The organism is Corynebacterium sp. NML180780, assembly GCF_007786415.1.
Lineage (GTDB): Bacteria > Actinomycetota > Actinomycetes > Mycobacteriales > Mycobacteriaceae > Corynebacterium > Corynebacterium gottingense.
Genome location: NZ_VNKN01000010.1, coordinates 57,672 through 114,457, shown reverse-complemented (window position 1 = coordinate 114,457; position 56,786 = coordinate 57,672). Strand labels below are relative to the sequence as shown.

Below are 56,786 nucleotides of genomic sequence, written 5' to 3'. Positions count from 1 at the left end.
CGCCCGCCTCGCGCGCGACCGTCGCGGGGTCAACGCCCGTGGCTTTGAGGACGGGGGCGGCGATTCCGTCTTCCTGCGTAAGAATTGCCTGCAGCAGGTGCGCCGGGCGAATATCTGGATTCCCTGCCGCGGAGGCCTTCTGCAGCGCCTGCTGGATGGCCTCCTGCGTCTTTGTTGTGGGGGTAAAGGATGCCATGGTCAACATCGTCCTTTCCGTGTGCGTTTATGTTCGTCGTGTTTTATCTCCCGTTTTACTCGGGTCACTTCCTATAACGCACCGGAAGTTGAGTCTGTTCCACTCAACCCTGTTTTGTTGTTTACTCCCGCTTTGCCGGGACCCACTTCGAAGCAAAGGACAGAATCACCACGCCCACGGCCACCGCGAAGGCGATCCAGCCTAAGCCCGTGACAAAGCCGGCGATCACCGCGATGGGCGCGAGGATGGTCATGCCGATCTCAAACGGGGCGAAGCCGACGTACGCCACGCCGTACTCGTTGAGCGTGCCGGACTTCAGCTTCGGGTCGACCATCTTGAGCAGTGCGATACCGGTGGCCACTGCCGCGGTCGCCCAACCCCAGCCGAACAGGCCACGCTCGAGCCAGTTGGTGCCAAAGAACAGCGGGCCCGCCCACAGCATCCACACCACGCAGAACACGGTGCCCAGGACGAACAGGAGCAGGAGCGCCTGCCAGTACCCGGCGAGCGCCGCGGGCACGATCGACGCGATACCGAAGGCAATCATGTAGTCGGTGGCTGCGCCGGAGATGGAGCTAATGGTGTCGCGGTCCAGGTAGTTCGGCCGCCCGACAGCCTTCAGCAGGCCGCGGCCAATCAGGCCCACCACGCACGCCATCGCGAACAGGGGGATGGACACGTTTTCCCACTGCGACTTCACCAGCTGGTTCAGCATGTACGCAATGAGCACGGTAAACACCACGAAACCACCGTGCAGCGCCAGCGGCTCGATGGAGGACGGGTTGGTAGTCGCCTTGCCGATGGAGGGGCGCTCAGATTCGTCGTCAATATAGCCAGTGCGCAGCTCGCGGGGCAGGTCGCCGCTCAGCTCAGCCGCCTTGCCCTTGCGGATGCCCCAGTTTGCCACGATCACGCCGCCAACGATGGCCACCAGTGTGCCCACGGTCGCGGACGTAAAGCCGATGGACGAGGCGTTTTCCACCCCGACCCCCTCCAGCGCGGAACCGACCGCCGCCGCGGTGCCGAACCCGCCGACGAAGCCGACCGGCAGCATCATACCGAACCAGGGCTCCGTGCCAAACAGCGGCGCAAACAGGTACAGGCCCAGCAGGATGAACAGACCCCACTGCCCCATGAACATCGAGGTCGTATACGCCCACATGTTGCGCGCACCCGCGGCCACGGAGCCGCCGAGCTCCATCGAGTACGCCATTGACGCGAACACCACGGCGATCAACAGTGTCGTGTATGTGCCCACGCTGTCCGACCAGCTGATCACCCCGAGCACTTCCTGCCCGAGGACAAGACCGATCAGCCCCGCCGTGATCGGCGCAGGAAGCAGCAACGCCTGTAATACTTTCAGCCGGTTGCGGAGTACGTTGCCAATGATCAGAAGCACCGAGATCCAGCCAATATCAGTCAGCATTGTGTACGGCGTAAATTCCATTGCTGCCACCTACCTTTCCCATTGTTTTAGATGTCACATTACCCTGTAACGCATGAGCTCTTTCCGCACCGCCTCCCGCGAAGCAGCCCAAGTTTTGCTTAACGACGAATCGCTGTCCCGGTCCACACTCTGGACCTACTTCGTTGCTGAATTCCCTGAGGCAACCGGTCTTCTCCCGGCCGGCGTGACGGAAGCAACGCACTCCATGGTGTGCGTGCCGGGGAAGGCGCTGCTGCGCGTCGCCGACACCGCGCCGGACGACGAGTCGGTGGACCCCACCGCTCTCGCCCCGGCCGTCGAGGGGGGTCTGCGGGACTGGGCCCTGCACATGCGCAGGACCGGCTTTCCCTCCGCCGAGTACCCGCGCGCGGCAAAGCTGTACCAGGACCTGATCGCTTCCATGCTCGGCCACGGGCTCGACGAGCGAGTCGCCCGGACGCTGGAGGAGTTCGGCGAGGTCATGCGCAGCGCGGCCGAGCAGGCTGACCAGAAAGGTATTCCGGCGGCCTCCGCCGCCCAGGTCACCTCGGTCATCGAGGCCTCGTCCTTCGAGGGCGCCCCCGCCGCAGCGCGCACCCGCATCGTGCGCCTGGAAACCAGCACGCCCATTCCGTACGAGCCCGGGCAAGTGGTGCCGGTGCTGCAGGCAAACCGCCAGGGCGTGTGGCACGACCTGGCGCCGGCGCTGCCGTACAACGAGCTCGGCCAGCTGGAGTTCCACGTCCGCGAGGAGTTGGACGTGGAAGTGGGCGACTACGTCACGCTGGGCGCAGCTTACGGGACTGCTCCGCTACGTGGCGTCGATAAGCGTCCTGACCACGGGCTCCTCATTGTCGCCGACGGCACGGGCCTGGCGGCGGCGAAGGCGATGGTGTTCGACCTGATGGAGCGCGACGAGCGTCCCGAGGTTGAGCTGATGATCGGCGTGGAGCACGAGGACGAGTTCTATGATCTGCACACGTTTGCCTCGCTGACCTCGAGCTCCGAGGTGCACGATTGGCTCACCATCACCTGTGTTGCGGAGCAGGTGATGGACCCGGAGGACCCGGAGTCGCCCGCGATTGTGGAGGGGCTGCGCCGCGTGTGGATCGGCGTCGAACGGCTCGCATCGGCGACGGGCACTTGGTGGGGCCGCGACGTCGTGGTCTGCGGCAGCGTCGCCCGTTGCACGCTGATCACGGATGCCATGAAGGAAGCTGGCGCGCCGGCACCGACCGTGGTTGCCATGGACGAGGAAGCCGATTGGTTTAACGAGCACTAGCCGAGCCTCTCGTATTCCTCAATCCACAGGTCCTCGTACTCCCTCATCGTCATCGCGTTGTCGTCGCGGTACGGCCGCTGGTACGAGGGCGAGATAAACCGCGTGCCGTCCGGGAAGACGAAGTGAATGTCGTCGGCGTCTTTGATAATCCGCGTGTGCCCCTCCGTCACCAGCGAATGACACACAGAGCACAGCGGCAACAGGTTTTCCATCGTCGTTTCGCCGCCCAGCGCCCAGTCCTCCACGTGGTGAACCTCGATGAACCTGGTATGGGTGCACCCCGGCACCGCGCATTCGCTGCCCCACATTGTCATGAGCGCGTTGAGCTGCGCGTCGTTGGCAAGCCGCGCCGACTTCGACGTGTTGATGATCAGCCCCTGGTCATTCACCTCGTTCACCCGCACGATGGCGTTCGACACGGCGTGGGCAATGCTTATCGACGCCTCTCCCACCCCATTCGGCATATAGGCCCGCCCATCCGTCGTCGTCACGATATTCACGTGCGCTCCCGGCGCGCGCAGTGGGTTCTTCGGCTTGCTGCGCACCACATTGACCATGCCCATAAACGCCGCGAGCATGGCTTTCCCCACCGGCAGGCCGAAGCCGGATTGGTTAGTCATCTCCTTCAGGGCCTCGTCGACGCCGTCCTGTTCCACCACCTCCGCGAGGTCGACGTCGTAGTAGGACAGTTCGCCGATCTTGAGGGCCGCGGCGACCTTCGCCCCTTCCAGGGGGCTGAGGTCCGCCCACAACCCGAATCTGCCGTTCTTCCGCTCCGCAATGCGGACATACGAGGAGGGTTTGCTCTCTCCCTCCTCGCCCTCACGCTGGCGCCACGCGAGCTCGGCTTCAAGCTCGTGGTAGCCGAGCTTGATGGCCAACTCGACGAGCTCGGCCTCATCATTGTGCTTGAGATACGGCAGGAGTAGCCGCACTTTGGAGTAGTTCACGTCTCCCTCGTTGAACGCCTCCGCGAGGAGCGAGTAGCACATGAGATCACGCGCGATGGAGACGTATTCGTGCGCGGTGGATTTTGAAATACCTAGCCGCCGAATGAGCCACTGAGCCGTCGTTGTTGCGCCGAGGCGACGCGCGAGTCGCAGCTTGTCAAAGATGCCGATGTCGCGCAGTAGCGCCGCCTTCTGCCGAGTCATTCGCCCGAAGGTCGATGCAATCCGGTCTGCTAATTGCGTGATTGCGCAGGAGCCAGTAGGTGGATCCTGTTCGACAGCACCATCATCAGCGATAGCATTTTCGATATTTTCAGGACTGGGATGCTTTGGTGATCCGGTCATGATGCGTGGCTCCGTTCATGGGTTGTCGGGGTGTTGGCAATGAAGATAGCACCCCCACCGAACATCGACCTGACCTGCACTTTTATCAAGTTAAGTACGTTAACAACGTTGACGTTCGCTAGCGCGTTGAGTCGCGGCAACCAACGACTGAAGGAAGTCCGCATTGCGGACTTTTCTCAGCATTCTACGTTCGAACAACATGGATTTCGCGCACACCCATTCCAACGTGACTGAACGGAGTCCGCATTGCGGACTTTTCTCAGACGGCGGGCTCTACGACATTCGCGTCGATGCCTCAATATCCACCACCGGAAGCGCGCGGCGGGTTGCGCCAACGGCATCGAGATCAATGTCCGCGACGAGAATTTCCGGTCCGTATCCCGCCTCCTCAACCACGACGCCATCCGGCGCGACGACCACCGAGTGCCCGATCCCGGTCGGCCCCGACTCCTGCCCAGCCTCTCGCTCGAAGTCGGGACGGGCCTGTCCCGCTGCTGCAATGAATACGCCCGAATCAAGTGCGCGCGCACGGGTGAGCAAGCGCCACTGCTCAAGCTTGCCGCCCCCATCCGCCCAGCTCGTTGGCACGACGATCACCTCGGCACCGCGGCGGGCCAGCTCGCGGAACTGCTCCGGGAAACGAATATCAAAGCAGATAGCTACCCCTACGCGTACGCCATCGCAATCGAAAGTCACGAGCCGCTCCCCCGCTTTGACGGTGTCAGATTCGCGATAGTCGAACGCGTCGTAGGTATGAATCTTGTCGTAACCCAGGTGCACGCCTGCACCCGTAATGAGCGCCGTGTTGTAAACCCGATTGATCGTCTTCCCGTTCACCTCGCGGGAATCCGCGGGCCGAAACATCCCCGCCACAATGGTTACCCCAGCGTCCGCCGCGAGCTGCCGGAGTGCGGTGGCGAACTCACCATCCAGCCCCTCAGCCTGCACATCCAAGCGCCCCTGCCCGAAGGCCTGGCTCGTCGCCTCCGGCAACACAATCAGGCTCGCCCCCTGCTCGGCCGCCTCTCGAATGAGCGGCGACACCTTAGCCAGGTTTTCGCGCACGTCAGGGCCGGTGGTGGTTTGAATGCAAGCAAGTTTCATGCATCCAATGCTAAACATTTTCAAATTTGTTTGCCCTACCCATTGATTCGGTTGTTACGGTTGTATAGGGTTACACCATGAACTTTTTACACCTTACGCAATCCACAGCTTCCACCGCCCGCGCTCACACACCGCCGGACCTCACCCATTATGACCCACGCCTTTCCCCATCATCCACCGCAAACGCGTTATCCGCAGTCTGTTCACACCACACGTTAGCCATGCAGCACACCACCGGCGGGATCCACACACACCTCGAGCAGGTTGCCCGCTTTGCCGACCGCGTCTGCGACCTCGACAGCACCATCGCCGGGAGGCTCGATGCGCACCGATAGCGCTATCTACCAGCCCACACTCTTCCCCGACGAGTTGCGCCGGGCAGCGGATGAGGTGCGGGAGGAGCTGTGTGGCGTCGAGAAGCAACTGCTCAATGCGCGCCAGGCCAGCGAAGCTTTGGTTCGATCCGGCTTCGAAGGCCCTGCGGCGAACGCATCGAATGCGACCCTTGACGCGTACGCGGCTGAGCTGGAAACGCAACGGGCGAACCTCGAGCGGGTTCGTGCAATTCTGCAGGTTGCCGCTTTGGCACACGCCTGCTTGGACGCGGTGGCGGAGGTGGCGATTCGGGCGGGGCACCACCAACTCATCCAGTGGCTCAACCGCCGATCCCAGGCGCTCGACCGCGAAACCGCGGATGCGCTGCGCACGAACGTGCCGCTCCATACTATTGACGGACTCTTCGCCCACCCCGACGACTCACTCGAGCAGGTCCACGCGCGGCACACCGCGACCGTCCCCGCCGCGACGCTGCAGACCGTCGAAGCCAGCGGCGGCACCATCTTGGAAGCCGGTCCGGCGAGCACCACCGTGATGATTGGTAACACCGTCGCGCCCGAGCGAGTGATCACCATGGTCGCCGGCACGCACACCGGCAAGCCGGAGGACTTGGGCGGCGAGCTCGAGAAGGCACAACGCATCGCCGCGCGCACCGGCGCGTCCGTCGTCGTCTGGCAGGGCTACGGCCCGCCCGCCAACATCCCCGACGCGGGTGCGCAGATCAACGCCGTGCGCGGCGCGGACAACCTCGCGCAGTTCCAAGCCGCCCTCGAGTCCCGCTTCCCCAGCGCCCAAAAGACGATCGTCGCGCATAGCTACGGCACGCTCGTCCCCACACTTGCCGCCGCCGAGCATGGATTGCTTGTCGACGACCTGTGGCTCCTCGGCAGCGCCGGGGTCGCTGGCGACAGCGTGGACGACTTGGCGCTCGCGGGGCCGGACTCCGCCGTGTTCGTTGTGGACTCGCCGGACGACATCATCCTCACCCTGCGTTCGGGTCCGGATGCTGCGCTGGGGGCCTCGCCGTCGTCGCCAAGCTATGGCGCCACCCCTATCGAGGGCGTGACCGGGAGCCATACAGACTATTTCACAGACCCAGCGTTCCTGTCCGCCTTAGCACAAGAAGGCGGACAATACGGGCGTTTTTAGGTATCATGTTTTGCGTTTAGTGATTCATCACCCAATAGGAGGGAATCCATGGCACAAAACTTTGCAGAAAACGTCGTAGCTAAGCTCGAAGAACTCGGCATCAAGCGCATCTACGGGCTGGTCGGCGACTCGCTAAATCCGCTGTCGGATGCAGTGCGCCAGAGCGACATCGAATGGGTCCACGTCCGCAACGAGGAGGCCGCCGCGTTCGCCGCTGGCGCTGACTCGCTCGCCGCCGATGAGCTCGCCGTGTGCGGCGCATCCTGCGGCCCGGGCAACACCCACTTCGTGCAGGGCCTGTACGAGTCGCACCGCAACGGCTCCAAGGTTCTGGCAATCGCTTCCCACATCCCGACCATGGAGATCGGCTCCTCCTTCTTCCAGGAGACCCACCCCGAGCTGCTCTTCCAGGAGTGCTCCTCCTACTGCGAGGTCGTCCACAACCCGGACCAGGGCATGCGCGTGTTCCACAACGCTGTACAGAACACCCTGGCTGGCAACGGCGTGTCCGTGATGGTCGTGCCCGGCGACGTCTTCGCCGCCGACGTCACCGACGGCCCGCACACCGCAGACTCCGTCTACGCCACCGGCGCCAAGAAGCGCGTGTTCCCGGATCCGCACGAGGCCGCTCGCCTCGTCGAGGCCATCAACAACGCCGAGAAGGTCACCATCTTCGCCGGCTGGGGCGCTCGTGACGCCCGCGACGAAGTCTTCGCCCTGGCGGAGAAGATCAAGGCGCCGATCGGCCACTCCTTCCGCGGCAAGATGTACTTCGAGCACGACAATCCGTACGACGTCGGCATGTCCGGCCTGCTCGGCTACGGCGCGTGCCTGGACGCCATGGACGAGTCCGACCTGTTCATCATGGTCGGCACCGACTTCCCGTACTCCGACTGGCTGCCGGACGAGAACGTCGCGCAGATTGACATCGACGGCAGCCACATCGGCCGCCGCACCAAGGTCGACTACCCGGTCGTCGGTGACGTGAAGAGCGTCATTGAAAACATTCTCCCGCACATCGAGGAGAACAAGGACCGCAAATTCCTGGACAAGATGCTCAAGCGCCACTACCAGCTGCTCGAGCACGTGGTGAACAACTACACCAAGAAGGCAGCCGAGTCCACGAAACCGATCCACCCGGAGCTGGCAGCCTCCGTGCTGGACGAGCTGGCTGATGACGACGCCTACTTCACCGTCGACACCGGCATGTGCAACGTCTGGTCCTCGCGCTACCTCACCCCGAACGGCAAACGCGACGAGGCCGCGTCCTTCCTCCACGGCACCATGGCCAACGCACTGCCGATGGCCATCGGTGTGCAGGCAGCTTTCCCGGACCGCCAGGTCATCTCCTGGTCCGGCGACGGCGGCCTGGGCATGCTCATGGGCGAGCTGCTCACCATCAAGCTGCACCAGCTGCCGGTGAAGGTCATGTGCTTCAACAACTCCTCCCTCGGCATGGTCAAGCTCGAGATGATGGTTCAGGGCATGCCGTACTTCGGCACCGACCACGAGGAAGCCAACTACGCCGAGATTGCCAAGGGCGTTGGCATCAAGTCCTTCCGTGTGGAGGACCCGGACGACCTCAAGCCGGTGATCAAGGAGGCCCTGGAGTACGACGGCCCGGCCCTCGTTGACATTGTCACGGACCCGAACGCGCTCTCCCTGCCGCCGGGGATTACCTGGGACATGATGAAGGGCTTCACCAAGTCCGGCGCCCGCACCGCCTTCCTCGAAGGCGGCGTCGGCCGACTGTTTGACCTGGCCAAGTCCAACCTGCGCCACATCGGCGGCGCAGCGGCCATCGAGTTCGGCGGCTAGTCCGGACGCACGAAAAAAGGGGACGCGGTCAGATCGACTGCGTCCCCTTTTTGCTGTCGCGGTTAGGGTTGTGCGCGGCGGCGTCGAGAAGCTGCGGGCTCCCACGTCACCACCGCTGTCGAGCGCGGCACGTGCACGAGCTCGCCGCCGCGGGCGGGGCGGGACTCGAGGCGCTTGCGCAGCTGGGTGTTCTCCTCGTGCTTCGCGGCCAGCTCTTCCTGCAACTCATCGATCTGCTCGGTGAGCTGGATAATCGTCTTGATGCCGGCCAGGTTCACGCCGTCCTCCTGGGACAGCTGCTGGATCCGGCGCAGCAACGAGATGTCGCGGCGCGAGTAGCGGCGCCCGCCGCCGCGCGTGCGCATCGGGGTGACCAGGCCCATCCTGTCGTAGGTGCGCAGCGTCTGGGCGTGCATGCCGGTCAACTCCGCGGCCACGGAAATCACGAAGTACTGCTCGGTTTCCCTCGACACGTGGCTCACCTCCTACTGTGCGCCGGCCCACCCGGCGCGCGGGTCAAAGCCGGAGTCTCGCTCCGCCTGGTGGTAGGTGCGCAGCGCGCTGGTTGCGGCCGCATCCAGGTCGTCGGGCACCTTTACCTCGACGGTGACCAGCAGGTCGCCGGCCTTGCCGGACTTCTTCGGCACGCCGCGGCCCTTCACGCGCAGGGTGCGCCCGTTCGGGGTGCCTGCGGGGATCTTCACGCGGACGCGCTTCTCCAACGTCGGCACCGTCACGGTGCCGCCGAGGGCGAGCTCGCCGAAGGACACGGGAACCGTGACTTCCAGGTCGTCGCCGGAGCGGGTGAAGACGGCGTCGTCACGCACGTGCACGCTGACAAACAGGTCGCCCGCGGGCGTCCCGTTCGGCCCCGCCTCGCCCTGCCCGGCCAGGCGCACCTTCTGCCCGTCGACCACGCCGGCGGGGATCCGCACCGTGATCGTGCGGGCGCGACGCACGGTGCCAGTGCCGCGGCAGGTGGGGCAGGGATCCTCGATGATCTCGCCCGTGCCCTGGCACTCCGGGCACGGCCGGGCCATGCCGAACGCGCCGTTGTTCTCCCGGATGTAGCCCGAGCCGGAGCAGTGGCTGCACCGGTGGGTCTTGCCGTCCTTGGAGCCGGAGCCGTGGCAGGTGGTGCACGGCGCGTCGCCAGTCAGCTCGACGGGGAAGGTGGTGCCCTTCGCCGCCTCGCGGAAGTCGAGCGTTATTTCCGTTTCGACGTCGGCCCCCCGCGACGGCCGAGCGTTCCTGCCAGCACCGCCGCCGCGGTTAAAGAGGCCACCGAAGAGATCACCAATGCCGCCGTCTCCAGCTTGTCCAGCACCGGCGTTTCCGAAGATGTCTGAGAATCCGGAGTAGTCCGAGAAGTCCGTCTGCGTCGTGCGAAACCCGCCGGGAAACCCGGTACCACCTCCCCCGAAGCGCCCAGCACCCATCATGGACTTGAACTGATCGTATTCCTTGCGTCGGTGCTCGTCACCGAGGACGTCGTACGCCTCCGCCACGCGCTTGAACTTCTCCTCCGCAGCTTTGTCGCCGGGGTGAGAATCCGGGTGGTTTTCGCGTGCGAGTTTGCGGTACGCCTTCTTAATGTCTGCAGCCGAGGCGCTTGAGGAGACCCCGAGGTCACCGTAGTAGTCCTTGCCTGCCCATTCCTGTTGCATTGCCATCTCGCACCCTCCTTTCACGCAATGTTAGTGCGTTGCTCTCGAGTCATTCTGTTGTTCTACGAAAAGGGCCGGGGAAGAGTCCGCTTCGTTGTCGCTTCCTCGTTCCCCGGCCTCGAGCCGTTGGGCCGATCGTGGCCCTAGGCGTTGTCTGCTGCGTTGTCTTCTGCGCCGCCCTCAGCGTTGTCCGCAGGGTCCGCGATGATCACCATCGCGTTGCGGATCAGGCGCTCGCCGACGCGGTAGCCCTTGCGCAGCACCGTCCCGACGACCTGCTCGCCGCCGGAGGACAAGTCCTGCACTGCCTCGTGAATCTCCGGGTTGAAGGGCTCACCCTCCGCACCGAAGGCCTCGACTTTTTGGTTGGCCAGCACGCCGCGGAACTTGTCGGCGAAGGACTTCAGCGGCCCTTCGTTCAGGTCGCCGTGCTGGTCGGCCAGGTCAAGGTCATCCAGCAGCGGCAGCAGCTCGCTGGCAAACTTTACCTTCGCGTGGTCCGCGATCTGGCCGCGCTCGCGATCGGTCCGGCGGCGGTAGTTCGCGTACTCGGCGCTCACTCGCTGCAGGTCCTCGGTGCGCTCGGCCAGTTGCTTTTCGACGGAGTCGCCCTCCTCGACAACCTCCTCGGCGGCTTCGCCGTCGAGGCTGGCCTCAATGTCGGCGAGTTCCTCGTCGACGCTCTGGGCGCCCGCGGCTTCTTCCGCGGCCGCTTCAGCCTCGTCGGGGGTGACGAACTGCTCGTCGGTGTTCTCCGGTGCGCCCGGATCTTCCGGCATCTGCGGGTTCGGGTTCGTCATAACCTGACCACTCCTGACTTACTTGTTGTCGGAGTCGTTGGACTCCTCAGCGTCGTCCTCGACAACCTCGGCGTCAACAACGTTGTCGTCGCCTGCGGCGGCGTCGGCCTGGGTTGCGCCCTCGTTGGCCTGTGCCTCGTAGAGGACCTTGCCCAGCTCCTGGGACTCGGTGTTCAGCTTCTCCACGGCGGACTTCACGGCCTCGAGGTCGTCGCCCTTGAGCGCCTCGTCCACGGCATCTGCAGCCTCGGTGACGCGGGTCTTCAGGTCCTCCGGCAGCTTGTCGGAGTTCTCATCCATAAACTTGCGCGTCTGGTAAGCGGCGGTCTCCGCGTTGTTGCGGGTCTCCTGCTCCTCGCGACGCTTCTTGTCCTCCTCCGCGTGCTGCTCGGCGTCCTTGACCATGCGGTCGATCTCCTCCTGGGACAGACCGGAGCCGTCCTGGATCTTGATCGTGTTCTCCTTGCCGGTGGCCTTGTCCTTCGCGGACACGGAGACGATGCCGTTTGCGTCGATGTCGAAGGTAACCTCGATCTGCGGCACACCGCGCGGCGCCGGAGCGATGCCTGCCAGCTCGAAGGAGCCGAGCAGCTTGTTCGCAGACGCCATCTCGCGCTCGCCCTGGAAGACCTGGATCTGCACGCTGGGCTGGTTGTCCTCAGCGGTGGTGAAGGTCTCGGAACGCTTCGTCGGGATGGTGGTGTTGCGCTCGATCAGCTTGGTCATCACGCCGCCCTTGGTCTCGATGCCCAGGGAGAGCGGGGTGACGTCGAGAAGCAGCACGTCCTTGACGTCGCCACGGAGCACGCCAGCCTGCAGGGCTGCGCCGAGGGCCACAACCTCGTCCGGGTTCACGGACTTGTTCGGGTCCTTGCCGGTCAGCTCCTTGACCAGGTCAGTCACGGCCGGCATACGGGTGGAGCCACCGACCAGGACGACGTGGTTGATGTCGCCGACCGAGAGGCCAGCGTCCTTGATCACCTGGTTGAACGGGGACTTGGTGCGGTCCAGCAGGTCAGAGGTGATCTTCTGGAACTCGGTGCGGGTCAGGGTCTCGTCCAGGAAGAGCGGGTTCTTCTCGGAGTCAACGGTGATGTACGGCAGGTTGATGGAGGCCTGCTGGGAGGAGGACAGCTCGATCTTTGCCTTCTCCGCAGCCTCGCGCAGACGCTGCATTGCCATCTTGTCCTTGGACAGGTCCACGCCCTGTGCAGACTTGAACTTGTCTACCAGCCACTCGACGATGCGGTTGTCCCAGTCATCGCCGCCCAGCTCGTTGTCACCAGCGGTAGCGAGGACCTCCACGACGCCGTCGCCGATCTCCAGCAGGGAGACGTCGAAGGTGCCGCCGCCCAAGTCGAAGACCAGGATGGTCTGCTCGGAGTCGTTCTTCTCCAGGCCGTACGCCAGCGCAGCCGCGGTCGGCTCGTTGACAATACGCAGGACGTTCAGGCCCGCAATCTGGCCGGCCTCTTTGGTGGCCTGGCGCTGTGCGTCCTCGAAGTATGCCGGGACAGTAATGACCGCGTCAGTCACCTCGTCGCCCAGGTACGCCTCCGCGTCGCGCTTCAGCTTCATCAGCGTACGAGCGGAGATCTCCTGCGGGGTGTAGTCCTTATCATCAATGTTGATGGTCCAGTCATCGCCCATGTGGCGCTTGACGGAGCGGATCGTACGGTCAACGTTGGTCACCGCCTGGTTCTTTGCGGACTGACCAACCAGCACCTCGCCGTTCTTCGCAAACGCGACAACGGACGGGGTGGTGCGGGAACCCTCGGCGTTCGCGATAACGACCGGCTCGCCGCCCTCCAGGACGGAGACGACCGAGTTCGTGGTGCCAAGGTCAATACCTACTGCGCGTGCCATGTTGCATTCCTCCTGTAAACGTGGGGTTTATCAATAAGTTGATGTGCTGTGACTCAACTTCACGGCAACCACTGTAACAGATGATCTGCCACTCTTGAGTCCGTCGCACTCAATCCTTACAACGGCGCGCGGTATAAAGTTGTTCCCACCCGACTCAACTTTTTATGTTGCGGCAGGTCAGTAGACTTTTTTCACGGCTGGAATTGCGCCAAGGCGTCGTCAACAAACGGTCGCGCCGCGTAGCCCAGGCCGACGAGCGCGAACAGGCCGAGCACGACGCCCGCGATGCCGAGCCCGGTGGTCTGGCTCGACGTCATGGAGCTTGCTGGCAGGACCGAGCTGCCGCGCGTCCTGCCGTCAGCGCAGTCCGAAAAAGCCTGGTTGTAGGACAGGATGGGTGCTGCAAACTCGGGCGCGTGAGTCTTGGCGGCGTCGATGATTCCGTCGCGGATGTCCACGACGCTCGTGCCAAACAGGATGCCGCCGACGGTCCCGCCGACCACGGGCCCGAAGTCCACGCCGTGGAGCGGCCCCTCCTCGTGCGCCTTGGCCGGAGTCATCGTGATCGTTCGGTCTGTAATCACATCTTTCTTGGCGGCGTTAAGGAATCCGACCATGCGCCAGTACTTATCCTTTTGCTTGCCCAGCGCGAGCGCCGCCTGCGCGTCGGAGACCTTCTTGTCCGCGGGGACCGGCAGGTCGCTGGCGCTTGCCACGTCCTTTCGCACGCCGTATTCCCAGACGATTTCGGCTTGCGCCTGGGCGTCGTCACCCTCAAAACTGTCGCGGACCTGCTCGCCCAGCCGAGTAAACAACGCGGAGTAGGCACCGTTGACGCGCTCGGTGTCCGTGTCCGTAAAAGTGATGGTGCACTGGTCTTTGTCGGAGTCGTAAGTGGTTTCGTAGGCGTTCGCGTGCGGGACGACGAGCGCCGAGGCGGAAAGCGCAGCGGCCAGGGCGGCGCCGGCGCAGCGCCTGGTGGTGTAGTTCACGTAGAGTGCTCTTTTCTTGAATGCAGGTTGGCCCCGCGGTCCGCGCATGGGGAGCGGGACGGCGGGGCGTCGATAAGCGAGGGGCTCTTAGAACAGCCCAGTCTCGTTCTCGTCGTAGGAGACGAGCAAGTTCTTGGTCTGCTGGTAGTGGCCCAGCATCATGAGGTGGTTCTCGCGGCCGATGCCGGACTGCTTGTAGCCGCCGAACGCCGCGTGGGCCGGGTAGGAGTGGTACTGGTTCACCCACACGCGACCAGCCTGGATAGCGCGGCCGGCACGGTAGATCGTGTTCTGGCTGCGGGACCACACGCCGGCGCCAAGACCGTAGATCGTGTCGTTGGCAATGCGGATCGCCTCGTCGTAGTCCTTGAAGGTGGTCACGGACATCACCGGGCCGAAGATCTCGTCCTGGAAGATCTTCATGTCGTTGGTGCCCTTGAACACGGTCGGCTCAATGTAGAAGCCGTTCTCCAGCCCCTCGAGCTTGTTCACGTGGCCGCCGGTGAGCGTCTCCGCCCCCTCCTTCGGGCCGAGCTCCAGGTAGCTGGTGATCTTGTCCATCTGCTCCTGCGAGGCCTGGGCACCCATCTGCACGTCCGTATCCAGCGGGTTGCCCACCTTGATCTGCTTCACGCGCTGCACGCCGAGCTCGAGGAACTCGTCCGCGATGGACTCGTGGATCAGGGCGCGCGACGGGCAGGTGCAGACCTCGCCCTGGTTCAGCGCAAACATGGCGAAGCCCTCGATGGCTTTCTGCTTGAAGCTGTCATCGCGCGCGAGCACGTCCTCAAAGAACAGGGACGGGGACTTACCACCCAGCTCCAGGGTGACCGGGATGATCTTGTCCGCGGCCGCCTTGTTGATGATCTTGCCCACCTGGGTCGAGCCGGTGAACGCGATTTTGGCAATGCGGTCGGAGCCGCTGAGCGCCGCACCCGCCTCGTCGCCGAAGCCGTTCACCACGTTGACCACGCCAGCCGGGATGAGGTCACCGATCAGATCCATCAGGTAAAGGATGGAGGCCGGGGTCTGCTCCGCCGGCTTCATCACCACTGCGTTACCCGCGGCCAGCGCCGGGGCGAGCTTCCACACCGCCATGAGCAGCGGGAAGTTCCATGGGATGATCTGGCCGACCACGCCGAGGGGCTCGTTGAAGTGGTAGGCGACCATGTTGTCATCGATCTGGCTGAGGCGGCCCTCCTGGGCGCGGATCGCACCCGCGAAATAGCGGAAGTGGTCAATTGCCAGCGGGATGTCGGCGGCGAGCGTCTCGCGCACAGCCTTGCCGTTCTCCCAGGTCTCGGCCACCGCGATGTCCTCGAGGTGCTCCTCCATACGGTCCGCGATGCGGTGCAGCATGAGCGCACGCTCCGCCACCGAGGTCTTCCCGAACACGGGCGCCGCCTTGTGCGCGGCGTCCAGCGCCAAGTTGATGTCCGCCTCCTTGCCGCGCGCGACGCGGCAGAAAGTCTCGCCGGTGACCGGGGTGATGTTGTCAAAGTACTCGCCGTCCACCGGCGCGACCCAGTCGCCGCCAATGTAGTTGTCGTACTGCTCGCGGTACTTCACGCTGGAGCCGGCGGTGCCGGGGTTGGGGTAGACAGTCACGTTCTGTTTCCTTTCGCGGTTTAAGGATGGAATGTGACCCACCCTACACCACAGGACAGACGAGAGCTAGGGTATAGCGCCTATCGACGCCCCGCCAACCCCTCACACCTGCTCAAAACGGGATGCACGCCCCTGCCCCTTCGGGACTATGTCGCCCCTGTCCGCTATCCCATCCAAGAGGCGCTTCGACGTCCCCCGAGCGACGCCGGTAAGACGCATAAAATCACCAGTAGTGATCGCTTCGTGGACGCTCAGCCAACGCTCGACAGTGCACGTCGCCTCCAACGGGTCAGTGGTTCGGTACGGCAGCAACTCGCGCACCGGATCTTCGTTGCGATGCCGCTCAATTCGGTCCACCGTGGTCTCCCCGAGCACCCACACATCGTTGTACTTGGCAACGATCGGGGTGGCGTCGACAAGCGTCTGCTTCGCCACATCGAGCGCTGCCTGTGCAGACTCCACAGAAGCCTGGAGCTGCTCTGCGAGCTGAGACGGAGTGATAAACGGGTGATAAAGAAGGTGGTAAAGCAAAATGCTCAGGCGATAATCCTCCTTGCGCTCCGCAGGCCGCAAAGCGTTCATAACCTCCAGCACGGGTGTGGAAGGCATGCCGCCACGCAACGTGACTTCAACGGAAACACCACTTACCTCTTCAATCTGCGGCGGGTTGTGCCCGAGCGCGATCATCGCCCGGTACATACGGTCAATGCCGACCCCCTGCTTATCCACAAGCCCGGTCGCGCGGAACAAGTCCGCAAGCGCCGGGTACCTCGCTTCACGCTGCGTGAGAATGTTTGACGCATTTACATGTCCTACGAATCCGCCCGGACTGTGGACTTCCAGCATCGCGTCCGAATCAGTCCACCGCACCTCCATCGGCCCGGACCTGTTCCAATCTCGGTGAATAACACCATTGAGGACCGCTTCACGCACCGCACTGCGCGGTAACTGCCGGATCGGCACGTGGCTAAAACCGTGTTCCACCGTGACCTGAAAGTTGAGCACATCCAGTGCGGTTTCTACTTGATAGATTTGCTCCGCCAACGACTGTTCCGGCACCGGCGCCACTCGGTTGCGCACGCTTCCACTTGGGACATCGAACTGCGTGAGCTCTAGGCCAACGGTTCCCAGGCTAGTTACCAACATCGCTGCAGCAGCAGAAAGTCGACCATCACTGCGGAGCGCCCCAAGAGAGCGGAGGAGCTCCTCATCGGTCTGATCCCATGGTTCTGCCTGTCGCCACTTTCGCAGGATCGAAAGCGCCTCTGGTCGTGCGTCGGCAGCAGTGCGCTCGGAAGCAATTGCCGTTAGGTCGAAAGACTGCATCGACGCACGATGCTGCCACCACTCCGAGCGATCAACCGGCTGACACGAATCACCTACACGCCAGCGCAAACGATCAGACGTATCCTCAACAGGTGCCGGAGCCTGGCTGACAAGGATAACCAACAACCGAAACCCCTCGACTTGACGCGCCGAAATATCCGGAGCCACCCCGACCCGTGAGTTAATCTCCTGCCTCAGCCAATCAATGCTCAGCTCTGTGCCGAGTAAGCGCCCTGTGCCGTCTTCCACACCTACGATCAGGGCACCACCGCCGGGAGAATTCGCCATGCACGCCACTTCATCGGCAAGCTTGGTGGCAGCATCCGGATTCTCAGGCCGCCCCGGCAACAGCTCGCGCCCCTGCCTACGTCCAGCTTCTTCCTTAAAATCGATCGCCTGGGTTTCTTTTGTCCCCCTGAGACAGCCATCTTCTACCGAATCGAGAATCTGGGCAACCTCGCGCAGCAAGAATGCGCGGTGTTCCATTCCGCCGATCACTGCCATGTCCATCCTCCTCGTGTGCGAATCTCACAACAATCGCCAAAATAGCAAAAGATTGATAGATTAGACACCCCCTTAATCTGTCAATAATTCGCCAAATGACAAAACGCTGACAGATTAGGCACCCCCTTAATCTCACAATGAATCGTCATTCCAAGAGACTCCGGATGATTCTGCGTTCAACTCGACGCCGCGCCCAGCCCGGCCGACTCATGCGTTTCCGCGTATATCTGGCAGAATCAACGGGGTGAACAAGAAGAATTCCCACGACTTCGTCGGCGCGCTCGATACAGAGGCCCACGACGTCGACATGAAGCCCACCCCGGCCGACGCCGCCCAGGAGCTCTCCCAAGAGCCCACCGACCGCGGCGAGGTCATCGCCGCAGATGGTCGCACCGCCGCCGCATGGGCGCTGCGCTTCATCATCATCGTCGCCGCCACCGCACTGGTGCTCTACCTGCTCAAGTTCGTGTGGATGGGCCTGCTGCCCATCTTCCTCGCCCTCATCGTGTCCACGGTCCTCTGGCCGCCGGTGCGCTGGCTGCGCTCCAAGAAGTTCCCCGCGGCGCTGGCCACGTTTACTGTGATCATCGGCTTCTTCGGCATCATCGGCGGCATCTTCGCTGCGATGGGCCCGACCGTGAAGAAGCAGGGCACGCAGCTCTACGACCAGGCCGGACAGGGCGTCTACCAGATCATCGCCTGGGTCAACGAGCGCGTCGACCCCTCCATCATTGACCCGAACAAGATCCGTGAGCAGATCTCGCAGGTGACCGACGCGCTGCGCGGGCAGGCGTCGAATATCGCTTCCGGCGTCTTCTCCGGCATCGGCGCGATCGCCTCGGTGGGCACCACGCTCGTGCTCACGCTGATCCTCACCTTCTTCTTCCTCAAAGACGGCGACGGCTTCCTCCCCTGGCTGCGCAAGTACGTCGGCGTGAAGGCCGGCTGGCACCTCACCGAGGTGTGCATGCGCTCCTGGAACACGCTGTCCGGGTTCATCCGCACGCAGGCAATCGTGTCGGGCGTGGACGCCATCTTCATCGGCATCGGCCTCCTCGTCCTGGGCGTGCCGCTGTGGCCGGTCCTGGCTGTGGTGACCTTCTTCGCGGGCTTCATCCCGATCGTCGGTGCGTTTACCGCTGGCGCCTTGGCCGTGATCATCGCGCTTGTGTCCAACGGGTTCATGAACGCGGTCTTCGTACTCATCCTCATCATCGCCGTGCAGCAGATCGAGGGCAACGTCCTCCAGCCGATCCTGCAATCCCAGGCGATGGGCCTGCACGCGGCGATCGTCCTGCTCGTTGTTGCGCTGGGCGGCACCCTGTTCGGCATCGTCGGCGCGTTCCTCGCCGTCCCCGTCGCGGCGGTCGTCGCCGTGTGGTTCCGCTACTGGGCCGAGATGGTCTCGCTGAGGACCGGCGAGATCACGGCGGACGACATCCAAATATCCACCGCGCAGAGCGAGAGCCTGGATTCCAGGGAGGCGTTCCTGGCCGTCCGCAAGCGCATGGCAAGCATGGCCAAGCTGCAAAAGCCAGGTCAGAAGGCAACGCTGGGCTCGACGAAGGTGCCGCTTGACGACGCCGCGTCGAAGGATTCCGACTAAAAGGTGGACAGATCACGCATCGGTGCTTACCGTAGGCGCCGTACTGATACCGACGAACTAAGGAGCATCGTGGCTGACCTGAACGGTAAGAAGATCGCAATCATCTCCACCAACGGTTTCGAGGATTCCGAGCTGACCTCCCCGAAGGAGGCCGTTGAGGCCGCGGGCGCTACCACCGCCGTCATCGCTCCGGAGACCGGCGAGATCACCGGCAAGAACGGAACGGCCGTGAAGGTGGACCTCACCACCGCGGATGCCAACGCCGCTGATTACGACGCACTCATCCTCCCCGGCGGTACCGGCAACGCCGACGCCATCCGCGTCGATGCCCCGGCCGTCGCACTGGTCAAGGAGTTCAAGGCTGCGGACAAGGCCATCGGCGTCATCTGCCACGGCGGCCGGATCCTCACCGACGCCGACCTGCTCAAGGGCGTCAAGCTCACCTCGGTGGCGAACGTGAAGACCGACCTGGTCAACGCCGGCGCCAACTGGGTCGACGAGGAGGTCGTGGTCGACTCCGGCTTCATCTCGTCGCGCACCCCGGCCGACCTCGAGGCCTTCAACGCCGCGCTGGTTGAGGAGTTTGCCAAGTAAACCCTAGGCCGCGTGCACGGTAGCGGGCGCTGCCGGTTTCTCAACGGGAACCGGCGCGCCCGCTTCCGCTTTTTTCGCTTCTCGCGCCTTGCGCACACCGCGCCAGGACAACGCCGCCCCCACCACAAGCACGGCGGCGCGTGCGGCCCACAGCGCCCAGTCGGGCGTGTCGAATGCGGCGAGCACCTTCGGCAGGTTCAACGCCACGATGAGCGTGCCCACGACGCCGCCGAGCAGAATGGGATTCAGCCGCGAGACAAGCCACGCTCCGATCGGGGCGGCGATCACGCCGCCGATCAGCAGCGCAACCACGGCAGCCAGGTTGGCCACCAGGTCGTGCCACATCCCGATGGCAAAGCCGACGGTCGCGGCGGCGGTGACCAGGAACTCCGCGGTGTTCACGGTGCCCACGATGCGGCGCGGTTCGCTCCGGCCCGCGGCCAGCAGCGTGGAGGTGGTCACCGGGCCCCAGCCGCCGCCACCGGTCGCGTCCACGAACCCGCCGAACACGCCCAGCCCGCCGAGGAACGGCACCGAGTGCGGTTTCGCGGAAAGCTTTCGCTGCGTGATCCCGCGGGAGAAGCGGATCATCAGGTTCAGGCCGATGAGCGCCAGGATGAGCGACATCACCGGCTGCGCGGCGTTGGCGGACAGGTTGGAGAGCACGGTCGCGCCGATGAACGCGCCGACCGCGCCCGGCACGCCGATCGACGCCACGACCTTCCAGTCCACGTTGCCAAAGCGCCAATGCGCCACGCCCGCCGCCAGGGTGGTCCCCAGCTCTGCGGTGTGCACCACCGCGGACGCGCCGGCGGGCCCGAGCCCGGCCAGCATGACCAGCATGGTGGTGGAGGTCGCGCCGAAGCCCATGCCCAGGCCGCCGTCTACAAGCTGCGCCGCCAGACCGGCGACTGCGATGAGCAGCAGCGTGCTGATTTTATACATGGGGTTCTCCTTCCAGCGCCGCGCGGTAGCGGTCGGCCACAATGTCCGCGAGCGCCGTGGTTAGGGGCTGCGAGGCCGTGGCCTCGGGGAACGGGTGCAGGGCGGCCCGCGCCTGGTCCAGGAGCAGGCCGTCCGAGACGAAGAGCGGGAGTAGGTGGATAGGGGTCTGCGCCGCGCGCTCGGCCAGGGTGTCCGGCCCGCCGCGCGTCGCGGCGATGAGGGACGTTGGGCGCCCAGTTCGCTTTTCGACGCCACCGCGCACCCCCTCGTACCGCGCCGCCTGCTCCGCGTCGGACGTGCCGACTGGGTAGATGACGAGGTGGGCGTGGGGTGGGGCGTCGGCAAGCGCTTGCTCGGCGAGCACCCCGACGAGGTCCTCCCCCAACCCGATGCTGGAAGCGCGGGTGAGCGGGAGGGACTCGGCGGCGGCCCGCATGTGCGTGGGGACGTCGTTGCGGGCGTGGAAGGCGTCGGTGAATAGGAGCGGGACCACGATGGCGCGATCCTGACCAAGCGACGCGAGGTGCCGCGCGGCGCCCTCCAGGTCGGGCTCGTCGAACTCGAGGTGGGCGTCCGCGCTGGTGACGCCGAGCCGGTTGGCGGCCGCCATGGTCAGCGCGCGCACGCCCTCGCGGGCCCGCGGGTGGCGCGAACCATGTGACAACGTGAGCAGGGCAACCATGGCGACATCCTCCTAGCGCAGGCGGGTGCCAACCAGGCCCGCAGCCAGCGTGTTGCCGGAAGCCTGGTCGATGAGCAGGAAGTTCCCCACCGCGCCGCGGGCGGCGTAGTCCTCCACCGGGAGCTCGGCGGCGGTCTGGATGGTCACGTGGGCGATGTCGTTGAGGCGCACCGCGTCCGGGTCGAGGACATCCTTGTCCGCGGAGTCCAGGTCCAGCACGCGGTCCACACTGACCACGCGGGCGCGCTCGAGCGCCGTGCCGTAGCGCAGCTTCACGGCCTTGCCCGGGGTGACGTCCTTTTCCGAGAGGCCGACCACGGTGGCGGTGAACTCGCGCACGGACTCCGGGCGCGACCCGGCGGCGAGGAGGTCGCCGCGGACCAGGTCGATCTCGTCGGTAAGCCGCAGCGCGACGGACTCGCCCGCGCGGGCGGACTCCACCTCGCCGTCGGCGGTGTCGATGCCCGCGACGGTGGTGGTGCGGCCCTGCGGCGCGGTCACCGTGTCGCCGGCGTGGATGGTGCCGGCGTTGATGCGGCCCGCGTAGGCGCGGTAGTCGCTGGCGTGCTCGCGCAGCACGTACTGGATGTTGAAGCGGAAGTCCAGGTCAAGGGCGCGGCCGGAGTTCACCGGCACGTCCTCGAGCACCTCGAGCACCGTCGGGCCGGTGTACCAGTCCATGTTGGTGGAGCGCTCGGCCACGTTGTCGCCCTTGAGCGCGGAGATCGGCACCACAATGGGCTGCTCGATGCCCAGCTCGTGCGCCTTCGCTTCGAAGGTGTCCTTGATCTGGGTGAACGTGTCCTCGGAGTAGTCGACCAGGTCGATCTTGTTCACCGCGAGGATCACGGTGCGCACACCCAGGAGCTTGGCCACGGTGAGGTGGCGAATCGTTTGCTCGACGACGCCGTTGCGCGCGTCGACAAGCAGCACGACCACCTGGGAGGTGGACATGCCGGTCACCGTGTTGCGGGTGTACTGCACGTGGCCGGGGGTGTCGGCGAGGATGAAGGTGCGCTTGTCGGTGGCGAAGTAGCGGTAGGCCACGTCGATGGTGATGCCCTGCTCGCGCTCGGCGCGGAGGCCGTCCACGAGCAGGCTCAGGTCCAGGCCCTCGAAGCCGCGGTCCGCTGAGCTCTGCTCAACGGAGGCGAGCTGGTCGGCGAGCACGGACTTCGTGTCGTGCAGGAGGCGGCCGACGAAGGTGGACTTGCCGTCGTCGACGGAGCCGGCCGTGCACAGGCGGAGCGTCTGGCGCGAGGCCAGAAGGTCGGTGGCGGTGGTCGGGGTTGCGGCAGTCATCAGAAGTAACCTTCCTTCTTGCGGTCCTCCATGGCGGACTCGGACAGGCGGTCGTCGGCACGCGTTGCGCCGCGCTCGGTGAGGGTGGAATTGGCAATCTCGGCGAGGACCTCGTCGATCGTGGTTGCGTCGGAGTCAACGGCGCCGGTGCAGCTCATGTCGCCGACGGTGCGGTAGCGCACGCGGCGCGTCTCTAGCGTCTCGCCCTCGCGGGGCCCGCCCCACTCGCCGGCGGTGAGCCACATGCCGTCGCGGTTGAACACCTCACGGTCGTGGGCGAAGTAGATCGGCGGCAGCTCGATGCCGCGCGCCCCGATGTACTCCCACACGTCCGCTTCAGTCCAGTTGGAGATGGGGAACACGCGCACGTTTTCGCCGGGCAGGGTTGCGCCGTTGTACAGGTCCCACAGCTCGGGGCGCTGGCGGCGCGGGTCCCAGCCGCCGAAGGAGTCGCGCACGGAGAAGACGCGCTCCTTCGCGCGGGCGCGCTCCTCGTCGCGGCGTGCGCCGCCGAGCACGGCGTTGTAGCCCACCTCGGCGATCGTCTCTACCAGCGGCACGGTCTGCAGCGGGTTGCGCGTCCCATCGGGGCGCTCCTGCAGGTCACCGCGGTCGATCCAGTCCTGCACCTCGGCCACGCGCAGGCGGAGCCCATGCTTTTCGACGACCCTGTCACGGAACTCCAGCACCTCCGGGAAGTTGTGTCCCGTGTCCACGTGCAGCAGCTCGATCGGCGCCGTCGCCGGCGCGAAGGCGCGCAGCGCCAGCTCCAGGACGACGCAGGAGTCCTTGCCGCCGGAGAACAGCAGGCCAACCTTGTCGAATTGGCCAGCGACCTCCCGCAGGATGTGGATCGACTCGTCTTCCAGCTCTTTCAGGTGCGGCGAGAGCGCACCGCTGCCGGCGCGCTCCCCGTTCGTTGCAACAGTCATGTGGTCCTTCTACTCCTTGTCCCAGGTTCCAGCGATCTAGTCGGTGTGCAGGCCGCACTCGGTCTTCTGCGCAAACGCCCAGCGTCCCGAGCGGGGGTCCTCGCCCTCGGCCACCGGGAGCGTACAGGTCTCGCAGCCGATCGAGGGGTAGCCCTGAGTGGTCAGCGGGTGGACAATCAGGTCATTGTCCGCGATGTAGGCGTCGGTGTCCTCCAGCGTCCAGGTCACCAGCGGCGAAATCTTCAGCCGGCCCGTCTTGTCCAGGCTCAGCGCGGGCGCCTCGGCGCGGGTCGGGCCGTCGTCGCGGCGCACGCCGGTGATCCAGCCGACGTAGGGGCTCATGTGCACCGCCAGCGGCTCCACCTTGCGCATCCGGCAGCAGGCGGTGGGGTTCCGGCGGTACAGGTTCGGCCCGTACACCTCGTCCTGCTCGGCGCGGCTCAGCTGCGCGGTCGCACGGACCAGGCGGTTGTCCGGGTAGCGCTGCTCCACCTTGTCCGCCACCTCGAGGGTCTCCGCGAAGTGGTACTCGGTGTCCAGGAAGAGGAAGTCGGCGCCCGGCAGGAACTGCTTGGACAGCTCCGCCAGGACCGTGTTTTCCATGGACAGCGTGACCACGAGCGGGCCCGGCGCGTGTTCGTGGGCCCAGGTAAGGATGTCGGCCGCGGTGGCGTCGTAAAGCGATGCCGCGTACTTGTCCACGAGCTCGGCGTTGCGCGCGGCGGTGGCCTCGTCGAGCGGCGCGGTCGTGGTCGGGCCGTCGGGGCTGACCTCGGGGTCTTTGTACTGCGAGCTGTCGCCCTGCAAAAGGTTCATCATTTCGTGCCTCCAGAGTTGCGCGCCACCGCGGTGTGCCCGTGGCGAGCGAGTGAATCTTGCAGTGCCTGCGGGGTGGACGGCGCGGGCGCGGGGGCGTGGTCCGGGTCGTCCTGCCCGTAGAACTTCACCTCGAAGATACGCAGGCAGGCATCGCACTTCCATGCGAACTCGGTCTCCTCATCCGGCCACAGGCCCTCGCCCGAGCAATATGGGCAGAAGGTCGGGTGGTTGCGGTTCGGGTTCGGCTGGCGGCGAAAGCTCATCGCAGCTGCTCCTCGTCGGCCCGCAGCAGGTACTCGCGGAAGAGTTCGCCCTCTTCGCGGTTGTCCACGTAGTTCTGCACGACGCGGGTGACGTACTCGGTGAGCTCGGTCGACGCGACCTTGTGGCCGCGCAGCTTGCGGCCAAAGTTCGCGCCCTCGCCGACGGTGCCGCCCAGGTGCACCTGGAAGCCCTCGACGCGCTCGCCGTCCGCGTTGGTCACCGTCTGGCCCTTCAGGCCGATGTCGGAGACGTGGTGGCGAGCACAGGCGTTTGGGCAGCCGTTGAGCGAGATGGTGATCGGACTGTCCAGGTCGCCGAAGCGCTCCTCCAGCTCGTCTGCAAGCTCGATGGCGCGGGACTTGGTGGTCACGTGCGCGAGCTTGCAGTACTCGAGCCCGGTGCAGGAGAGCAGGCCGCGGCGGAACTCGCTGGGTTTGGAGTACAGGCCCAGGTTCTCCAGGTCCGCCTGCAGCGCCTCGGCCTTGTCCGGGGCGATGTCAAGGATCAGCAGCTCCTTGAACGGGGTGAAGCGCATGGAGGCGGAGCCGTAGCGCTCGACCAGCTCGGATACCTCGATGAGCTGCTCGCCGGACATGTGACCCAGGGTGGGCTTGACGCCGACGTAGACGTTGCCGTCGCGCTGCTCGTGCACGCCGATGTGGTCGCGGTCGATGAGGTTGGTGGGCGCCTTCGGCCCGTCGGGAAGCGCGTAGCCCAGGTACTCGTTCTCCAGGACCTCGCGGAACTTGGACACGCCCCACTTGGCCACGAGGAACTTCAGGCGGGCGCGGTTGCGGAGGCGTCGGTAGCCGTAATCGCGGAAGATGCGCACCACGCCGGCCCACACCTCGGGGACCTGCTCGAGGGCGACAAAGGCGCCGAGGGACTGCGCGAGCATCGGGTTGGTGGACAGGCCGCCGCCGACGTAGCACTCGAAGCCGGGGCCGAGCTCCGGGTGCTCGACGCCGATGAAGGCGAGGTCGTTGATCTCGTGGACGACGTCCTGGCGCGCGTTGCCGGAGATGGCGGTCTTGAACTTGCGCGGGAGGTTCTGGAACTCCTCGTTGGTGACGATCTCCTGGATCTTGCGGATCGCCGGGGTGGCGTCGATGATCTCATCCTTGGCAATGCCCGCGACCGGGGACCCCAGGACCACGCGCGGCACGTCGCCGCAGGCGTCCCACGTGTTCAGGCCGACGGACTCGAGCTTCTCCCAGATGGTGGGCACGTCCTCGATGCGCACCCAGTGCAGCTGGATGTTCTGCCGGTCGGTGAGGTCCACGGTGGAGCGCGCGTAGTCGCGCGAGATCTCGCCGACCACGCGGGCCTGCTCGGTGGAGCAAATGCCGCCGTCGAAGCGGATGCGCATCATGAAGTACTTGTCCTCCAGCACCGAGTTGTCCTCGCCGGTGTGCTCGCCGCCGAGGTTCTGCTTGCGCTGCGTGTACAGGCCGAGCCACTTGAAGCGCGGGTACAGGTCCTCGCGGTCGATCGAGTCGAAGCCACCCTCGGCGTAGGTGTCGATGACGCGCTGCTTGACCTCCAGGACGGGTTCGCGCTGCTTGAGCTCCTCGTCGTGGTTGAGGGGCTCGGTGCCGTCGATAAGCCACTGCCCCTCTGGCTTCTTCGTGCGCTCCTTCACGGCGCGGGTCGCCGTCGATGCTGGCATACCTTCCTCCTTAATGCACAGACCGAACGGTCTATGATGTGCGGCACTAAATTTCCGTGCGGTCGAGTTTGCCGTACTGAGCGGTCTACGGCAAGTACTATATCCTTTCCCCAGCTCATCCAGCGGTTTTTGCCTGAATGTTTTCCAAATCGCACCGAGCGGTTCGCTTATCGACGCCACGTCGACCCCGCACCCCTTGACACCAACCCATTTTTAGACCAAGCTGTCTGTACGCTATATTGGTCCAATATTAACGGTTCCCTACCTTGAAAGGACACCCTCAATGAGTTTGCGCGTCGCCGTCGTCGGCGCCGGCCCCGCCGGCATTTACGCCTCCGACCTCCTCCTCCGCAACGATGAGCACGACATCCACGTCGACCTCTTCGAGCAGATGCCCGCCCCCTTCGGGCTGATCCGTTACGGCGTCGCGCCCGACCACCCGCGTATCAAGGGCATTGTGAAGTCCCTGCACAAGGTGCTGGACAAGCCGCACCTGCGCCTGCTGGGCAACATCACCATCGGCCGCGACATCACCATTGATGAGCTGCGCGACTACTACGACGCCGTCGTGATCTCCACCGGCGCCGTGCGCGATCGCGAGCTGCGCATCCCGGGCGGCGAGAAGTCCATCGGCGCCGGCGAGTTCGTCGGCTTCTACGACGGCAACCCCCGCTTCGAGCGCGACTGGAACCTGGACGCCCGCGAGGTCGCCGTCATCGGCGTGGGCAACGTCGCACTCGACATCTCCCGCATCCTGGCCAAGACCGGCGACGAGCTCCTGGTCACCGAGATCCCGGACAACGTGTACGAGTCCCTGAAGAACAACAAGGCGGAGACGGTCCACATGTTCGGCCGCCGTGGCCCCGCGCAGGCCAAGTTCACCCCGAAGGAGCTGCGCGAGATGGACCTCTCCGACACCATCCAGGTGCTCGTGGACCCGGAGGACATTGATTACGACGCCACCAGCGAGGAAGTCCGCCGCGCCGACAAGTCCGTCGACCTGAACTGCCAGGTCCTGGAACAGTACGCCATGCGCGAGCCGGACGACGCGCCGCACAAGATCTACATCCACTTCTTCGAGGAGCCGGTCGAGGTGCTTACCGACGACTCCGGCGCCATCACCGGCCTCCGCACCGAGCGCCAGGAGCTGGACGGCAACGGCGGCATCACGGGCACCGGCAAGTTCACCGACTGGCCAGTCCAGCAGGTCTACCACGCGGTGGGCTACCGCTCCGAGCCCGTCGACGGCGTGCCCTTCGACGTGGAGCGCAACGTCATCCCGAACGACGGCGGCCACGTCCTGGAGACCATCGAGGACGGCGCCGGCTTTGAGGACAAGCTCTACGTCACCGGCTGGATCAAGCGCGGCCCGATCGGCCTGATCGGCAACACCAAGTCCGACGCGAAGGAAACCACCGACATGCTCATCGCCGACGCGGACGCCGGCAAGCTGGCCACCCCGTCGCACACCGGCCCGGACGAGATCCTCGAGCTGCTCGACGAGCGCAACATTCCCTACACCACCTGGGACGGCTGGTACCGATTGGACGAGGCCGAGCGCAAGCTGGGCGAGCAGTCTGCCCTGCCGCGCGAGCGCAAGAAGATCGTCGAGTGGGAGGAAATGGTCGAGCACGCCCGCAATATCCCGCAGGTTCCGTAGTTTTTTCGGATGCGCTGAGGGGCGCGTGACAGATTTCCTCGCGCACCCACAGGGCTGGGCCGTTCCCGCAGGTGGGATGGTCCAGCCCTTTTTGTTGGCGCGGAAATTTTACGCATTCTCGTCATCGAGCACTCCGCCACCCACACCACCGTGGTGCTACCATTGCCGGGTTCTTTCACCCGCGCGCAAGGGGAATCCATGCAACTAATCCGCCTGCTCAGCAGATACTCCAAGCAGTATTGGCCCGCAATTCTCGCAGTGGTGGTCCTCCAGCTCATCACCACGCTCGCGACCCTCTACCTCCCGGATCTCAATGCTGCGATCATTGATAAAGGTGTGTCGCAGGGCGATGTCGGCTACATCTGGCGCACCGGCGGCATCATGCTGCTGGTGGCGTTCGTGCAGTTCCTCGCCGCTGTCGCTGCCTTCTGGTTCGCGTCGCGCACCGCGATGCGCACCGGCCGAGACATCCGCGAGGCCGTGTTCTCCCATGTGAGCATCTTCTCCGCGGAGGACATGCAGCACTTCGGCACGCCGTCCCTGATCACGCGCGGCACCAACGACGTGCAGCAGATCCAGATGACGTACCTGCTCTTCCTCAACTTCATGGTGAACGCGCCGATCATGGCGATTGGCGGCATTATTATGGCGGTGCGCCAGGACGCGGGGATGTCGTGGCTGGTGGCCGTCGCCGTGATCACGCTCGCGGTGGTAGTCGGCATCATCGCGGCCCTGCTCATGCCACTGTTCCGCACGATGCAGGAGCGCCTGGACGCGATCAACGGGGTGCTGCGCGAGCAGATCGCCGGCATCCGCGTCATCCGCGCGTTCGGCCGCGAGGAGTTTGAGTCGCAGCGCTTCACCGAGGCGAACGACCGCATCACGCGGGTCTCGCTGAACATCGGCCGCGTCTTCGTCACCATGTTCCCGGTCATCATGCTGATCCTCAACCTCGCCACCGCGGCGGTCCTCTGGTTCGGCGGCCACCGCGTCGACGAGGGCCTGGTGGAGGTGGGCGCGCTCACCGCGTTTATGCAGTACCTCATGCAGATCCTCATGGCTGTCATGATGGCCACCTTCATGCTCATGATGCTCCCCCGCGCCATCGTGTGCTCCCGCCGCGTCGCGGAGGTGCTCAACCACGACCCGCAGATCATCGAGCCCCACCACCCCGAGGCCCCGGCAACGCGCGGCGGCGACCTCGAGTTCCGCGACGTCACCTTCACCTACCCCGGCGCCGACGCACCCGTTCTCAAGCGCGTGAGCTTCACCGCCCGCCCGGGCACGACCACGGCGATCATCGGCGCCACCGGCTCGGGCAAGACGACGCTGCTCAGCCTCATCCCGCGCCTGCACGTGGCCACCGAGGGGCAAGTGCTTCTCGACGCCACCCCCGTCGACAATCTCGCCCGCCCCGACATTGTCGAGCGCGTCTCCATGGTCCCGCAGAAGCCCTGGCTGTTCAGCGGCACCGTCGCCTCGAACCTGCGGATGGGCAACCCGGACGCCACGGACGAGGAGCTGTGGAACGCGCTGCGCGCGGCGCAGGCCGACTTCGTCGCCGACCTGGACATGGAGATCTCGCAGGGCGGCACGAACGTCTCCGGCGGGCAGCGCCAGCGCCTCTCCATCGCGCGCATGCTGGTGGCGCAGCCGGACGTGTTTCTGTTTGATGACTCCTTCTCCGCACTCGACGCGTCCACGGACGCCCGCGTGCGCGCCGCGATGACCGAGTACACCGCGGGCAAGGTTGTGATTGTGGTGGGGCAACGGGTGGCGTCGATTAGCGGTGCCGACCAGATCCTCGTGATGGAAGCCGGCGAGATCGTGGCACGCGGCACCCACGAAGAGCTGCTGGAAAGCAGCCAGACGTATCGGGAAATTGAGCAGAGCCAGAAGGCGGTGCAGGCATGAGTGAGCAAGAGCCTCGGAAGGCGAAACAGTTTTGGCCCTCGGCGAAGCGGCTGATCGGGTTGCTGGCGCCGTTCAAGATCGCGCTGATCGCGGTCTTTGTGATGAACGCCGCATCGGTCGTGCTGTCGGTGTACGCGCCCCGCGTGATGGGCCGGGCGATGGACGTGATCTTCTCCGGCGCGATCTCCGCCCGCATGCCGGGCGGGGTGACCAAGGAGCAGGCGGTGGAGGGCATGCGCGCCGCCGGCCAGGACCGCTTCGCCGACATGGCGGAGGCGATGGACCTGCGGCCCGGCGAGGGCATCGACTTTGACCACCTGCGCGAGCTGATCATTGTCATCCTCGCCCTGTACCTGTGCTCCTCCGTCCTCATGTGGGCGCAGGGCGCGCTGCTGAACCGGCTGACCATGCGCACCGTCTACGACCTACGCGAGCGGGTCGAGACGAAGCTGAACCGGCTGCCGCTCAACTACTTCGACTCCCGCCAGCGCGGCGACGTGATGAGCCGCACCACCAACGACGTGGACAACGTCCAGCAGGCGCTGCAGCAGGCGCTGTCGCAGATGTTCAATGCGGTGATCACCCTGGTGGGCATCATCGTCATGATGTTCTGGCTGTCCTGGCAGCTCGCCCTGCTCGCGCTGCTGGCCATCCCGCTCACCGCGGTGGCGATGGGCGTGGTGGGGACCCGCTCGCAGAAGCAGTTCGCCGCACAGTGGAAGGCCACCGGCGCCGTGAACGGCCAGGTTGAGGAGGCTTTCTCCGGCCACGACGTCGCGCTCATCTTCGGCCGCACCGAGGAGCTGCGCCGCACCTTCGACGCGCGCAACGAGGAGCTCACCGGCGCCGCACAGAAGGCGCAGTTCCTGTCCAACTCGATGCAGCCGATCATGCAGTTCGTGTCCTACCTCTCCTACGTGGCCATCGCCGTCTTCGGCGGCCTGCGCGTGGCCAACGGGCACATGACGCTTGGCGACGCCACCGCGTTCATCCAGTACTCCCGCCAGTTCAACCAGCCGCTCGGCCAGATCGCCGGCATGATGCAGATGGTCCAATCCGGCGTCGCGTCAGCGGAGCGCATCTTCGAGCTGCTCGACGCTGAGGAAGAGGTGGCGGATGTCGAGGGGGCGTCGACAAGCGCGCGGCCCGAAGGTCTGGTGGAGTTCCGCGACGTGTCCTTCTCATACACCGACGAGCCGCTGATCCAGGACCTGTCGCTGCGCGTCGCGCCGGGGCAGACCGCCGCGATCGTGGGGCCGACCGGTGCGGGCAAAACGACCCTGGTCAACCTGATCATGCGGTTCTACGACGTGGACGAGGGGGCAATCCTTATCGACGGCCACGACATCCGCGATTTCACGCGCCCCCACCTGCGCAGCCAGATCGGTATGGTGCTGCAAGACGCGGTCCTGTTCAAGGGCACGATCATGGAAAACATCCGCTACGGCCGCCTCGACGCGACGGACGAGGAGGTCATCGAGGCCGCAAAGGCGACCTACGTGGACCGCTTCGTGCACGCACTGCCCGACGGCTACGACACCATCGTGGACCAGGACGGCGGCTCCATCTCCGCGGGCGAGCGGCAGCTGATCACCATTGCGCGCGCGTTCCTCTCGCAGCCGGGCATCCTCATCCTGGACGAGGCAACCTCGTCGGTGGATACGCGAACCGAGGTGCTGGTGCAGCGGGCGATGAACGCACTGCGGGCCCAGCGCACCTCCTTTGTCATCGCGCACCGCCTGTCCACCGTCCGGGACGCGGACATGATCCTGGTGATGGAGGCCGGGCGGATCGTGGAGCAGGGCACGCACGTGGAGCTGCTCGAACGCAAGGGCGCGTACTACGAGCTGTACCAGAGCCAGTTCTCACATAGCTAGACTACCTTTATACAATTCCCCGGAAGTTAACCAGAAATACACAGCAATTCCGCTTCTTGCTCATAAGGTGCACTCTCGACCAAGTCCATACGACGTTGATTGAGAGCGCACATGAGCAGAGATGCCAAGCACGCCGAGACCGGCGCGCGCGAGGCGGCAACCGGCAGCACCGCCCTTGCCACCAAGACGAAACCCGCCCCGGACACGGACGCGCCAAAAAACGCGGACGACGAGCCGGCCGCCGACCCGCTTAGCTGGCTGCCCCTGAGCGGTGGCGCCAAGAAGGCCGCAGAGTGGATCTCCGTCATCCTGGCGATCTGGCTGCTGCTCAACGCCGTCGGCATGATCGGCGCCGGCTTCAAGATGGCCGCTGGCGACCAGGCGAAGGAACTGTTCTCCTTCGCCGAGAACCCGTTCGTGGGCCTGGCGGTCGGTATTCTCGCCACCGCCATCATGCAGTCCTCCTCCACCACCACCTCCATTACCGTCGGCATGATCGCCGGTGGCCTGCCGCTGGAGGTGGCGGTGCCCATGCTCTTCGGTGCCAACATCGGCACCACCGTCACCTCCACGCTGGTGGCACTCGGCCTGTCCGGCAACAAGCAGCAGTTCCACCGCGCCTTCTCCATGGCCACGGTGCACGACTTTTACAACCTGCTCGCGCTGGCCATCTTCTTCCCGCTGGAAATCTTCACCGGCTTCCTGTCCAAGGTCTCCGGTGTGTTCGCCGGCTCTCTCTCGGGTGAGGGCGACGGCGTGCTCGCCGGCATCTTCGACGCGATCGGCAACGGTGTCGACGCGATCACCGAGCCGCTGGTCAACCTGGCCAAGCTCATCGTCAGCCCGCTGGGCGACGTGTGGGGCGGCATCGTCCTCGCCGTCGGCGGCGTGGCCCTGATCCTGGTGGTCATCGGCTTCATCGGCAAGATGCTCTCCGCACTGCTGGTCGGCCGCGCCCAGGAAATGCTGCACGCTGCGCTGGGCCGCGGCCCGGTCACCGGCATCCTCTCCGGTGCCGTGATCACCACCGCCGTCCAGTCCTCTTCCACCACCACCTCCCTGACCGTCCCGCTCGCTGCCTCCGGCAAGTTCAAGGTCAAGGAGCTGTTCCCGTTCGTGGTCGGCGCCAACATCGGTACCACCATCACCGGCCTCATCGCCGCGTTCTCCGCCTCCGGCGTGGAGGCAGAGTCCGCGATGCAGGGCGCGCTGGTGCACACCATGTTCAACGTCTTCGGCGCACTCGTCATCATGTCCCTGCCGTTCCTACGCGCGTTGCCACCGAAGGGCGCGGACTGGTTGGCCACCCTGGCCGACAAGAACAAGTGGTACGTCTTCATCTGGGTTGGCGGCGTCTTCTTCGCCCTCCCGCTGCTCGCCGTCCTGATCACCAACGTCTTCTTCTAAGGAACCCACCATGACCACCCCCGACAACGCCCAGTCCAAGTCCGGCCAGCGCGCCCAGAAGCTTATCGACGCCGACGCGCCAAACAACGAACTCCAGCAGCTCATCGACGAACTCGAAGAGACCACGAGCGTCCTGCGCGCCGAGCTCGAGATGCGCCGCAAGACGGACCACGAGCGCCTCACGCCGGAACAGCTGGAGGAGCTTAACCGCATCCCGGAGTACCTGGAGATGACCCGCCCGCGCTGGCGCGACGTGCTCACCTTCTTCCGTGAGTTCCGCAACGAAGCCAACAAGAAGCACCAGTAAGGCAGGCACAGCACGTATGAAGCAGCAATTCATCGCACTGACCGCCGCGCTCTCCCTCGCGGCGACCGGCCTGACCGCCTGCGCGGGCAGCGACGCCGAGAGCGGCAACGACACGGTCTCCGGCGGCGCGATCCGCGTCACCGGTTCCGCCACCGTCGAGCCGATCACCTCCTTCATCGCGGACCGCACCGACCACGACGTGCGCATCTCCGCCGACGGCTCCACCGACGGGTTCGAGGCGTTCTGCGACGGCAAGTCCGACCTCAACGACTCCTCCGTGGCCATCCCGCAGGAGTACCAGCAGCAGTGCAGCGACAATGGTGTCGAGTTCATCGAGCTGCCCATCGCGCTCGACGCAGTGACCATTGTGAAGCACGCCGACAACACCTGGGCCCAGGACCTCACCACCGAGCAGCTCCACGACATCTGGGCGGCGGACTCCCCGGTGACCAAGTGGTCCGACATCGACCCGTCCTGGCCGGACGAGGAGATTGGCCTGTACGGCCGCCCGGACGGCTCCGGCACCCTCGAGGTATTCAAGGACAAGGTCCTCGGCGGCGACACCATCCGCGACGACTACGAAGCGACCGACAACATCGACGAGCTGTCCGGCTGGATCGCCGACGACCCCAACGGCATCGGCTTCATGGGCGTTGGCAACTACTTGGCCACCGACGGCGAAACCCGCGACCTGATCGACAACGTCACCATCGACGGCGTCTCCCCCTCCCGCGAAGCCACGCAGGAGGGCGAGTACCCGCTGTCCAGGCCGCTGTTCGTCTACGTCAGCGCCGAGGCCCTCGACGGCAACGACGCGCTCGCGGACTTCATGGGCACCTACCTCGACCGCGTCGAAGGAGTACTGCCGCGCGTGTACTTCTACCAGCTGCCCGAGCAGGAGTACGACGACGCCCGTACGCGCTTTCACGACCGCGTCACCGGCGCCGACGAACGGTGGAGCGCCTAGGTCACCTCCCGCAGTGCTATGGTGGGGCCGTTACTCGTTCTGTGAACTGTAAGGAGCATTTCCCCGATGAGCAGCGCTTTCCAGCCCTCCGAGCCGGAGCACATCCGGCTTTCTGACGCGGACCGCACCGAGGCAATGTCCGCTCTCGGGGAGGCGCTGAGCGAGGGCCGCCTCACCCTCGGGGAGTACGACGAGCGCTGCCAGTGCTGCACCCAGGCGCAGACCCGGGCGGACCTCGTGCCGCTGTTCGCCGACATCCCCCAGGCGCCCGTCATGGGCTCCAGCGCCGGTATGCCGGCGGCCCAGCACGACGTGCCCGTCTTCACCGCCCGCGAGCTTGTCGAGGCGCGCCGCTCCGGCCGCCGCACCCGCGCCGGCATCTTCTGGCTGGGCACCATCGGCAGCATCACCCTCGCCGGGGCGGCCTCGCTCCCCGCCGTGCTCGCGGTCATCCCGGTCCTGTTCATCCTGCTCTACGTGATGAAGGTGGGGCCGGACTCCTGGTACTCGCCGTCGCTGCGGGACATGGAGCGCTCCAAGCGCCGCCTCGTGCGCGCCAAGCAGCTGGAGCTGGAGGCGGACCGCGCCTACGACGCGGCGCGCAGGAAGGCGGAGCGCCGCGAGCAGATCGACCAACTCACCGGCGATACCCTCAACTTTGCTCAAGAATCCCTCAACAGGTTCCGCCGCCGCGACTAATATGGCCCTATGGCCAAGAAACATCCCAAAAACCCAGACCAGCCAGCCAATCCCGAGACGGTGGCGTCGACACGCAGCAAGCGTGCACACCGCCACTTCGACCAGGCCGACAAGCTCAAAAACGTCTTCTACGACATCCGCGGGCCCGTTTCCGCGACCGCGGAGGAGATGGAGCGCGACGGCCACACCATCCTCAAACTGAACACCGGCAACCCCGCCGTGTTCGGTTTCGAGGCACCGGACGTGATCATGCGCGACATGATCGCCAACCTCCCCACCTCCCAGGGCTACACCACCTCCAAGGGCATCACGTCCGCCCGCCGCGCCGTGGTCACGCGCTATGAGCTTATCGACGGCTTCCCGCCCTGCGACATCGACGACGTGTATTTGGGCAACGGCGTCTCCGAACTCATCAGCATGGTCACGCAGGCCGCGCTCAACGACGGCGACGAGATCCTCATCCCCGCCCCGGACTACCCGCTGTGGACGGCGGCCTCCACCCTCGCCGGCGGCAAGGTCGTGCACTACCTGTGCGACGAGGAGGACGACTGGAACCCATCGCTGGAGGACATCCGCTCTAAGGTCACCGACAAAACGAAGGCCATCGTGGTGATCAACCCCAACAACCCGACGGGCGCCGTCTACTCCCGCGAGACCCTCGAGGGCATCGCTGACATTGCCCGCGAGCACGAGCTGATGATCTTCGCCGACGAGATCTACGACCGCATCCTTTACGACGGCGCCCAGCACACCTGCATGGCCGAGGTCGCCCCCGACGTCATCACCATCACCTTCAACGGACTGTCCAAGGCGTACCGCGTCTGCGGCTACCGCGCCGGGTGGATGGTCATCACCGGACCGCGCCGCCGCGCGAAGGGCTTCATCGAGGGCATCGACCTGCTCTCCGGCACGCGCCTGTGCGCCAATGTGCCTGGTCAGCACGCCATCCAGGTGGCGCTCGGCGGCCGCCAGTCCATCTACTCGCTGACCGCCGAGGGCGGCCGCCTGCACAAGCAGCGCGACGTCGCCGTGCGGAAGCTCCGCGAGATCCCTGGCGTTTCCGTCGTCGAGCCGAAAGGCGCGCTGTACTGCTTCCCCAAGATCGACGCGGAGATGTACGGCATCCACGACGACGAGCGCTTCATGCTCGACCTGCTCAAGTCCGAGAAGATCCTCATGGTCCAGGGCCGCGGCTTCAACTACCCCACCCCAGACCACTTCCGCGTGGTCACGCTGCCGTGGGCATCGCAGCTGGAAAACGCCCTAGAGCGGCTGGGGAACTTCCTCGCCGACTACCACCAGCACTAGCGGGGCACTCGCGGGGTGCTGGTGGGTGGGCCGGGCACCATGTACGCTCAGTGGCATGACGACTGCACCAGTGCCTCACGAGGATCTCCGCCGAACTGCGGACATCCTCCGCGAAGCAATTCGCCACGCAAAACGTGCGTCGTCGGCGACTGTCTCGATTCCTCAGGAGGGTGCTGCTGCGATCCTCAGTGTGCTCGAAGGCGCGGACGCTGAATACGAACGCCGCGATCGTGCAGCTGCTGCACTCGCCGAATTCTCTAACAGTATCGGCTTCGTAGAGTAATTTTGCGGACCCCTTTTTCGAGATGAGAGTTTTCGCTGACGCAAACATCTTGTTCTCCAGGGTGCTCCGAGACTATCTGCTGTACAGCGCCCACGAAGAAATTGTCGAGGTGCGGTGGAGCCAGGGTGTCCTCAACGAAATGTCCAGAAATCTGCGCGCTAGACTTCAGCTGAGCAAAGACGCGACCGATCGTTTGGAAGCGCTGATGAACGACTTCCTTCCTGACGCTTTGGTCTCCAGCGACGCTCCACTGCCGCTGCCTCCTCACGGATTGAGTGTTCACCCGAAAGATTGGCATGTCTTATCGTCAGCGTTAGTTACTAAGGCAGATGCGCTAGCCACCGACAACGTGAAAGACTTCCCGTCAGAGTGGATGCGCATCCAGGGCGTTGCCCTCGTTGATGCTGAGGCAATGATTTCAACCCTCATTGCTGAATCTCCTGAGCGGTTCCTCAGAGCTCACGCTCTCGTAGTGAGGCTCAGTGCATCGCGTGACCAAGAAACCGTTCTCAGGCAGCTCGAAAAAGCCACCACCCCCAACACTGTTGCCATGGTACGTGCGATGCTCCAGTAGCTACCCCCCCACGTTATCCCCCCGGGACACGGAAAAGGCCCGCTGCCGTGGTCTCACAAAAGCGGGCCGGCCGGCGTGCGCACGTGAGTTCACGTGGGTTACAGCGAGCGGCCGAGAGCCCGCACCGTCCATCCGGCCTGCTGCCACGCGGGGACGGGGAGGACGTTGCGGCCGTCGATAAGCACTCGCTGCTCCACGAGCTTGGCCGAGGCGACCGGATCCATCTCCTTGAACTGCTTCCACTCGGTGGCGAGGATGACCAGCTCAGCGCCGGTCAGCGCGTCATCGAGGGTGTCGGCGTAATCGAGCGTGGGGAAGACGCGGCGGGCGTTGTCCATCGCCTCGGGGTCGAAGACGCGCACCGCGGCGCCCGCGAGCGAGAGCTGGCCCGCGACGGCGAGCGCGGGCGAATCGCGCACGTCGTCCGAGTTCGGCTTGAACGCCGCGCCGAGAACGGTGATGCGGCGGCCGATCAGGCTGCCCAGCTCCTCACGGGCCATGTCCACCACGCGCTCGCGGCGGCGCATGTTTACCGCGTCCACCTCGCGCAGGAACGTGAGCGCCTGGTCGGCGCCCAGCTCGCCGGCGCGCGCCATGAACGCGCGGATGTCCTTGGGCAGGCAGCCGCCGCCGAAGCCAAGGCCGGCGCCCAGGAACTTGCGGCCAATACGGTCGTCGTAGCCAATAGCGTCGGCGAGCTTGGTCACATCCGCGCCGACGATCTCGCAAACCTCGCTCACCGCGTTGATGAAGGAGATCTTGGTGGCCAGGAACGCGTTGGCGCTCACCTTCACCAGCTCAGCGGTCTGCAGATCGGTGACGATGAACGGCGTGTCCTTGGACAACGGGGTGGCGTAGACCTCGCGCGCGATGGCCTCCGCCTGGGAGTGCTCCGGGCGGGTGCCCAGGACGATGCGGTCCGGCTCGATCGTGTCCTTCACCGCGTAGCCCTCGCGGAGGAACTCCGGGTTCCACGCGATCTCCACCGACGTGCCCGGCGCGGCCAGCGCATCGGCGCGGGCCTGCAGCTCCGCGGCCGTGCCCACCGGCACCGTCGACTTCCCCAGGATGACGTGCTCGCCTTCCAGGTGCGGCACCAACGAATCGATCACGGCCTCGACGTAACGGGTATCCGCCGCGTAGGAACCACGCTGCTGCGGGGTGCCCACGCCGATGAAGTGTACGTTGCCAAACGCCGCTGCCTCCTCGTACGAGGTGGTGAAGTCCAGGCGATCGGCCGCCATGTTGCGCTCAAGTACCTCGGGCAGGCCCGGCTCGTAGAACGGGACCTCCCCAGCCTTGAGTCGATCGATCTTTGCTTCGTCTACGTCCACGCCCAACACTTCATGGCCAAGTTCAGCCATGCATGCCGCGTGGGTTGCACCAAGATATCCGGTGCCGATTACTGTCATCCGCATAACTGCCTATTATGCCCGTTCCTGTGAGACGGGGCAGGGTGAGGGGGACGCGGGACGCGGCTGCCGTTTTTTCAAAGTTGTAAGAAGCAGCGCAGGACGCGATCCTATTTTGCAGAAACCCCTGTTTTTGAAAAATAGACCACGCAGATCTTTGCTACGCTTGCAGAATTGCAAAAAACGAACCGCAAAGGACGGCCCAAATGAGCGATTACAAAGAGGGGCTGCAGTAACTCCTGCACGGTGGGCGTCGAAAAGCGAAATGCCCTACTGGAAGTTTAGGTACGCGCGCGACGGCGTGGGCCCGCGCTGGCCCTGGTACTTCGAACCGAGCGCGCCCGAACCGTACGGGACTTCGGCCGGCGAGGACATGTTGAAGATGGCGAGCTGGCCGACCTTCATGCCAGGCCAGAGCGTGATGGGTAGGTTGGCCACATTCGACAGCTCGAGGGTGATGTGGCCGGAAAAGCCGGGGTCGATGAAGCCCGCGGTGGAGTGCGTGAGCAGGCCGAGGCGTCCGAGCGAGCTCTTGCCTTCCAGGCGGCCGGCCAGGTCCACAGGCAGCGTGAAGCACTCGAGCGTGGACGCGAGCACGAACTCGCCGGGGTGGAGGACGAAGGCCTCGCCCTCGGGGACCTCCACGGCCGTGGTGAGGTCGGGCATCTCCAGCTTCGGGTCGATGTGCGTGTACTTCGAGTTGTTGAAGACGCGGAAGAACTTGTCCATGCGCACGTCGATCGAGCTCGGCTGCACCAGGGCAGCATCGTAGGGGTCGATGCCGAGCTTGCCGGAGTCGATAGCGTCGCGGATGTCATGGTCTGAAAGAAGCACGCCACAAGCATACGGCAGGCTCGTTTTCCGTTTCAGCGGGGGACGGTGCTAAAGTGTTGCCATTGTCGCGCTGATTCGGCGCGGCAGAATGCCGGCGTAGTTTAGTGGTAGAACATCAGCTTCCCAAGCTGAGAGTGCGAGTTCGATTCTCGTCGCCGGCTCCAATTTGATGAGGCCCGCTTCCCCACTTCGTACCGGGAGGCGGGCTTTTTCGTGTGCGGTTTTTGTGTGCGGTGTGTCTGGCTCGGGACGTGGGTTGGGGGCTGGTTTGGCCTGTTTGACGAGAACGGGGTGACGAAGACACGGAATTTGGGACCGCGTCACCCTGCCTTCGTCATGTAGGTACTCAGAAGGAGGCGCCCAACCGCCAGAGCTCCGTCAGCTTACGCCCAGCACGCCCCGATCGGCTGGGCGGCGAGCACGGCGACCTCGCCCGACGCGGCCTCCAGCACCCGCCACTTCGGGTGGTAGCGCCACCCGGTGGCCAGCACGTCGGGGTTGTGGAACCAGCCTTGGACCACGCCGTCGTCGGTAGCAAACGTCACGCGCGTGCCCTCGACCTGCAGGATCTCCACCCGTGTCCACCCGCCGGCCTTGCCGTCGCGGGAGCTCGCGGCGCGGGTGACCGGGATCCAGTGCGGGCGGTGGCCATCGGCAACGAGCCCGCAGCGGGTGTGATCCACCGCTGCGTAATCGCGGGCGGGCGGCAGCGGGACCTCCTCGCCGGGGACGCCTCCCTCCGCAGCGGCCGCGCGCAGACGGTTGCGCTCCGGCGAGTACTCAAAGTTCGTACCCACCCGCTGAACCACGTCGAAGGCCGCGAGCTGGGTGCCAAACACGCGGACGTGCAGCTCACCACCAGCGGAAAAGGTCAGTACGGTCTGGTTGATGTTGTCCAAAGTGGCGGGAAGCCAGGACGTCAAAGCCATGAGGGCTCTCCTTGGAAGGTCGCACTTTCGGCGCGCGGTGTTGCAAACGCCGACAGATCTTCTCCCGGGGGCACCGTGCGCGATCTGCGCGGTTGCCAGCCGACGGGCCGGGAGGCCTTGCTCAAATCACACTGCAACAGCAGTCACTAGAAAGAGCGCGTCGGACTTCTTGATCCGTCGACCAGCGTATCGGAGCGAAAACTCCCGGTCAAGGAAGCGCGCAACCACATATGCTGGATACGCATGAAGCTCGCCACCATGATCGTCGCCGGCTCGGCCGCACTCGGCGCGGCCAACGCCGCGCGCAACCGACCACCGCTGCCCTTCAACGACCCGGACTTCTCGCCCTCGTACACCACCCCAGTCATGTACATCCACGGCGTAACCAGCCGCGCCCGGGCGTTCCGCCCCAACGCGGAGCGCCTGCGCGACGAGGGCTTCTGGGTGTGGGGCGCCGACTACGGCGACATGCTCGCCCCCGGCTTCTACGGCATGGGCAATCTGGACAGCATCATCGAGGACGTGCACGCGAACGTGGACCACGTGCTGGAGCAGACCGGGGCTGCGAAGTTAGACATCGTGGCACACTCGCAGGGTGGGCTCATGACCAAGCTGTTCATCGCCAACGGGGGCGCGCCGAAGGTGCGGCGCGTGGTCGCCATGGGCGCGAACTTCCACGGCACCGACGTGCGCGGCCGCGCTCCCCGCTTCACCCCGTTCATTACGCGGCACCCGCGGGCGGCGTCGGCGTTGGCGTCGCCAGGCGTGATCCAGCAGCTCGCGGACTCGCCGTGGGTGCGTACGCGTCTCAACGTGCCCGATACGGTGCCGGGCATCGTGTACACGTCGCTGTACTCGCCCGCGGACGTGCTGGTCACGCCCAATGCGACGTCCATGCTGGCCGCCGTCGACGGGGCGGACGTGGTGAACATCAACGTCGCCGACGCTTATGACGGCTACGCCCCGCGGCACGCGCTGATGGAACGCGACCCGGTCTTCACCGAGCTCACGCTGTGGGGCCTCACCCGCGAGCGCGGGGAGCACACCCCGCCGCCCATCCCGTGGGCATAAACGGGACCTAGCCGCACTTCACAATCGGCTCGGGGTCGTAGACCGTGGTCTGGGTCTCCTGGTCGATGAGGTTGCCGGAGAGGTCGTAAATGCTCCGGGTGTCCGAGGTGGTGAACCCGGGCGAGCCGCTGGAGGGGCTGCACGTCGCGCCCGAAAGGTTCATCGTGTTCGGCTGGGTCTGCGCCCAGCGCCCGCCGTTGGCGGACTCGACGCGCACCGTCTTCACTCCCATGAGGCTCACGGTGAGCTCGCCGCCGCTCACACCGGTCTGGATGCGCACGGGGTGGTTCGAGTCGTTGCGGAACTGCAGGTCGATCGCGCCCTCGTAGACGGTGGCCTCGCGACCCGCCGGGTAGCGGGAGATGTAGTAGGAGTGCGGCGTGTGCGCGATGTCAGTCATGCCCGCGAAGTACGCGGCGTTGTAGAGCGTTGTCGCGAACTGGGAGATGCCTCCGCCCACGGCCATGTCGGAGTGGCCGTTGAGGATGATGCCGGACTCCACGTAGCCCTGGGCTCTGCCGCGCGGCCCGGTGTAGCCGTTGAGCGAGAAGGTCTCGCCCGGGTTCACAATCGCACCGTTGACGGTCTGCGCCACCAGCGAAATATTGGTGCCGGACGGCCCCGAGAAGCCACCGGTGGTGAAGGAACCGACCTCCTCGTTGAAGGTGGCGTTCTGCGCGTCTTCGGTGGTGAAGTCGGCCTCGACCGGGCGGTACGCGGCGTCCCAGGTGCGCTCGCCGTGGCCGAGGAGGCGGTCCTCGAATCCGTCGAAGGTCGCGTCCCAGTCCACCTCGGTGCCGTCCTGCGAGGGCTCAACCCCGCCGCCCTCGAGCACGCGCGCGTTGCGCATCTCGGTCTGCGTCCCGCCGAGCGCCTCACCAAGGATCGCGCCCGCCACGTCGCGGTGCACGTCGGGCTGGATGCGCCCCTCCACGTTGTTGAACTGCACGACCTCGCCCATCCGCTCCTGCGGAATGGTCGCCGTCACGCCGTCGCGGCCGTTGACGGTCAGCGGCCCGCCCAGCGCAGCCTTGATCGGGCCGTCCATCGCCTGCGTAATCACCGCGTCATTGATCGCGGGCTCCACGGGCTGCGGCTCCACGTCCACGCCCTCCGGGTCGAGCCAGCCGTCCGTCACCGCAGCCTCGAGGTCTGCCGGGTTCACCTCCTGCCCCAGCTTCGGGTCGGTCACATTCGCCTTGCCGCCGTCGACGTGGATCGCGCCGTCTACCGGCGCCACGTACAGCTCGTCCTTCACCCGTGCCAGTTCTGGGTCGAGCTTGTGCTTATCGACGCTCCCCTGCACGTCCACCTCGTGCTGCGTAAACAGGCCCGTCAGCCGCGGGATCGGGTTCGCGGACTGGATCCCCGCCGCGTCGACAGTCGCCTGCCAGTCGATCCCCAGCCCCGCCGCCGCCGGCACGAGCTGGGCGCGCTTGTCTGCCGCCGAGACCTGGATTGGTTGCTCGGCGACGTCGCCAAGCTCTCCCTGCAGGTGCTCGCGCGCCTCGTCCGGCGACATGCCGCCGATGGCCACGCCGCCGACCGTGGTGCCGCGGGGGACGTTGCCGCGGTTGAGCGCCAGGTCCGCCAGGTATACGGCCAGGACGACGGCGAGCAGGCCAAGGACGGCGCCGAGCGCGACCTTGCCCGCCTTACCGGACGACCCGGCGCGGCGGTGCGACGAAGTTTGCCTGTGGGAAGTAGTCACCTGTCACAGGGTAGTAGATGGGGTAGTAGATGTAGCAACGAATTCGCATGCTGGGCTGGCCGCGGACTTACAGGCCGGTGTTGATCAGCTGCTGCTGGGCGCGCGCCGCGGCCTCGTTCACGCGCGCCTCGGGCAGCTCGCCCGACTGCACGGCGGCGACGACCCCGTCGATCACCTGCGGCACGTCCGCGCCCGAGGACCACAGCGCCTGGTCCGCGCCCGCCGCGATCGCGCGCTTGACCGCCTCCGGCGTCGGTGCGTAGTCCAGGATGCCGCGCATACCGGAGAGGTCGTCGGTGACCACGACGCCCTCGAACGGGACGCCGCCCGGGTAGTCGCCGTCGCGCAGGATGCGGTACGCCTCCGGGTTCAGGGAGCTGGGCACGCCCTCCGGCCCCATGCCGGGGACGATCATGTGGCCCATCATCACGCTCGAGCGCGGGAAGCGCTGCAGCAGCGGGCCGAACGGGCGCATGTCCAGCTCGCGCACCTGGTCCAGCGGCGGCGTCACGGCGAGCTGGTGGTGCGTGTCGCCGGAGGCGCGACCGTGGCCGGGGAAGTGTTTGAAGGTGGGGGTGACGTTGGCGTCGATAAGCCCCTGCGCAAACAGCGTGCCCACGCGCACGACCTCGTCCGGGTGGCCACTGAACGCGCGGTCGCCGACGATGTCCAGGCCGGAAACGTCAAGGTCCAGGAGCGGGGCGTAATCCACGTTGACGCCGCGCCCGCGCAGGGAACGGCCGATGTCGTAGCCGGTGCCCTGGATGACCTCGGGCGGGCGGGCGGCCAGCTCGCGCGGGGCCATGAAGCTGCCCATCACGTCGGTGTGACGCTGGACGCGGCCGCCCTCGAAGTCGATGGCTACGGAAAACGGGTGGTGGTACTGCGCGCGCAGCGCCTCGATGTTGTGGCCCTGCGCGGTAAGCAGCGCGGGGTCGGCCCAGCTCGGGATGATCAAGCCACCGACGCCCTGGTCGAGCGCCGCCCGCGCCTGCGCCTCGTTGGTCACGCCGACCACCATCAGCGACGCCACCCGCGCGCGCAAGTCCGCAGGGACGCGCTGCTGCGCCGGGCTTTGCGGCGCGCTCGGGGCCGGCTGCGGGGCGGGCGGGACGACCGCGGCGGGTTCGTCGGCTGAATCCCCTTCCTGTGCAGTCTGCGTGGGTTCTTGCGGGGCCGTGTCGTCGTGCTCGGGGCGCGCGGTGAGGGCGGCGACGAGCAGCGCCACGGCGAGCACGCCGCCGACGCACACGGCGACCGCCCGCTTCCGCTGCGGCATCTTGGACACGCGCGCCCCCTTCGAGTTGGAAGAAACGGTACCAGTGTAGTCGTGCTGGTAGGCTCATGCGCATGTCCCACCAAGTTCTGCGCCTGCCTGCATCGTTGCCGCGCCGTGCCGCCAACCCGGTGATCGCCTCCGCAGTCGTCGGCGCCGTGCTCGGGGTAGTTGGCGTGCTGGGCGTCGCCTCCGTCTCCGGGCAGAGCACCGTGCCCCAGGGCGGCGCCGTGGCTGCGGACGATGCCGTGCTGGGCGGGCCGGAGTACGGCTCCCGGGAGTAGCCATTGCGCGCACACATTGGCGGCTGGGTGCTACTGACGCTCACCGTCCTGCTGCAGCCGCCCGGCCGGGTCGCCGCCGACACCAAGCTGGACCTCTCCGTCGACCCGGCGCGCTTCCTTGCCCGCGCCACGCACGCCTACACCGACGAGTTCCCCCTGGGCCAGGTGCAGAACCAGGCCTACGGCTACCTCTTCCCGCAGGGCCCGTTCTTCCTGCTCACGCACTTCGCCGGGGTGCCGGAGTGGGTGGCGCAGCGTGCTTGGTGGACCCTGCTTGTGTGCCTGGCGTACTCGGGCGCACTGATCCTGGCGCGCCGCACCGGGGTGCGCGGCCGCGTCCCGCAGGTCACGGCGGCGCTGCTCTACGCGCTGTCGCCGCGCATCCTTACCACGCTCACCGCGATCTCCTCGGAGGCGTGGCCGGTGGCGCTCGTGCCGTGGACGCTTATCCCGCTCGCCCGGGCCCGCCCGCGCGTCGCCGGCGCGGTGCTCGCGGTCGCGGCGATGGGCGCGGTCAACGCTACGGCCACCATCGCCGCCTGCGTGCCCGCGCTCATCTGGCTGTTGTGCCGCCGCGAATACGCCCGCGCCGCCTGGTTCGCCCTCGGCGCGGCGGCGGTGTCCGCGTGGTGGATCGGGCCGCTGCTGGTGCTCGGCCGCTACTCGCCGCCGTTTACGGAGTTCATCGAGTCCGCCTCCGTCACCACCGCCTGGCTCAACCCCGTGGAGGTCCTGCGCGGCGCCACCAGCTGGGCGCCGTTCGTGGACGCCGAGCGCACCGCCGGCTTCCTCGTCGTCGGCGAGCCCGTCTTCGTCCTGGCCACCGCACTCGTGGCCGGCTTCGGCCTCGCCGGCCTCGCGCGCCGCAACGTCCCGTGGCGCAGCACGTGGGTGGTCATGCTCTGCCTCGGGTTCGCCCTCTTCTGCTCCGCGCATTTCTGGGTCCCGCTTCTCGACGGCCCCCTCGCCCCCTTCCGCAACCTGCACAAATTCGACCCACTCGTCCGCCTCCCCCTGGCCATCGGCGTGGGCCACCTCCTCGCTCGGATCAACCGCCCCCGCGCCGTCGGCGTGGTCCTCACCGCCGCGGTCGCGGTGGCGCCGGCGTGGTCGCTGCGCCTGCTCCCCGACGGCACGTGGACGGAGATTTCGCCCGAGTGGGTCGCCGCCGGCGAGTGGCTGGAGGAGCACGCCGCGGGCACCCGTACGCTGGTCGTGCCGTCGGCCTCGTTCGCCCGCCAGACCTGGGGCTGGACTCGCGACGAGCCGATCCAGGCGCTGACCAGCACCCGCTTCGCGTTCCGCGACGCCGTCCCCCTCGCCGACCCGGAGGCCATCCGCGGCCTCGACGGCCAGGTGCGTGCGGTGGACCCGGAGGCGCTGCGCGCCATCGGCGTCGGTGCGGTGGTGGTGCGCCACGACCTGGCGACCGGCCCGCCCGCCACCACCGCCCCGCCGGTAGACCCCGCCTACGTGGCGCGCAACCTCGGCGAGCCCACCGTGAGCTTCCGGGGCGGGGGGGACGACACGGGCGTCGACATCTACCTCCTCGAGCCCCAGCGCGACGCCATGATCACAGACGCGGAACCGGTCACCGTCGACGGCGGCGGCGAGGTCCTCCCGCTGCTGTGGGCGCGGTGGGGGTACTTCCCGGCGCGGCTCGTCGATAGGCATGCGAACGTGGTCACGGACACCCCGGCGCTGGCCGAGCGCAACTACGGTACGCTCCGCGGCGCGCAGTCCGCGCCACTGGCGCAGGGCGAGGGCGGCAACGTGGGCAACCGGCTGCCCGACTACCCGTCGGCCGGCACGCGCGTCGGTGTCGCCGAGGACGGCGGGCAGGTGCGCGCCTCCTCCTCCGCCGCGGACGCGAACGCGTTCGGCGGGGCGGTCGCCGGGGCGTCGCTGACCAGCGCCTTCGACGGCGCCCCGGAGACCGCGTGGTGGCCCGCGCCGGGCGACCGCCACCCGTGGATCGAGGTGCCGCCGGTGGCGGAGTCGCTCACGCTCACCGCAACGCGCACCACCACCGTGGAGCTCACGGGCGGAGCGCAGCGCCGCGTCACCCTCGTCGCGGGCGAGCCGCGCACGATCCGCGCGCCTGGCACCACGCGCATCGGGCTCACCGAGCGCGTCGGCATCGCGGAGGTAGACGCGGGCGTGTCCCGCACCGTGGAGGTCCCCGGCACTGCCGACACCTACTTCTTCCAGCGCCACTTCCCCGAGACGCAGGTGATCCAGCGCCGCTTCACCACCGCCGTCGACGCCACGTGGCACCTCGACGCGCCCGCCACCATCGACGGCACCCGCTACCCCGCCGGCCCCGTCCACCTGCCCGCGGGCACCCACGACCTGTTCACCCGCCGCGACGCCGTCGCGCTCACCCGCGGCGAGGCGCCGACACCCAATTGGTCCCCGCTCCCCGACACACTCGCCCCCGCCGACCACGCGCGCACCATCATCACCACCCGCGCGTTCAATGCTGGCCTGCGCGCCACCGTCGGCGGTCACGCGCTCGAGCCCACGCTTGTCGACGCCGCGACCCAGGCCTTCACCGTCCCCGCCGGAGCCTCGGGCGAGTTCCGCATGTACTTCGCCGGCGAGGCGACCTACCGGTACTCCCTCCTGCTCGGCGGCGCGTTCAGCGCCCTCGTCGCGCTGGCGTGCCTGGTGGCAGTGGTGCGCAGGCGGGGCGACGGCGGCATGGCCGATCCGCCGGAGCTGCCCCGCGTCGACCGCGCCGCGCCGCTGCTCGCCACCGTCGCCGTCGTCGCCGCCGGCCCGGTCGCGGGGTTCGTCGCCGCGGTCTCCGCGTGGGCTATCCGGCGCTTCACCGTACTGCCGTCCGCGTGGCTATCCGGTGGCGCGCTGGCGGTCGCCGGGCTGGTGCTGGCGAGGGCCCCGTGGCCGTCGGCAAGCTATGCGGGCGCTACGCTCCTGCCGGTTGTGGGGTGCTTCGCGGTGGCGTGCCTGGCGTGGCCGGACCGCGACGAGTAGCCAGCGCCGCGCGCATCACCCGCGCGCCGGGCACCTCCACGAGCTCGTAGGAAACGTAGCCCACGGCCAGGCTCGCGGCCGCCGTCACGGCCAGGACCAGCCAGAAGTATCCGCCGAAGACGGGCACCCCGAGCACCGGAAACACCAGGTCCAGCACCGCCATGTGCCACAGGAACACGGAGTATGACCAGCGCCCGGCCAACATCGCGGGCAGCGAAGACAGCAGCGTCCCGCCCTCCCTCGGCCCGAGCGCGTAGGGCGCAACGAACAGGGCGGCGAAAACCGCGCCGAGCAGGACGCGCACGTTGAACTCGGCCGGCGTGGGGTGGGTCAGCCCCTCCGGTCCGACGACCCCGGCGAACCACGCCACCGGCATAGCCAGCAGCGGGAACGGCCATCGCGGGCCGCGATAGCGCACGCCGGCGCGCTCCAGTTCCGCGCAGACAAGCCCCACCGCGAACCAGGGCGCGTACGACGGCGGCCAGATCTGCAGGTTGACCACCTCCGGGTTGGAGACCGGCTGGATGAGCCACGGCCAGGCCAGCCCCGCCACCACCGCCACGGCGAGCACCCGCCTGCGCGCCCGCCCGCCGCGCGCCAGGTACAGCGGCAGGACCAGGTAAAACGCCACCTCCACGCACAGCGACCACATCTGGGTCAGCCCCGCGATCAGCCCATCGGGCACGTAGATCTGCAGCATGAGCAGGTTCGCGACCGCCTGGCCCACGCCCACCCCGCTTAAGGCGGGCAACGCGAGCAGGGCCACCACCACGCACACCACGTACGCGGGCGCGATGCGCGCCGCTCGGCGCGCGAGGTACCCGGGCCGGAGCCCGCGGCGTGCGAGCACAAACGCGGACAGGGCGTAAAACACGGCGACGAAGTAGTCGAAGCGCGCGAGCAGTGGCGAGTGGTTCGCGGTTTGGAAGGCAACGTGCGTGGTCAGGATCCCGAGGGCGGCGACGGCGCGCAGGCCCTCGAGTTCCGGCAGTAGGTTAGAGTTTCGAGTGTGGTTTTCGGTGAGCTTTTCGATGTGGACATTGTAAAGAAGCGCAAACTTGCGTGGGCGGCGGGCATCGCCGTCGGCGCGCTGGCGTTCAACATTGCATCGCCGATCGTCATCGCACACCAGCGCACCATGCCCACCGGCACGTACGCGATGACCTTTGACGGCCCCGACGGCGAGCACTTCACCCGCACGACGACGTTGGAGAAGTCCACGGCCACTGACCCCACAACGGGCAAGGACAAGGACATCTACACGCTCTCCACCGAGCAGACGGGCCCGAACGCGTTTACTGATTCCTTCCAGATCAACCGCACCACCGCCTTCCCGGAGAAGGAGCGCCAGGGCCTCGGCGCCTACCTGCCGTACCGCCCGGAGCGCCGCTCGTACCCCTACTTCGAACCCGGCGCGCAGGCCACGGTCCCGCTGGACTATCTCGGCCCGGGTTCCGTCGGCGGCCTGGATACGTACCAGTACCGCGCCACGCTGCCCGACGGCACCCAGCGGACGGTCAATGCGGAGCGACGCACAGGCACGCTTATCGACGAAACCTGGTCCCTCCCCTCCGGCGTCTGGGCGCTCAATGACGCCTCCAAGTCCGCGGCGGTGGACCGCGCCCGCAGCGAAACGACGTGGCTGCGCGCGCTGCAGATCATGGCGCTGGTGACCCGGTTCGTCGCCGCAATTGCAATCGTGTGGGCGTTGGTGCTCCTTGCGCGCCGCCGCTAAGTACCTGCTGCCCGCCTACGGCACCCTGCTGGTGCTGGGCCTGACCTGGCCGTTTTTCCTACCTGGCGAGGCGTTCGCGCTGCGCGACATGATGGTGCTGCCCGACATGGCGCTCACCCGCGCCTCGCTCGGCTTCGGCGATCTGCCCGCGCGCAACGTGCCGCAGGACGCGCTGCTGGGCCTCGTCCCGTTCCCGGTCCTGCTCGTACGCGTGCTCGTCATCGGCGCGGCCGCCGCCGCGGCCTTTGCCGGCCACAGACTGGGCACCCACCCGCTGGGCAAGGCGGCGGCGATGACGGTGGCGGTGTGGAACCCGCTGGTCATCGAGCGTCTGCTGCAGGGCCAGTGGTCGCTCGCCGTCGCCGCGTGGCTCATTCCCCTGGTCGCGCTGGGTGGAAGGGCGGGTCCGGTGGCGCAGTGGGTGGCCTCGTTCACTCCCACTGGGGCGATCGCTGCCGCCTGCTTCGTGCGCAACCGGGCGGGCGTAGTTGTTGCGGTGCTGTCGTGCGCGCCGTGGGTGGTGGCGGGTGCGCTCGCTACCGGCGGCGGGACCGCGACCCCCGAGAGTGCTGCCGCGTTCGCGCCCCGCGCGGAGCAGTACGTGGGCACCCTCGGCGCGCTCATGGGGCTGGGCGGCATTTGGAACGGGGCGGCGGTCCCGGCTTCGCGCGAGGTCGGCTTTGCCCTGTTCAGCATCCCACTGTTCGTTCTGCTCGGGCTGGGGTGGCGTGCGGTTCCGCGCCGCTGGCTGGCGTTGGCGGCGGTGGGCTTCGCGGTCGCGTTCGCGTCCTGGGCGGGCCTGACCGACCCCGTGGTCACGCACGTACCCGGTGGCGGTTTACTCCGCGACGCGCAGAAGTGGCTCGTCCTGGCTATTCCGGCGTTCGTCGCGGCGGCGGGGGCGCTGACCCCGCGTCGCGCCGCGGCCGCGTTGGCGTGTGCGCTGTTGCAGGTGCCGGACGGTGCGGTGAGCGTCGCAAAGCTGCGCCCTGGCGCTGTCGAATGCCCGGCGGTGGCGCACGCGGGCCGAGATGTGTATTTCGCTCACCGTGCGCCGCTGACGCTCGTGCGTGGCGAGCCGACGGTCGATGCGGCGCCGAAGTGTATGAATGTCGTGGAGTCCGGGGCTTTGCTTGTCGACGCCACCCTGGTCGATCCCCCATCGCCACGGTGGGTCGCGGCGCGCGAGGCTGTGTCGGAGGAGCCGGTCGATGTGGCGCGGCTGCGTGAGCTCGGGGTGGGGCTGGTGGTGTACCCGGACGGGCGGGTGCTGGAGACCGGCGCACCCGCGCGTGGGCTGCCGCCGGTGGGGTTGGCGCTGCTGGCGGGCTACTTCGCCGCGCTGGCCTACGCGGTATCTGCGGGGAGGCGCTCGCGCAGCTCGGCGGCGAAGGTCTCGGGGTCGGGCACGGAAACGGCGTAGTCGCCGTCTGCGGTGTTGATGCGTACTGTCGGGCCACCGACGGAGTAACACTCAGCGCCGTCGACCTTCCGTGGGCCGCTTAAGTGCGGTGGGGAGAACATCCAAGACCACACGCTCGGTTGCGGGCCTGCCTCTTCGACGCCGGTGATCCGATCCAGCGGGATCGCGGTTTCTCGGCCTGCAAGGCGCAGCTGCAGGGCGGAGTTACCTCCACGGTCGTCAACGCAGACGTGCAGCGTGATGCGCGAGTAAAAGAAGGCGTAGGCGGCGAAGCATCCCAGAAGGATCCAGCTGAACGGGTCGGAGCGGAATCCACCTACGAGGGGCACCACCATCACCGTGGCCACAATCAGGATGGCCAAAGGGACGCCGTTTACCCTGCGGTCTCGTTCCAGGTTGGTCATGTCACAAGCGTAACAGTGTTCACACGTATTTTTATTCACACATATATGGATCACGGAAAATTCGTAGAAAAACCCGTTTACCAGCGTATATTCTGTTTTTAGTTGGCCTACGCCAATAAATGCGCAGGCCCAATCATTGAAATCCTTGCATGATTCAACCCGTGCCACTAAAGTTAACCGCAGATTAACAAAGGGTTACGTAACCGATAGTCCGGAGGAAGTACCTCAACGACAGAGCAAAGGAGATCATCATGCAGGACGTCAACAACATCGACTTTTCCATCATCCGCGAGCGCGCACTGCGCAACATCCGCGAAGACCTCATCGCCGAGTGGTCCGACCGCTTCGACGCCGAGGAGATCGGGCTCGCCTTCGATTCCATCCTCAAGGCGCACCGCGATGGCGCCACCCTGGACCACTTCATCCCGGTCCTGGTCGAAGCAGAGATGAGCGCACGCCTGCGATCCGGCAACCTGTGGCCCGCCACTGCTGCGTAAACGTCGCAGACACAGGCGTCGCGTACGCGAGCCGCAAGCACAGCACAACCGCAGTCCCCTCCCCGCACAGCGCGGGCCGGGGGCTGCGGTTTTTGCTATGCTTACCTGCACCATGCTGTCGGTAGCGGGAACCCCGGGCCGCGGCGTGCGTCTTAGCGAACACTCACCCGCCCCAGCCCGGGCATGGCTGGGACTCTGATCAGGCCCTTTGCCGCACGGCCACCCCTTGCATTGTGACGCGGCCTGCAACGAGCACACGAGCACTCCCCACCAGGGAACGCACAGATAACTGAGTATTACCGCAGTGTTGGAAGACGCACTCCCGCCACACCCGGGACCCGTGAGGGTTGGGATACGGGGACGCATACGTAAAAAGGAAAGGGGCCACCATGTTGCTTGCAGAGGCACTCGCACAACGCGCCGAGGCGCAGCACCGCCTAGACGAGCTGCGCTCCCGCCTGGTTGAGCAGGCGCGCGTGCAGGAGGGCGACGAGCCCGCCGAGGACCCAGCCGAGCTGCTCAAAGAGGCAGCGCACGTGCTGGAACAGATTGAGGTGTTGGTGCGCCGCATCAACCACACCAACTCGGTCACGCCTTTCGAGGGCGACGCCACGCTGACCGACGCAATCGCGCGCCGCGACGCGCTGGTCCGCGCGGGCCGCTTCTACTCCGCGGTCGCGGACTCGGCGACGGCGCGGATCGACCGCTACTCGCGTTCCGAGGTGCGCTACGTGCCCACCGTGGATGCGGCCGCGCTGCGCAAGATGTCCGACGGCGCTGCCAAGGAGTACCGCCAGCTGGACACGAAGATCCAGCAGCTGAACTGGTCCACGGAGCTGCGCTAGCTAGCGGCCTGCGCCAACCACGTCGCGCAGCACCGCGGCGAACTTCTCTCCCGTTGCTGCCCACGAGTACTTCTCCGCCCGCGCTTGTGCGGCGGCGCCGAGGCGGCGGCGCAGTGGGGCGTCGAGAAGCAATTGCTCCACTGCCTGGACAAACTCGGCCTTTGTATCGACGAGCAGGCCGGTTTCGCCGTCGATGATGGAGTCGTTGACGCCGCCGGCGCCGCGGTAGCCGACAGTCGGCACGCCGTGCTGCGCGGCCTCGATGACCGCGATACCCCACCCCTCCTTCGCGCTCGGCATGAGGTGCAGCGCCGCCCGCGAGAGGACCGCGTGCTTGTAGGCGTCGTTGACGTGGCCGTGGAAGCGGATCTCCGCCCGCCCCGCCGCGTACTCGCGCAGTTTGTCCTCCCACCAGCCGGAACCGAGGATGTCCAGCACCACGTCGTCGCGCCCAGCCACCGCGTCGATCGCGTGCTCGATGCGTTTGTGCGGCACCAGCCGCGACAAGGTGACCACGTGCACCTTGCCGTCGTCGGGCACCACGGGCAGCTCGTCCGGGATCGGATCCACGCCGTTTTCCACGATCGCAATGTCACGCTCGCGCACGCCAAGCGCCACCAGATCGCTTTTCGACGCCTCGCTCACCGTCACATACCGCGCACCCCGATACACCCGCGGCGCCACCTTCGCGCCCGCCGACCAGGACCGCCTGCTCATCACCACCCACGCGTTTAACCCAGGCCTGCAGGCCAGCCTCGACAACGAACCGCTCACCCCCAGCGTATCGACGCCGGCCAACTCGCCTTCCGCATCCCCGCCGGCCACGGCGGCACCCTCACGTTCTCCTTCGCAGGCGAGCGCCCCTACCGCCTCAGCCTGTTCGGCGGGGCGACGCTCAGCCTGGTCAGCGCGCTGGTGTTGCTGTGGTTTGCCGCTGGCAGCCGCGCTGTGCATCAGCCCGGCACTCGGGATCGTCAGCGCCATCGGTGTCTGGGCGGTGCGCCGCTTTACCCTCCTGGCCAGCCGATACATTGCCGCCTGCGCCATCACCGCCATGGGATTGTGGCTGGCCTGCGCGCCCTGGCCTTCCGCCGGGTACGCCGGCGGCGCCGCCCTCATGCTCGTGGCCGGGTGCGTCGCGGTGGCCTGCCTCGCCTGGCCGGACTAGGTTTGGCTGCCCCCGCCCGGGAACCATTTTGGGGCTTCGGCCGGTTCCGGTCGACCGACATGGCGTTTCCCCAGGTCGCGACCGCTGTCTACGAAGAAAGTTCCCAAGACCACCGCCTCTTCGCACCAGATTCCAGGTTTTCGGCGAGCGGGTTTGCAAAACCCCAGGTCGCGCAAACCTCATGCAGGAATTTGGTGTGCGCCCGGCCTACCATCACGCCTCAAAACCGTTTAAAGCGTGCGCTTAGAAGCGAGCGATGCAGGTCGCGCATTTTCAACCGACCCCGCCGATTTCCGGCGACCAGCATCGCACGCTTTAAACACCTCGACCGGAACAAAACCGCCCGACCACACAGGTCAATGACGGCGTGGGGTACGCAAGGTGAATCTGAAATTCATTGGGCTCCACACGTAATTTGACCCGTGCCCATGAGGGCACGGATCAAATTACGCTGGAAAACTCTCACGCAACAAGCGTGTGATCTACCAGTTCTGGAGCAAGCGGGCCCCTAGTGGCGACTGCAACGTCACCTTCATGGAGGAAGTGGAACTGATCAGGATGCACTCGTCAGGCGATCCTGGAATATTCCCTTCGTACACCCGAACTTTTACTGATGTTGCGGTTTCCGATGTCTCTGCGCGGTATCCGTAGCAAGTTTCGGTTCCGGCGGGGAAGAACACGCGTATTTGTGTGGGGCTGATTACTTGGTAGCCCGACCATTTGACTTGACGCTCATTTTTGAGATCGTTGCGCGCCTCCACGTCGGAGGGTTGTTGCCGCGTTTTGTGGACGATCCCCATTGCGCTGCTGAGTTCGTCGCCGACAGGGGTGGCTGAGGCTATTCCTACCGCACTACCCACCACCGCCAACACCGCTAAAATAGCGCCGGTCAAATGTACATTTTGTGCGTTCAGCCCCACGTTTATGCCGAATTTAGATAGTATGCCAGACATATTCGCTCCTTACTTCACTGGCCGACTTGCCGTTGAATCAGCTTCTTCTCCGATGAATGATTCCTGAGCATGGACTGCCACTGGCGCCACAGCCATGGCCAGACAAGCCGATGATGCCAGGACTGTGGCCCGGTTGAAGATCTTTCTGATATGGGAGTTGAGATACATGACAGCTCCTTGAGGTAGGGATGAAGGCTGCGTTCGTATGCGATAAACACATTAGTACTGACACCATCACGAGCGTTACTCTTTTTCAATATTGTGATATGTGACATAGTTTACCTTTGGGGCTGACATCGAAAATACATATGCACCCCACCTGCGGTGACTCTCGTTGAATGCCTACCCAGAACAGTTCCACGCCAAGACGGATCAAACCACTACCTTCCCTACGCAGGGCAGATGACGGGCGCGCCTGAGACTGGGTCGTAAAGGACGCGGGCTTCGATGCCGTAGACGTCTTGGAGGAGTTCGGGGGTGAGCACGTCGAGGGGTTCACCGTGCGTGATTACGCGGCCGGCTTTCATTACCAGGAGTTCGTCGCAGTAGCGGGCGGCGAGGTTAAGGTCGTGGATTGCGACGACGGCTTGGCGTTCCGATTCGGCGACGATGTTGCGGATGATGATGAGCAGGCTTACTTGATGGTGGAGGTCGAGGGCGGAGGTGGGTTCGTCGAGAAGGAGGAGTTGGGGTTCGCGTACCAGCATCTGGGCGACGCCGACGAGTTGGCGCTGGCCGCCGGACATGTGGCAGACCATCCGGTCGGAGATGTGGAGGATGCCGAGGCGGTCCATCATCGCGGCGGTGGCCTCGAGTGGGTTGGTGACGGCGCTGCCAAGGAGTACCGCCAGCTGGACACGAAGATCCAGCAGCTGAACTGGTCCACGGAGCTGCGCTAGCTAGCGGCCTGCGCCAACCACGTCGCGCAGCACCGCGGCGAACTTCTCTCCCGTTGCTGCCCACGAGTACTTCTCCGCCCGCGCTTGTGCGGCGGCGCCGAGGCGGTGGCGCAGTGGGGCGTCGAGAAGCAATTGCTCCACTGCCTGGACAAACTCGGCCTTTGTATCGACGAGCAGGCCGGTTTCGCCGTCGATGATGGAGTCGTTGACGCCGCCGGCGCCGCGGTAGCCGACAGTCGGCACGCCGTGCTGCGCGGCCTCGATGACCGCGATACCCCACCCCTCCTTCGCGCTCGGCATGAGGTGCAGCGCCGCCCGCGAGAGGACCGCGTGCTTGTAGGCGTCGTTGACGTGGCCGTGGAAGCGGATCTCCGCCCGCCCCGCCGCGTACTCGCGCAGTTTGTCCTCCCACCAGCCGGAACCGAGGATGTCCAGCACCACGTCGTCGCGCCCAGCCACCGCGTCGATCGCGTGCTCGATGCGTTTGTGCGGCACCAGCCGCGACAAGGTGACCACGTGCACCTTGCCGTCGTCGGGCACCACGGGCAGCTCGTCCGGGATCGGATCCACGCCGTTTTCCACGATCGCAATGTCACGCTCGCGCACGCCAAGCGCCACCAGATCGCTTTTCGACGCCTCGCTCACCGTCACATACCGCGCACCCCGATACACCCGCGGCGCCACCTTGGACTCCAAAAACCAGCCCAGCCTCCCGATGATCGGGCCCGCCACCGGCCACTGGTCCTTATGGCAGTGGTGCGTGAGCAGCACGACGGGGCGGCGCGTGAACATGCGCGCGAAAAACGGGATCCCGTTTTGCGTATCCACAATCACGTCCGGCCGGTTGCGCCAGATGGATGGCGGTGCCAGCACGTACACGCCGTACTTACCGCCGGCGCGCTCGAAGCGAATGCCGGCACGAGTGCTGCGTCGCGGCGCATCGGTGTGGCTCGAGGTGCGAAAAATGACCTCGTGGCCCTGCGCCGCGAGGTACTCGCCAACGCGTTCCAGGTAGCGTTCGCTGCCGCCGCCCTGCGGGTGGGTGGAGTCGCGCCAGCACATCAGCAGTATCTTCATTGCTATGTACCGTACCCGCCGCCTCGCCACGTTGACACGTTCGCTGCGCCTTCTGCGCTCGTTTGCCTACGAGCAGTTCCGCCCCGCCGTGTT

At 66.1% G+C, this 56,786-nt stretch carries 53 protein-coding genes, 1 tRNA gene and 1 riboswitch (2 of these 55 cut by a window edge); of the genes, 25 read left to right on the top strand and 29 right to left on the bottom strand.

The window, feature by feature from the left end; all coding sequences use genetic code 11:
• Positions 1-196: the start of an ATP-dependent chaperone ClpB gene (clpB, locus tag FPP74_RS08575; RefSeq protein WP_144717975.1), read on the bottom strand. Its footprint begins 2,360 nt before the window's first position; the window shows 196 of its 2,556 coding nt (coding positions 1-196); it begins with the start codon at positions 194-196; its stop codon lies off the left edge, out of view.
• Positions 197-317: 121 nt separating this feature from the next.
• Entirely contained in the window at positions 318-1,643 is a 1,326-nt protein-coding gene (locus FPP74_RS08570) for a sodium/glutamate symporter (RefSeq protein WP_095536069.1), read from the bottom strand.
• Positions 1,644-1,695: 52 nt separating this feature from the next.
• Here FPP74_RS08570 and FPP74_RS08565 point away from each other — a divergent pair, with 52 nt between their 5' ends.
• Positions 1,696-2,904, top strand: coding sequence for a hypothetical protein (locus FPP74_RS08565; protein ID WP_144717973.1), 1,209 nt, complete (start codon positions 1,696-1,698; stop codon positions 2,902-2,904).
• Here the strand turns inward: FPP74_RS08565 and FPP74_RS08560 are convergent.
• A complete protein-coding gene (locus FPP74_RS08560; protein ID WP_186439418.1) occupies positions 2,901-4,058 on the bottom strand; it encodes an HNH endonuclease signature motif containing protein in 1,158 nt (385 codons plus the stop codon). The genes FPP74_RS08565 and FPP74_RS08560 overlap by 4 nt on opposite strands.
• A 414-nt stretch (positions 4,059-4,472) precedes the next feature.
• Positions 4,473-5,303 (bottom strand): carbon-nitrogen hydrolase family protein, encoded by an 831-nt coding sequence (locus tag FPP74_RS08555; RefSeq protein ID WP_144717969.1) that lies wholly within the window; start codon positions 5,301-5,303, stop codon positions 4,473-4,475.
• 321 nt (positions 5,304-5,624) lie between these two features.
• Here FPP74_RS08555 and FPP74_RS08550 point away from each other — a divergent pair, with 321 nt between their 5' ends.
• Both FPP74_RS08550 and FPP74_RS08545 read left to right on the top strand, forming a co-directional pair.
• Positions 5,625-6,788, top strand: a complete 1,164-nt coding sequence (locus tag FPP74_RS08550; RefSeq protein ID WP_144717967.1) for an alpha/beta hydrolase — start codon at positions 5,625-5,627, stop codon at positions 6,786-6,788.
• A 48-nt stretch (positions 6,789-6,836) separates the two neighbouring features.
• Complete coding sequence (locus tag FPP74_RS08545; protein ID WP_095554004.1) at positions 6,837-8,606, top strand: pyruvate dehydrogenase; 1,770 nt, start codon at positions 6,837-6,839, stop codon at positions 8,604-8,606.
• Between the two features lie 62 nt (positions 8,607-8,668).
• On the opposite strand, the gene FPP74_RS08540 is transcribed toward FPP74_RS08545, so the two are convergent.
• The 7 genes from FPP74_RS08540 to FPP74_RS08510 all read right to left on the bottom strand — a co-directional run bounded on the left by FPP74_RS08540 (position 8,669) and on the right by FPP74_RS08510 (position 17,369).
• On the bottom strand, positions 8,669-9,079 hold the full coding sequence (locus FPP74_RS08540; protein WP_095554003.1) for a heat shock protein transcriptional repressor HspR: 411 nt from the start codon (positions 9,077-9,079) through the stop codon (positions 8,669-8,671).
• A gap of 12 nt (positions 9,080-9,091) precedes the next feature.
• Positions 9,092-10,279, bottom strand: a complete 1,188-nt coding sequence (gene dnaJ / locus FPP74_RS08535; RefSeq protein ID WP_144717965.1) for a molecular chaperone DnaJ — start codon at positions 10,277-10,279, stop codon at positions 9,092-9,094.
• Positions 10,280-10,416: 137 nt separating this feature from the next.
• Positions 10,417-11,073, bottom strand: a complete 657-nt coding sequence (gene grpE, locus FPP74_RS08530; RefSeq protein ID WP_144717963.1) for a nucleotide exchange factor GrpE — start codon at positions 11,071-11,073, stop codon at positions 10,417-10,419.
• 18 nt (positions 11,074-11,091) lie between these two features.
• The gene (gene dnaK, locus FPP74_RS08525; RefSeq protein ID WP_095536061.1) at positions 11,092-12,939 is read right to left on the bottom strand and encodes a molecular chaperone DnaK; all 1,848 of its coding nucleotides are present in this window, start codon (positions 12,937-12,939) and stop codon (positions 11,092-11,094) included.
• A gap of 191 nt (positions 12,940-13,130) precedes the next feature.
• On the bottom strand, positions 13,131-13,931 hold the full coding sequence (locus tag FPP74_RS08520; RefSeq protein ID WP_144717961.1) for a hypothetical protein: 801 nt from the start codon (positions 13,929-13,931) through the stop codon (positions 13,131-13,133).
• An 87-nt stretch (positions 13,932-14,018) separates the two neighbouring features.
• Positions 14,019-15,539 (bottom strand): aldehyde dehydrogenase family protein, encoded by a 1,521-nt coding sequence (locus FPP74_RS08515; RefSeq protein ID WP_144717959.1) that lies wholly within the window; start codon positions 15,537-15,539, stop codon positions 14,019-14,021.
• Between the two features lie 102 nt (positions 15,540-15,641).
• On the bottom strand, positions 15,642-17,369 hold the full coding sequence (locus FPP74_RS08510; RefSeq protein ID WP_144717957.1) for a DUF5635 domain-containing protein: 1,728 nt from the start codon (positions 17,367-17,369) through the stop codon (positions 15,642-15,644).
• A 307-nt stretch (positions 17,370-17,676) separates the two neighbouring features.
• Here FPP74_RS08510 and FPP74_RS08505 point away from each other — a divergent pair, with 307 nt between their 5' ends.
• Positions 17,677-18,975 (top strand): AI-2E family transporter, encoded by a 1,299-nt coding sequence (locus FPP74_RS08505; protein WP_144718005.1) that lies wholly within the window; start codon positions 17,677-17,679, stop codon positions 18,973-18,975.
• 69 nt (positions 18,976-19,044) lie between these two features.
• Positions 19,045-19,569 (top strand): type 1 glutamine amidotransferase domain-containing protein, encoded by a 525-nt coding sequence (locus FPP74_RS08500; RefSeq protein ID WP_144717955.1) that lies wholly within the window; start codon positions 19,045-19,047, stop codon positions 19,567-19,569.
• 3 nt (positions 19,570-19,572) lie between these two features.
• Here FPP74_RS08500 and FPP74_RS08495 read toward each other — a convergent pair whose 3' ends face one another.
• The 7 genes from FPP74_RS08495 to FPP74_RS08465 are packed head-to-tail and all read right to left on the bottom strand — an operon-like array spanning position 19,573 to position 26,182.
• Positions 19,573-20,505, bottom strand: a complete 933-nt coding sequence (locus tag FPP74_RS08495) for a sulfite exporter TauE/SafE family protein (protein ID WP_095547937.1) — start codon at positions 20,503-20,505, stop codon at positions 19,573-19,575.
• A 1-nt stretch (position 20,506) separates the two neighbouring features.
• On the bottom strand, positions 20,507-21,196 hold the full coding sequence (locus FPP74_RS08490) for a sirohydrochlorin chelatase (protein WP_144717953.1): 690 nt from the start codon (positions 21,194-21,196) through the stop codon (positions 20,507-20,509).
• 12 nt (positions 21,197-21,208) lie between these two features.
• Positions 21,209-22,498, bottom strand: a complete 1,290-nt coding sequence (locus tag FPP74_RS08485; protein ID WP_144717951.1) for a sulfate adenylyltransferase subunit 1 — start codon at positions 22,496-22,498, stop codon at positions 21,209-21,211.
• Positions 22,498-23,430, bottom strand: a complete 933-nt coding sequence (cysD, locus tag FPP74_RS08480) for a sulfate adenylyltransferase subunit CysD (RefSeq protein WP_122085875.1) — start codon at positions 23,428-23,430, stop codon at positions 22,498-22,500. Before cysD ends, FPP74_RS08485 begins: the two co-directional genes overlap by 1 nt.
• Before the next feature lie 36 nt (positions 23,431-23,466).
• Positions 23,467-24,249, bottom strand: a complete 783-nt coding sequence (locus tag FPP74_RS08475; protein ID WP_144717949.1) for a phosphoadenylyl-sulfate reductase — start codon at positions 24,247-24,249, stop codon at positions 23,467-23,469.
• A complete protein-coding gene (locus FPP74_RS08470) occupies positions 24,246-24,512 on the bottom strand; it encodes a hypothetical protein (protein WP_144717948.1) in 267 nt (88 codons plus the stop codon). The genes FPP74_RS08475 and FPP74_RS08470 overlap by 4 nt, the downstream gene beginning before the upstream one ends.
• Positions 24,509-26,182 (bottom strand): nitrite/sulfite reductase, encoded by a 1,674-nt coding sequence (locus FPP74_RS08465; protein ID WP_144717946.1) that lies wholly within the window; start codon positions 26,180-26,182, stop codon positions 24,509-24,511. The genes FPP74_RS08470 and FPP74_RS08465 overlap by 4 nt, the downstream gene beginning before the upstream one ends.
• Before the next feature lie 283 nt (positions 26,183-26,465).
• On the opposite strand from FPP74_RS08465, the gene FPP74_RS08460 reads away from it, so the two are divergent.
• The 10 genes from FPP74_RS08460 to FPP74_RS08415 all read left to right on the top strand — a co-directional run bounded on the left by FPP74_RS08460 (position 26,466) and on the right by FPP74_RS08415 (position 37,178).
• Complete coding sequence (locus tag FPP74_RS08460) at positions 26,466-27,842, top strand: FAD-dependent oxidoreductase (protein WP_144717943.1); 1,377 nt, start codon at positions 26,466-26,468, stop codon at positions 27,840-27,842.
• A gap of 198 nt (positions 27,843-28,040) precedes the next feature.
• Positions 28,041-29,756: an ABC transporter ATP-binding protein gene (locus FPP74_RS08455; protein WP_144717941.1), complete on the top strand. Its 1,716-nt coding sequence runs from the start codon at positions 28,041-28,043 to the stop codon at positions 29,754-29,756.
• On the top strand, positions 29,753-31,633 hold the full coding sequence (locus FPP74_RS08450; protein ID WP_144717939.1) for an ABC transporter ATP-binding protein: 1,881 nt from the start codon (positions 29,753-29,755) through the stop codon (positions 31,631-31,633). The genes FPP74_RS08455 and FPP74_RS08450 overlap by 4 nt, the downstream gene beginning before the upstream one ends.
• Positions 31,634-31,744: 111 nt before the next feature.
• On the top strand, positions 31,745-33,040 hold the full coding sequence (locus FPP74_RS08445; RefSeq protein WP_144717937.1) for a Na/Pi symporter: 1,296 nt from the start codon (positions 31,745-31,747) through the stop codon (positions 33,038-33,040).
• A gap of 10 nt (positions 33,041-33,050) precedes the next feature.
• Positions 33,051-33,347: a hypothetical protein gene (locus FPP74_RS08440; protein WP_095546633.1), complete on the top strand. Its 297-nt coding sequence runs from the start codon at positions 33,051-33,053 to the stop codon at positions 33,345-33,347.
• A 16-nt stretch (positions 33,348-33,363) separates the two neighbouring features.
• Positions 33,364-34,314, top strand: a complete 951-nt coding sequence (locus tag FPP74_RS08435) for a substrate-binding domain-containing protein (protein WP_144717935.1) — start codon at positions 33,364-33,366, stop codon at positions 34,312-34,314.
• A gap of 66 nt (positions 34,315-34,380) precedes the next feature.
• Positions 34,381-35,013, top strand: coding sequence for a DUF1707 domain-containing protein (locus tag FPP74_RS08430; RefSeq protein ID WP_144717933.1), 633 nt, complete (start codon positions 34,381-34,383; stop codon positions 35,011-35,013).
• A gap of 9 nt (positions 35,014-35,022) precedes the next feature.
• The gene (locus tag FPP74_RS08425) at positions 35,023-36,321 is read left to right on the top strand and encodes a pyridoxal phosphate-dependent aminotransferase (RefSeq protein ID WP_095536039.1); all 1,299 of its coding nucleotides are present in this window, start codon (positions 35,023-35,025) and stop codon (positions 36,319-36,321) included.
• A gap of 55 nt (positions 36,322-36,376) precedes the next feature.
• Complete coding sequence (locus FPP74_RS08420) at positions 36,377-36,604, top strand: hypothetical protein (RefSeq protein ID WP_144717931.1); 228 nt, start codon at positions 36,377-36,379, stop codon at positions 36,602-36,604.
• Between the two features lie 22 nt (positions 36,605-36,626).
• Complete coding sequence (locus FPP74_RS08415; RefSeq protein WP_144717929.1) at positions 36,627-37,178, top strand: PIN domain-containing protein; 552 nt, start codon at positions 36,627-36,629, stop codon at positions 37,176-37,178.
• Positions 37,179-37,276: 98 nt separating this feature from the next.
• Here the strand turns inward: FPP74_RS08415 and FPP74_RS08410 are convergent, their stop codons facing one another.
• Entirely contained in the window at positions 37,277-38,596 is a 1,320-nt protein-coding gene (locus tag FPP74_RS08410; RefSeq protein ID WP_144717927.1) for a UDP-glucose/GDP-mannose dehydrogenase family protein, read from the bottom strand.
• A 264-nt stretch (positions 38,597-38,860) separates the two neighbouring features.
• A complete protein-coding gene (gene dcd, locus FPP74_RS08405) occupies positions 38,861-39,424 on the bottom strand; it encodes a dCTP deaminase (RefSeq protein ID WP_144717925.1) in 564 nt (187 codons plus the stop codon).
• 90 nt (positions 39,425-39,514) lie between these two features.
• Between dcd and FPP74_RS08400 the strand changes: the two genes are divergently transcribed.
• Positions 39,515-39,588 (top strand) — tRNA-Gly (locus FPP74_RS08400).
• A gap of 219 nt (positions 39,589-39,807) precedes the next feature.
• Here the strand turns inward: FPP74_RS08400 and FPP74_RS08395 are convergent.
• Positions 39,808-40,353, bottom strand: coding sequence for a hypothetical protein (locus FPP74_RS08395; RefSeq protein WP_095554109.1), 546 nt, complete (start codon positions 40,351-40,353; stop codon positions 39,808-39,810).
• Positions 40,354-40,369: 16 nt separating this feature from the next.
• A riboswitch (SAM riboswitch) is annotated at positions 40,370-40,481 on the bottom strand.
• Positions 40,482-40,596: 115 nt separating this feature from the next.
• On the opposite strand from FPP74_RS08395, the gene FPP74_RS08390 reads away from it, so the two are divergent.
• Entirely contained in the window at positions 40,597-41,424 is an 828-nt protein-coding gene (locus tag FPP74_RS08390) for a triacylglycerol lipase (RefSeq protein ID WP_239214308.1), read from the top strand.
• Between the two features lie 7 nt (positions 41,425-41,431).
• On the opposite strand, the gene FPP74_RS08385 is transcribed toward FPP74_RS08390, so the two are convergent.
• Complete coding sequence (locus FPP74_RS08385) at positions 41,432-43,135, bottom strand: VanW family protein (protein WP_255456110.1); 1,704 nt, start codon at positions 43,133-43,135, stop codon at positions 41,432-41,434.
• 67 nt (positions 43,136-43,202) lie between these two features.
• Positions 43,203-44,414: a glycoside hydrolase family 3 N-terminal domain-containing protein gene (locus FPP74_RS08380; RefSeq protein WP_144718001.1), complete on the bottom strand. Its 1,212-nt coding sequence runs from the start codon at positions 44,412-44,414 to the stop codon at positions 43,203-43,205.
• Positions 44,415-44,485: 71 nt separating this feature from the next.
• Here FPP74_RS08380 and FPP74_RS08375 point away from each other — a divergent pair, with 71 nt between their 5' ends.
• Entirely contained in the window at positions 44,486-44,695 is a 210-nt protein-coding gene (locus FPP74_RS08375) for a DUF2613 family protein (protein ID WP_095275761.1), read from the top strand.
• A gap of 3 nt (positions 44,696-44,698) precedes the next feature.
• Positions 44,699-47,692, top strand: coding sequence for an alpha-(1->3)-arabinofuranosyltransferase family protein (locus tag FPP74_RS08370; protein ID WP_144717923.1), 2,994 nt, complete (start codon positions 44,699-44,701; stop codon positions 47,690-47,692).
• Here FPP74_RS08370 and FPP74_RS08365 read toward each other — a convergent pair.
• On the bottom strand, positions 47,625-48,665 hold the full coding sequence (locus tag FPP74_RS08365) for an acyltransferase (RefSeq protein ID WP_144717999.1): 1,041 nt from the start codon (positions 48,663-48,665) through the stop codon (positions 47,625-47,627). The genes FPP74_RS08370 and FPP74_RS08365 overlap by 68 nt on opposite strands.
• A 36-nt stretch (positions 48,666-48,701) precedes the next feature.
• Between FPP74_RS08365 and FPP74_RS08360 the strand changes: the two genes are divergently transcribed.
• Positions 48,702-49,427, top strand: coding sequence for a porin PorA family protein (locus FPP74_RS08360; protein WP_255456109.1), 726 nt, complete (start codon positions 48,702-48,704; stop codon positions 49,425-49,427).
• Positions 49,411-50,850 (top strand): hypothetical protein, encoded by a 1,440-nt coding sequence (locus FPP74_RS08355; protein WP_186439416.1) that lies wholly within the window; start codon positions 49,411-49,413, stop codon positions 50,848-50,850. The genes FPP74_RS08360 and FPP74_RS08355 overlap by 17 nt, the downstream gene beginning before the upstream one ends.
• On the opposite strand, the gene FPP74_RS08350 is transcribed toward FPP74_RS08355, so the two are convergent.
• Positions 50,775-51,254 carry a hypothetical protein gene (locus FPP74_RS08350; protein WP_144717919.1) on the bottom strand — a complete coding sequence of 160 codons (480 nt, stop codon included), beginning with the start codon at positions 51,252-51,254 and terminating at the stop codon, positions 50,775-50,777. The genes FPP74_RS08355 and FPP74_RS08350 overlap by 76 nt on opposite strands.
• Before the next feature lie 251 nt (positions 51,255-51,505).
• Between FPP74_RS08350 and FPP74_RS08345 the strand changes: the two genes are divergently transcribed.
• Both FPP74_RS08345 and FPP74_RS08340 read left to right on the top strand, forming a co-directional pair.
• A complete protein-coding gene (locus FPP74_RS08345; RefSeq protein WP_144717916.1) occupies positions 51,506-51,751 on the top strand; it encodes a three-helix bundle dimerization domain-containing protein in 246 nt (81 codons plus the stop codon).
• Between the two features lie 389 nt (positions 51,752-52,140).
• Complete coding sequence (locus FPP74_RS08340) at positions 52,141-52,596, top strand: DIP1984 family protein (protein WP_095275704.1); 456 nt, start codon at positions 52,141-52,143, stop codon at positions 52,594-52,596.
• Here the strand turns inward: FPP74_RS08340 and FPP74_RS08335 are convergent, their stop codons facing one another.
• The 3 genes from FPP74_RS08335 to FPP74_RS08325 all read right to left on the bottom strand — a co-directional run bounded on the left by FPP74_RS08335 (position 52,597) and on the right by FPP74_RS08325 (position 55,463).
• Complete coding sequence (locus FPP74_RS08335; protein WP_255456108.1) at positions 52,597-53,643, bottom strand: glycosyltransferase family 4 protein; 1,047 nt, start codon at positions 53,641-53,643, stop codon at positions 52,597-52,599.
• 603 nt (positions 53,644-54,246) lie between these two features.
• A complete protein-coding gene (locus FPP74_RS08330; RefSeq protein WP_133064764.1) occupies positions 54,247-54,717 on the bottom strand; it encodes a hypothetical protein in 471 nt (156 codons plus the stop codon).
• Between the two features lie 389 nt (positions 54,718-55,106).
• Positions 55,107-55,463, bottom strand: a complete 357-nt coding sequence (locus tag FPP74_RS08325) for an ABC transporter ATP-binding protein (protein WP_240511745.1) — start codon at positions 55,461-55,463, stop codon at positions 55,107-55,109.
• A gap of 24 nt (positions 55,464-55,487) precedes the next feature.
• Here FPP74_RS08325 and FPP74_RS12420 point away from each other — a divergent pair, with 24 nt between their 5' ends.
• Positions 55,488-55,616, top strand: a complete 129-nt coding sequence (locus tag FPP74_RS12420) for a hypothetical protein (protein ID WP_255456107.1) — start codon at positions 55,488-55,490, stop codon at positions 55,614-55,616.
• Here the strand turns inward: FPP74_RS12420 and FPP74_RS08320 are convergent, their stop codons facing one another.
• Complete coding sequence (locus tag FPP74_RS08320) at positions 55,617-56,693, bottom strand: glycosyltransferase family 4 protein (RefSeq protein ID WP_095536028.1); 1,077 nt, start codon at positions 56,691-56,693, stop codon at positions 55,617-55,619.
• A 4-nt stretch (positions 56,694-56,697) separates the two neighbouring features.
• Between FPP74_RS08320 and FPP74_RS08315 the strand changes: the two genes are divergently transcribed.
• A protein-coding gene (locus FPP74_RS08315; protein WP_095536027.1) for a class I SAM-dependent methyltransferase crosses the window boundary here: on the top strand, positions 56,698-56,786 show its beginning. Its footprint extends 661 nt past the window's final position; 89 of the gene's 750 nt are visible here — the first part of the coding sequence; the start codon lies at positions 56,698-56,700; its stop codon lies off the right edge, out of view.

What these genes read in the sequence shown, in the direction of transcription:
- FPP74_RS08470 (WP_144717948.1), bottom strand. Translation starts at nt 24,512, where the DNA reads ATGAGCTTTCGCCGCCAGCCGAACCCGAACCGCAACCACCCGACCTTC.
- FPP74_RS08420 (WP_144717931.1), top strand. Translation starts at nt 36,377, where the DNA reads ATGACGACTGCACCAGTGCCTCACGAGGATCTCCGCCGAACTGCGGAC.
- FPP74_RS08440 (WP_095546633.1), top strand. Translation starts at nt 33,051, where the DNA reads ATGACCACCCCCGACAACGCCCAGTCCAAGTCCGGCCAGCGCGCCCAG.
- FPP74_RS08345 (WP_144717916.1), top strand. Translation starts at nt 51,506, where the DNA reads ATGCAGGACGTCAACAACATCGACTTTTCCATCATCCGCGAGCGCGCA.
- FPP74_RS08485 (WP_144717951.1), bottom strand. Translation starts at nt 22,498, where the DNA reads ATGACTGCCGCAACCCCGACCACCGCCACCGACCTTCTGGCCTCGCGC.
- FPP74_RS08565 (WP_144717973.1), top strand. Translation starts at nt 1,696, where the DNA reads ATGAGCTCTTTCCGCACCGCCTCCCGCGAAGCAGCCCAAGTTTTGCTT.
- FPP74_RS08415 (WP_144717929.1), top strand. Translation starts at nt 36,627, where the DNA reads ATGAGAGTTTTCGCTGACGCAAACATCTTGTTCTCCAGGGTGCTCCGA.
- FPP74_RS08320 (WP_095536028.1), bottom strand. Translation starts at nt 56,693, where the DNA reads ATGAAGATACTGCTGATGTGCTGGCGCGACTCCACCCACCCGCAGGGC.
- FPP74_RS08550 (WP_144717967.1), top strand. Translation starts at nt 5,625, where the DNA reads ATGCGCACCGATAGCGCTATCTACCAGCCCACACTCTTCCCCGACGAG.
- FPP74_RS08425 (WP_095536039.1), top strand. Translation starts at nt 35,023, where the DNA reads ATGGCCAAGAAACATCCCAAAAACCCAGACCAGCCAGCCAATCCCGAG.
- FPP74_RS08560 (WP_186439418.1), bottom strand. Translation starts at nt 4,058, where the DNA reads ATGACTCGGCAGAAGGCGGCGCTACTGCGCGACATCGGCATCTTTGAC.
- FPP74_RS08510 (WP_144717957.1), bottom strand. Translation starts at nt 17,369, where the DNA reads ATGGCAGTGATCGGCGGAATGGAACACCGCGCATTCTTGCTGCGCGAG.
- FPP74_RS08450 (WP_144717939.1), top strand. Translation starts at nt 29,753, where the DNA reads ATGAGTGAGCAAGAGCCTCGGAAGGCGAAACAGTTTTGGCCCTCGGCG.
- FPP74_RS08430 (WP_144717933.1), top strand. Translation starts at nt 34,381, where the DNA reads ATGAGCAGCGCTTTCCAGCCCTCCGAGCCGGAGCACATCCGGCTTTCT.
- cysD (WP_122085875.1), bottom strand. Translation starts at nt 23,430, where the DNA reads ATGACTGTTGCAACGAACGGGGAGCGCGCCGGCAGCGGTGCGCTCTCG.
- FPP74_RS08570 (WP_095536069.1), bottom strand. Translation starts at nt 1,643, where the DNA reads ATGGAATTTACGCCGTACACAATGCTGACTGATATTGGCTGGATCTCG.
- FPP74_RS08490 (WP_144717953.1), bottom strand. Translation starts at nt 21,196, where the DNA reads ATGGTTGCCCTGCTCACGTTGTCACATGGTTCGCGCCACCCGCGGGCC.
- FPP74_RS08380 (WP_144718001.1), bottom strand. Translation starts at nt 44,414, where the DNA reads ATGCCGCAGCGGAAGCGGGCGGTCGCCGTGTGCGTCGGCGGCGTGCTC.
- FPP74_RS08465 (WP_144717946.1), bottom strand. Translation starts at nt 26,182, where the DNA reads ATGCCAGCATCGACGGCGACCCGCGCCGTGAAGGAGCGCACGAAGAAG.
- FPP74_RS08455 (WP_144717941.1), top strand. Translation starts at nt 28,041, where the DNA reads ATGCAACTAATCCGCCTGCTCAGCAGATACTCCAAGCAGTATTGGCCC.
- FPP74_RS08545 (WP_095554004.1), top strand. Translation starts at nt 6,837, where the DNA reads ATGGCACAAAACTTTGCAGAAAACGTCGTAGCTAAGCTCGAAGAACTC.
- FPP74_RS08505 (WP_144718005.1), top strand. Translation starts at nt 17,677, where the DNA reads ATGAAGCCCACCCCGGCCGACGCCGCCCAGGAGCTCTCCCAAGAGCCC.
- FPP74_RS08445 (WP_144717937.1), top strand. Translation starts at nt 31,745, where the DNA reads ATGAGCAGAGATGCCAAGCACGCCGAGACCGGCGCGCGCGAGGCGGCA.
- FPP74_RS08330 (WP_133064764.1), bottom strand. Translation starts at nt 54,717, where the DNA reads ATGTCTGGCATACTATCTAAATTCGGCATAAACGTGGGGCTGAACGCA.
- FPP74_RS08340 (WP_095275704.1), top strand. Translation starts at nt 52,141, where the DNA reads ATGTTGCTTGCAGAGGCACTCGCACAACGCGCCGAGGCGCAGCACCGC.
- FPP74_RS08325 (WP_240511745.1), bottom strand. Translation starts at nt 55,463, where the DNA reads ATGTCCGGCGGCCAGCGCCAACTCGTCGGCGTCGCCCAGATGCTGGTA.
- dnaJ (WP_144717965.1), bottom strand. Translation starts at nt 10,279, where the DNA reads ATGGCAATGCAACAGGAATGGGCAGGCAAGGACTACTACGGTGACCTC.
- dnaK (WP_095536061.1), bottom strand. Translation starts at nt 12,939, where the DNA reads ATGGCACGCGCAGTAGGTATTGACCTTGGCACCACGAACTCGGTCGTC.
- FPP74_RS08390 (WP_239214308.1), top strand. Translation starts at nt 40,597, where the DNA reads ATGAAGCTCGCCACCATGATCGTCGCCGGCTCGGCCGCACTCGGCGCG.
- FPP74_RS08475 (WP_144717949.1), bottom strand. Translation starts at nt 24,249, where the DNA reads ATGATGAACCTTTTGCAGGGCGACAGCTCGCAGTACAAAGACCCCGAG.
- FPP74_RS08335 (WP_255456108.1), bottom strand. Translation starts at nt 53,643, where the DNA reads ATGGCGCAGGCGGCAATGTATCGGCTGGCCAGGAGGGTAAAGCGGCGC.
- FPP74_RS08375 (WP_095275761.1), top strand. Translation starts at nt 44,486, where the DNA reads ATGTCCCACCAAGTTCTGCGCCTGCCTGCATCGTTGCCGCGCCGTGCC.
- FPP74_RS08435 (WP_144717935.1), top strand. Translation starts at nt 33,364, where the DNA reads ATGAAGCAGCAATTCATCGCACTGACCGCCGCGCTCTCCCTCGCGGCG.
- FPP74_RS08410 (WP_144717927.1), bottom strand. Translation starts at nt 38,596, where the DNA reads ATGCGGATGACAGTAATCGGCACCGGATATCTTGGTGCAACCCACGCG.
- FPP74_RS08460 (WP_144717943.1), top strand. Translation starts at nt 26,466, where the DNA reads ATGAGTTTGCGCGTCGCCGTCGTCGGCGCCGGCCCCGCCGGCATTTAC.
- FPP74_RS08555 (WP_144717969.1), bottom strand. Translation starts at nt 5,303, where the DNA reads ATGAAACTTGCTTGCATTCAAACCACCACCGGCCCTGACGTGCGCGAA.
- FPP74_RS08395 (WP_095554109.1), bottom strand. Translation starts at nt 40,353, where the DNA reads ATGGCTTTGACGTCCTGGCTTCCCGCCACTTTGGACAACATCAACCAG.
- grpE (WP_144717963.1), bottom strand. Translation starts at nt 11,073, where the DNA reads ATGACGAACCCGAACCCGCAGATGCCGGAAGATCCGGGCGCACCGGAG.
- FPP74_RS08350 (WP_144717919.1), bottom strand. Translation starts at nt 51,254, where the DNA reads ATGACCAACCTGGAACGAGACCGCAGGGTAAACGGCGTCCCTTTGGCC.